The sequence below is a fragment of the Streptomyces sp. NPDC041713 genome, from assembly GCF_055591085.1.
Map to the genome: position 1 here is coordinate 337,943 of NZ_JBVIZY010000008.1, position 40,442 is coordinate 378,384.

The following is a 40,442-nucleotide window of genomic DNA, read 5'->3' on the forward strand; positions in this document are numbered from 1 at the left end:
CCGCCCGCGAGGGCGGAGGTGATTCCGGCGGGCATGTTCGCGCCCAGCGCGTTCGAGACGACCGGGCCGCTGGCGCGCAGCGCCTCGGCGATCAGACGCGTGGTGGTCGTCTTGCCGTTGGTGGCCGACACGAGGACCACGTCCAGGTGCGTGGCGAGCCGTCCGAGCAGTTCGGGGTCGAGCCTGAGCGCGACCTTGCCGCCGATCACCGATCCGCTGCCGCGGCCCGCCGCGCGTGACACCGCCGCGGCCGCCTTGCCCGCCGTCACGGCCAGCTTGGCCCGCGGCGACAGCGGGTCCGTGTTGCCTGACATCTGTCGAGATCCTCCTTGCGTACGGCGCCGCGCCTGCCCCCGGCATCGATTCGCTGCCCAGCCTATCGAGATCCACAGACAAGCCCGAATCACGGCACCACCGCGACACCTCGCCGGTGCCGCTCCTGTCCCTGGACCGTACTCTTGCCGCCATGCGACACGGCACGATCCCGGGCGCCTCGGGGCGCGTACGACCTCTGACCCTGCTCGGTGACCCTGTGCTGCACGCGCCGTGCGAGGAGGTCACCGACTTCGGTCCCGAACTGGCGCAGCTCGTCGAGGACATGTTCGCCACGATGTACGCCGCCCGGGGGGTGGGGCTCGCCGCGAACCAGATCGGCGTGGGCCGGCGGGTGTTCGTGTACGACTGCCCGGACGACGAGGACGTCCGCCATCTCGGACACGTGGTCAATCCGACGCTCGTCGAGGCCGATGGGGTGATCGTGCGGGGCCCCGAGGGGTGTCTGTCGCTGCCCGGTCTGGAGGCGGGCACGCCGCGCTTCGACCACGCCGTGGTCGAGGGCTTCGATCTTCGCGGGGAGCCGGTCCGGGTGCACGGCACGGGCTGGTTCGCGCGCTGTCTCCAGCACGAGTGCGACCACTTGGACGGCGGTGTCTACACCGACCACGTCACGGGCTGGCGGCGCCGCAGGGTCCTGCGGGCCGCCGCCAAGGCCCCCTGGAACGACTGAGGTCAGAACCCGGGCCCGCCGACGCGGTTGCCGGCGGCGGCGAGCCGGCCCCACAGCAGATCGGCGAGGCTGCGCACCAACTGGGCGCGCGGGCACGGCCGTTCGCCGAGCCACCAGTCGCCTGCGGCGTGCATCATGCCGACGATGCCGTGTCCCCACACCCGGGCGAGCTCGGCGCCCTCCGGGCCGAGGTCGACGCGCTCCTCGATGACCTCGGCGAGCTCCTCGCCGAGTCGGCGCAGCAGCGGGGCGGAGTGCAGTCCGACGTCGAAGCCCTGCTCACCGGGGGAGGGGGCCTCGGACGGATGCATCAGGAAGCGGTAGACCTGGGGCCGGGCCTCGATGGCCGCGAGGTAGGTGTCGAGGGTGGCCTCGACGCGTTCCCTGCGCTCGGCGGGTGCGTCGAGCGCGGCGCGCAGGGCTTCGAGGAGGGCGTCCGTGTGCCGCTTGGCGAGCGCCGCGTACAGGCCGCCCTTGTCGCCGAAGTGGCGGTAGAGGATGGGCTTGGTGATGCCCGCCTCGGCGGCGATGGCGTTCATCGAGGCGCCGGGGCCGTCGCGGAGCACCACTCGGTCGGCGGCTTCGAGCAGCTCGCGCCGTCGGTGCTCCGCGGACCGCTGCTGATCGGTCCGCTGCGTGGTCTCCATCGTTTCTCCCCGCCCGTGCTGAATCGGTGACGCACGCGCAACGTAACACCCGCCGGCGGGTGCCCATCGAACGGGCTGCCGGGAGTTGACATGGACTACTGGCCGGTAACACACTGCGGTTACCGCAAGTAACGTCGCAGTTGATCGCAGGTCCTGGAGGGGTCATGGCCGAGTTCACCATGGAGCTCAACGACGAACAGAAGGAGGTCCGGGACTGGCTCCACGGGTTCGCCGCCGATGTGATCCGCCCCGCGGCCGCCGAGTGGGACGAGCGCGAAGAGACCCCGTGGCCCATCATCCAGGAAGCCGCGAAGATAGGGATCTACTCGCTCGATTTCTACGCCCAGCAGTTCTTCGACCCTTCGGGCCTCGGCATCCCGATGGCGACCGAGGAGATCTTCTGGGGCGACGCCGGTATCGGCCTGTCCATCATGGGCACGGGTCTGGCCGCCGTCGGCGTCCTCGCCAACGGCACCGAGGAGCAGATCGGCACCTGGATCCCGCAGATGTACGGCGACGTGAACGACGTGAAGGTCGCCGCCTTCTGCTCCTCCGAGCCGGACGCCGGATCCGACGTGGCGGCCATGCGGACCCGCGCCGTCTACGACGAGGCCAAGGACGAGTGGGTCCTCAACGGCACGAAGACCTGGGCGACCAACGGCGGCATCGCCAACGTCCACGTGGTCGTCGCGGTGGTCGACCCGGAGCTCGGCTCCAAGGGGCACGCCTCCTTCATCGTCCCGCCGAACACCCCCGGCCTGTCCCAGGGGCAGAAGTTCAAGAAGCACGGCATCCGCGCCTCGCACACGGCCGAGGTCGTCCTGGAGGACGTGCGCGTGCCCGGCCACTGCCTGCTCGGCGGCAAGGAGAAGCTGGACGAGCGCATGGCCCGCGCGCGGGAGCGCGCCAAGTCGGGCGGTGAGCGGGTGAAGAACGCCGCGATGGCCACCTTCGAGGCCTCCCGCCCGGCGGTCGGCGCCATGGCGGTGGGCACGGCCCGCGCCGCGTACGAGGAGGCCCTGGAGTACGCCAAGACGCGTACGCAGTTCGGCCGCCCGATCATCGACAACCAGGGCGTCGCCTTCCAGCTCGCCGACATGCGCACCCAGATCGACGCGGCCCGCCTCCTGGTGTGGCGCGCCTCCTGGATGGCCTCCACCGGCAAGAAGTTCGAGTCGGCCGAGGGCTCCATGTCGAAGCTGTACGCGAGCGAGGTCGCCAAGAAGGTCACCGCCCAGGCGGTCCAGATCCTGGGCGGCAACGGCTTCACCCGCGAGTACCCGGTGGAGCGGATGCACCGCGACGCCGCGATCTACACGATCTTCGAGGGCACCAGCGAGATCCAGCGCCTCGTCATCGCGCGGACGCTGTCGGGGATGCCGATCCGCTGAGCGCGGGCGTGGACGGCTGCGGCGTCATCGGGTGCTGTCAGCGCACCAGCAGGTCGATCACGCCCGTGAGGCCTTCCTCGCCGCTGCCTTCGGCCAGGCGACGGCGCATCAGGGCGAAGTAGGGGCTGAGCAGTTCCGGGCTGACGCCCTGCTGCTCGGCCGTGCTCAGGAAGGTCGGCGCGCCGGCCACCTGCATGGCGAGGTTGGAGACGACGCCCTCGGTGTAGTCGCCGCTGCGCAGCTGGCCGGCGGTCTGATGCACCGCCGGGGCCATCGCGACCAGCCAGTCGGCGAGCAGCGGGGCGAGCGAGGCGGGGTCGATGTCTTCCTTGCGGATCAGGGCGAAGGCGTGCGCGGCCCCGGCGAACATCCCGTACATGGCGCTGAGCAGGGCCACGTCGTGCAGGGCCGCGAACCCCGCGTCCTCGCCGACGTAGGTGGCGCCGGCCGGGACAGCCAGGGTTGCCCGGTGCTGCTCGAAGAGTTCCCGCGAGCCGCTGTAGAAGACGTAGCCGCCGGCTTCCGGGGCGCCGATCATCGGAGGGACGGCCATGATCCCGCCGTCGAGGTAGCGGGCGCCCCGCCGGTCGGCCCACGCGGCGCGGGCGCGGGCCTGGGCAGGGGTGCTGGTGATCAGATTGACCAGGTCCTTGCCGGTCAGGTCGGCGTCGGCGAGGACTTCCTCGGCGGAGGCGTCGTCCAACAGGCAGACGAAGACCAGGGTGTTGGCCGCGACCGCCTCGGCGGCGCTGTCCGCGACGCTCGCGCCCTCGGCGGCGAGCGCCGCGGCGCGGGCCGGGGTGCGGTTCCAGACGGTGAGCGGGTGGCCCGCCGCAAGCCAGGTACGGGCCAGCGCGGTGCCCATCGCGCCGAGGCCGAGCAGGGTGACGGAGGTCTTCTCAACGGTGTGCTGTGTCATGCCGTCAAGGCTGGTCACAGGCCCGCAGCCGATCAAGTACGCACTTCGGAGTGGGTGGTTACCCTGAGGTGAGCGAGCACGTCAGAGGGGTGGGGGCATGACGACGCTGAACCGGCCGGGCGCACCAGACGGACACGTCTGCGGGATCGACACCGCGATGGAAGTGATCGGCGGCAAGTGGAAGGTGCTGATCCTCTGGGCGCTCCACGAGCACCCCTGCCGCCGCTTCGGCGAGCTGCGTCGACTGCTTCCCGGGATCACCGAGAAGGTGCTGGCCTCGCACCTGCGCGAGATGGAGACGGACGGCGTCGTGTGCCGCGTTTCCTACGACGAGGTGCCGCCCCGCGTCGAGTACTCGCTGACCGGGGACGGTCAGCGCCTCAACGAGGCACTCGAGCCGCTGGCCGCCTGGGGGCGCGAGCGCTCGACTTTGTCCGTCCGGAGACCTTGACAACTCGATTGGTCTGGACCAGCTTTGCCCGCAGTAGCGGTGGCCACCGTCGTTCACTTCCGTGCTGTACCTCTCCCTGGAGGTAATCCGTGGACCGTGTACGTCAGGGCCGCCCCGGCATGCGCCGGAGATTCGGCGCGGTGATCGGCGTCGGCGCGGCCGCCGCGCTGGCCGTCACCGCGCTCGCCGCACCCGCGCAGTCGGCGGACGCCGCGGCGGCGGATGTCAATGTCGCCAAGAACGCCGGGTTCGAAGCGGGTCTGAGCAACTGGACCTGCGCCGCGAACAGCGGCGCCTCCGTCACCGCACCCGTGCACGACGGGGCGAAGGCCCTCAAGGCCGCTCCGTCCGGCCAGGACACCGCCGAGTGTTCCCAGACCGTCGCCGTGAAGCCCAACTCCACGTACAAGCTCAGCAGTTGGGTGCAGGGCAGCTACGTCTACCTCGGTGCCCGCGGCACCGGCACCACCGACGTGACGACCTGGACGCCGGGCAACTCCTCCTGGCAGCAGCTCTCCACCAGCTTCAGCACCGGCGCGAACACGACGTCGGTCACCGTGTACACGCACGGCTGGTACGGGCAGGGCGCGTACTACGTCGACGACGTGAGCGTCCTCGGGCCCGACGGGGGCGGCGGCACCGACCCGGTGGAGATACCGCCCGCGCCGGCCGGCCTCGCGGCGGGCGCCATGACGTCGACGTCGGTGGACCTGTCCTGGACGCCGGTGTCCACCGCCACCGGGTACACCGTCTACCGCGACGGCACGAAGGTCGCCTCGGTCGGCGGCGCGTCCACGACCGTCACCGGTCTCACGCCGGACACCGCGTACAGCTTCCAGGTGAGCGCCGTGAACGCGGCAGGCGAGTCGCCGAAGTCGGCGGCGGTGTCCGCACGGACCGCGAAGGCGGGCGGCGGGGACGGCGGCACCGTGCCCAAGCACGCCCTGACCGGCTACTGGCAGAACTTCAACAACGGCGCGACCGTGCAGAAGCTGCGGGACGTGTCGGCGCAGTACGACATCATCGCCGTCTCCTTCGCCGACGCCACCTCCACGCCGGGACAGATCGCCTTCAACCTGGACCCGGCCGTCGGCTACTCCTCCACCGCCGACTTCAAGGCGGACATCGCCGCGAAGCGCGCCGCGGGCAAGTCCGTGATCCTCTCGGTCGGCGGCGAGAAGGGCAGCGTCTCGGTCAACAGCGACGCCTCCGCCACGGCGTTCGCGGACAGCGCCTACGCCCTGATGCGGGAGTACGGGTTCGACGGCGTCGACATCGACCTGGAGAACGGCCTCAACCCCACCTACATGACGAAGGCGCTGCGCCAGCTCGCCGCGAAGGCGGGCCCGAAGCTGGTCCTCACGATGGCGCCGCAGACCATCGACATGCAGTCCACGTCCGGCGGGTACTTCCAGACGGCGCTGAACGTGAAGGACATCCTCACGGTCGTCAACATGCAGTACTACAACAGCGGTTCGATGCTGGGCTGCGACGGCAAGGTCTACAGCCAGGGCACCGTCGACTTCCTGACCGCGCTCGCCTGCATCCAGCTCGAGGGCGGCCTCGACCCGTCGCAGGTCGGTCTCGGCGTGCCCGCGTCGACGCGCGCCGCGGGCAGCGGTTACGTGGCCCCCTCCGTCGTGAACAACGCTCTCGACTGTCTGGCCCGCGGCACCGGCTGCGGCTCCTTCAAGCCGTCGAAGACGTACCCGGGACTGCGCGGCGCCATGACGTGGTCCACGAACTGGGACGCGACGGCGGGCGGCGCGTGGTCGGGCTCCGTCGGCCCGAAGGTGCACGGCCTCCCGTAACGAAACCGGTGGCAGAGCGGGCGGGCCGTGTGCGGGCCCGCCCGTTTTCCGTGCCGCGGTGTTGCGGTGCCGAGGGATGGTTGCTGATTCAGGTCGACAGGCAAGTTTGCAAGTTTGCCTGTCAATCTCGTAGGGTCGAGACATGAGCGAGCACCTGGGCGATCCCACGCCGGAGCAAGTCGCCGCCGACCTCACGAACGTCGTCGGGCGCTTCGTGCGCAGGCTGCGCGGCGCGTCGCCCGGGAGCGGCCTGAGCCCCACGCAGCGGTCCGTGCTCGCCCGGCTCGACCGCGAGGGCCCGGCGACCACCGCCGGCCTGGCACGCGCGGAATTCGTACGGCCGCAGTCGATGCGGATGACCGTGAGCGCCCTGGAGTCCCTGGCGCTCGTCGAGCGGACGCCCGATCCGGACGACGGGCGGCAGTCCGTGCTCTCCCTGACCGACGAGGGCCGCCGCACCCTCGCCGACGCGCGCGCCGCCAAGCAGAGCTGGCTGTCGGTGGCCGTCGCCGAGGAGCTCGACCCGGCCGAGCGGCGCCAACTGGCCGACGCCGTCGAGCTCCTGGAGCGACTGGTGGGCAAGTGAGAGCCGCATCTCCCGCACGGGCGGACCCGGCGGCGCAGGAGCGGCCCGGCTTCGGCGCGCGACTCACCGCGCCCCTGCTCCTCGGCTCCCTGCTCAACCCGCTCAACACCACGATGATCTCCACCGGCCTGGTGGCGATCGGCCACGACTTCGGCGTCGGCGCCTCCGACACCGCATGGCTCGTCTCCGTGCTCTACCTCGCGAGCGCCGTGGGCCAGCCCGTCCTCGGCAGACTCGCCGACAGCATCGGACCACGCCGGGTCTTCCTCGGCGGGCTCGTGGTCGTCGTCGCGTCGGGTCTCGTCGGGGCGCTCGCCCCCGGCTTCGGCTGGCTGCTCGTCTCCCGGCTGCTGCTCGGCATCGGGACGTCGGCCGCGTACCCGGCGGCGATGGCCGTCCTGCGCGGCGAGTCCGTGCGCCTCGGCCGCCCCACGCCGCGCACCGTCCTCGGCCGCCTCTCCTTCGCGGCGCTCGGCAGCGCGGCCGTCGGGCCGACGCTCGGCGGCCTCCTCGTCGCGACCGCGGGCTGGCGCGGCATCTTCGCCGTCAACGTGCCGGTGGCGCTCCTCGCGTACGGCAGCGCCCTGCGCTGGATCCCCAAGGACCCGCCGCGTGCGGACGCCCGAGCCAAGGGCACGGACGTACGGGAGGCCGACGGGCTGCGCGGTAAGGCCACCGGAGGCGGCGGCCGGACCGGCGGGCTCGATCCGCTGGGCATACTCCTGTTCACCGGAGCGCTCTGCTGCCTCGTCGTCTTCCTCCTCGACCTGCGCGACCCGATGTGGTGGCTGCTCGCCCCCACCGCCGTACTCGGCGCCGTGCTCACCTGGTGGCAGCTGCGCCACCCGAGCCCTTTCATCGACCTGCGCATGCTGGGCGCCAACCGCGCGCTCGCCCGCACGTATCTGCGGCACGGCCTCAGCTATCTCGTCGTGTACTGCGTGATGTACGGCTTCACGCAGTGGCTGGAGGAGGAGCGCGGCTACTCGTCGCTGCACACCGGACTCGTGATGCTGCCCATGTCCCTTGCCGCGCTGGCCTGTTCCCTGATCGGGGCGCGGACGAAGGGCATCCGGGCGCCGCTCACCGTGGCCGCCGTGCTGCTGGCCGCGGGGAGCGCGCTGCTGCTCGGCACGTCGGGTGCCACACCGCTCGCCGCGCTGCTCGTCATCGGCGCGTGCTTCGGCGTTCCGCAGGGGCTGATGGGCACCGCCAACCAGGCGGCCGTGCAGCAGTACGCGCCCGCCGACGCGATCGGCGCCGCGGCGGGGCTCCAGCGCACCGCCCAGTACCTCGGCGCCATCACGGCCTCCGGCCTGATCGGCCTCGCCTACGGGCAGCGGGCCGACGACGGCGGGCTCCACCTGATGGGCGCCGTCGGCGGCGTGCTGGCGCTGGCCCTGATCGTCCTGACGGTGTCGGACCGGGCGCTCCGGTCCGGCCGCCCCGGCCGCCCCGGCCGCACGAAGCCGGCCCCCTGACCGACCTGCCCGAACTCACCTGACAAGCAAGAGCACCAGAGCAAGAGCACCAGAGAAAGGCACCCCCCATGACCGCCACCGTCCTTGACCCCACCACCGCCCTCGTCGTCGTCGACCTCCAGAAGGGCATCACCGCACTGCCGACCGCCCACCCCGCGCAGCAGATCGTCGAACGGTCAGCGGCGCTTGCCGACGCCTTCCGCGAGCGTGGCCTGCCCGTGGTCCTGGTCCGGGTGACCGGCGGCGCCCCCGGCCGCACCGAATCCCCGGCACGCGGCGGCGACGTGCCCGCGGACTGGGCGGAGCTGGTGCCCGAACTCGGGCGCGCGGACGGCGACATCGTCGTCACCAAGCAGCAGTGGGGCGCGTTCTACGGCACCGACCTCGACCTGCAGCTGCGCCGCCGAGGCGTCACCCAGGTCGTCGTCACCGGCATCGCGACCAGCATCGGCGTGGAGTCGACGGCCCGCGCGGCGCACGAGCACGGCTACCACGTCACCGTGGCCGTCGACGCCGTGACCGACATGGACGCCGACGCCCACCGCAACAGCGTGGAGAAGATCTTCCCGCGCCTGGGCGAGACGGACACGGCGGAGGCCATCGCCAAGCTGCTCGGCTGAGGCCGGGAGCCGGGAGCCGGGAGCCGGGAGCCGGGAGCCGGGAGCCGGGAGCCGGGAGCCCCGGCCCGCCGGACTCGGCGGCTACGGCCGGTACACGTACGGCGTGGTGGTGCAGAGCGTGCTGAACCCGAGCCGGTCCAGGATGGGGCGGCTGTCGTCCGAGGCGTCGACCTGCAGGTAGCGGTAACCGCGCTCGGCGGCGATCCGGGCGCGGTGGGCGACCGTCTCGCGGTAGATGCCCTTGCCGCGCCACCGCGGATCGGTGCCGCCGCCCCAGAGGCCGGCGAAGTCGGTGCCCGGGCGGAGCTCGATCCGCGCGCCGCACACCGGCCGGTCCCCGGCCATGGCGACGACCGCGACGATCTCGTCCGGGGCCTGTGTCAGCCGGTCGAGCACGCGCCGGGCCAGGCGCTCGCTGAGTTCGGTGTCGTCCTCCCCGAAAGCGGCCAGATGGGCCTCGGCCATGAGCCGCGCGCCCGCCGCGTCCGTCACCGTGAGCAGCCGGACGCCGTCGGGGAGGCCGGGGCCCGGAGGCAGGGCGTCGGCCTCGGCGACCATGAGGGTCTCCGTCGGCTCGGCCTCGAACCCGGCGGCCAGGAGCCGCTCGGCGAGGTCCGCGGGACGGTCGTACGAGTGCAGCTTCCACTCGAACTCCCTTCCCGCGTCGGTGAAGTGGCGCACCTGCTCCGCGATCACGGCGTCGGCCGTCGCCGAGTCCATGTCGGCCCACAGGACGCCGTTCCAGTCGTGCGCCGCCCCCGTCGCCCGTACGACACCGCCGGTACGCTCGATCCGCGTCCCTTCGCCTTCGCCCACCGCTCTCTGCCGCATCTGCAGGTCGTACGCGGCCAGCGCCGCTGCGTGATCCATGGGGTCACCTCAGCAGGCGGGAGGGGCGACGGCAATCGGATTTCGGGCGGCGCGGCAGGCGGTCAGTTCTGCCGCAGCCAGCGCGTCAGCCGGTCCAGATACTCCGGCGCCGGCTCCGTGGCACCCGGCAACCGCAGCCGATGATCCGCTCCTGGAAGGACCTCCACCGTCAGCGTCGCCCGGCGGTGGCGGGACGCGTGGCAGGCGATCCCGCCGAGCGTGCGGACGCTGTCGGCGACGGGAACCAACGGGTCCGCGCCGCCGAAGAACGCCAGATGGGGGCAGCGCAGCCCGAGCAGGTCGGGGACCGGATCGTGGTCCTGCTTCCGCTTGAGGAACGTCCAAAGACGGTCGTCCATCCCGTCCCAGTGGTACGCCAGCCCGGGGGCGCGCCTGCCGCGTCCACGAGCCCGGCCGCCGTCGCGAAGTCCGCGTCACGCCGCCCTGCTGCGACGAGAAGGTCGTACAGGGCCAGGACGCGTTCGACGGCGCTCTGGCTGTCGGCGTGCGCCTCCTGTACGTGGCGGGCCAGTGCGTGGCGTTCCTGCACCGCCGGCGTCGTCGCGGGGCAACCGTTGGTGACGACCCAGCGAATGTCGTCCCGGCCCGTCGCCGCACGCAGCACGACCCAGCCGCCCTCGCTGTGGCCGAACAGTCCCGCCGCCCCGGACCGCACTTCGGGCCGAGACCTGAGGAAGACCAGCGCGGCGGCCGCGTCAGCCGCCAGGTCGGCCAGCGTCGCGGCGCGCCAGTCACCGGACGACTCGCCCACGCCGCGTTTGTCGTAGGAGAGCACGGCGAACCCCGCGTCCAGCAAGTGCCGGCGCAGCGGCGGGAAGAAGGTGTCGTTGTCCCGGTCGGACGCCCCGGACCCTCCGACCAGCACCACGCCGCCGCGGACCGACTCTCCTCGCCGCGGCAGCCCCAGAGTGCCGGCCAGCGGCACGGGGCCGGTGGCGAATGTGACGTGTCGGATGTCGACGGTATCCACCGCGTCAGTCTCTCCCCGCGCCCCGGTCGCGTACACAGCCCCGAGCCGGAAACCCGCCGGGAATCGTCGAGGTCTACGCCAGCCAGCGGCACCGCAGCGCCGCCGCCGCGAAGCCGGGGCCGAAGGCGATGGCGGCGCCCTCCGCGCCGTCCGCGGGCGGATCCGCGTGGGTGCGTTCCAGGACCCGCAGGATGCTGACCCCGCCGAGGTTCCCCTCGTGGCTGAGCGTGTCCGTGGAGTGCCGTGCCGCGTGCTCGTCCAGGCGCAGGGCCGCGACCGTGTCGGCGATGATGCGCGGGCTGCCGGGATGGAGCACGGCGAAGTCGAGCTGTCGTGGTCCGAGCCACTCCAGCAGGCGGGGCATCACGTCGGTGACCGCCGCCAGGACCTGCTTCGTGGAGTCGAAGTGGATTCCGTCCACGGCCATCCGGCCGCGCTGGCGCTCCAGGCTGTCCGGCAGCACGTACTCGAAGGTGTCGTCGACGGCGAGCCCCGGCCCCAGCGGGGTGTCGGTCACGACCGTCGCGGCCGCCGCGTCGCCGAACAGCGCCTTGTAGATCATCGACTCGATGCCGGTGTCGCTGTGGTGGTAGATGCTGGAGAGCACCTCCGCGGCCACCACGAGCACCTTGCTGCCCGGCCGTGCCGCGAGGAGGTCGGCGGCGCGGATGAGGGCCTGCGTGCCGCCGGGACACGCCACCGTGCTGAGCGCGACACGGCGCACGTCCGGACGCAGGCCGAGCCGGGACACCAGATGGACGTCCAGATTGGGCACGGTCCAGCTCGTGGTGTGCGTGGTGACGATCGCGTCGACGTCCGACGGGGCGAGCCCCGCCGCGTCCAGTGCCGACACCGCGGCACGCTCGGCCATCGCGAGCGAGTCGGCGAAGGCAGTGCGCACGCGCTCGCCGACGTCGGTGGTTCCGGACACCGTGGGGGAGTCGAGGGGCCGGGTGAAGTAGCGGGTCTGCACCCCGCTGTTGCCGATCACGCGGAGCAGGGCGCGCAGGCGCGGATGGTCGGCGTGGTGCGCGCTCACGTCGTCGGCGATCTCGGCCGTCGTGACCTTGTGGTCACCGACGACGGTGTGCGGCCTGAGCAGGTGAGCGGTCACGGGGCGGCTCCCCGGGGATGTGCAATAGGACAGCTGTGGCCAACGTACTGCACTGTGCGCCGAGTGCCCTGTCGAGATCCGGATCGCTGCGGTCCGGTGCCCGGCGGCCACGACGATTCGAATATTTGTACGGCCATGGAGCTACAGGGAAGCGTTACCGAGGATCACTCCGAGCGGAGGATCGGCGTGCGCGTGGGGCTGCGCCGCGTGCCGGCGTGGAAGACCAGGATCATCAGCCGAGAGCCGGGCGCCGTCATGGGCTGCGCCGCGCACATGGTGACCCAGCCGGGGCCCTCCAGGGCGTGCAGCAGCGGGCGCTCGTCCCCGTCGGGATGCGGATGCGAGGTGCCGGCGGCGTACAGGTCCGCGGTCTCCGGATCGGCGAGGACCTCCTTCTCGATCTGCCGCAGGATGTCGTCGTCCGGCCGGGCGGCCAGGGCGGCGCGCAGCTGCGGCAGCACCATCGGGGCCCAGGCGGCGTGCCAGTCCAGCAGGGTCTCGCGGCCGCACGGGTCGAGGAGCATCCACCGCAGGGTGTTGGCCGGCACCTTGCCGTTCGGGAACATGCCCGCGAACGCCGTGTTGAAGGCGAGCATCTCCCAGGACGCGTCCGTCACGTACGCCATGTGTCCGATGCCGTCGACGGCCTCCTGCCAGACGCCGGGCACCTCTTTGCCGGAGGAGAGGTGCAGCGGTCCCGGCGGGTCCTGGAGCAGCGCGTAGCGACAGAGGGAGACCCACTCCTGTTCGTTGAGGCCGAACAGCCGGGCGACGTCCCGGAGAAGGGAGGTCGGCGGGTTGGGGTAATTGCCGGATTCCAGCCGGTGGTACGTCCCGAACGTGCGGTGCAGGAGCTGGTCGACCTGATGCTGCGACAGGCCGGGCGCGCGCCGCCCCTGACCCGTCGGGCGGGCGAAGCCGTGCGCTTCCGGGGCTATGAGGCCGCGTCGTTCGCGGAGCAGAGCGCGGAGCGCCGACTTGTTCATGGTGGGTAATCCCCTTGGTGCACGCCGAGTTGGAGCGTGATCAGTCTAAATATTCACATCGGCTTTGGTAGTAAACATTGCCCGAAGAAAACGATCAGTCGCTCGGGCATGATGGAGCGTGCGGGGTCACCGACCTGCAGGTTTGATCGTCGGCGGGCACCCGTGCACAACAGCGGGGCATCTTGTCCGGGGAGCTCGAGAATGGCTGAAATTCCCCGGCATTGGGTACCCCCTAGGCCTATGGGGCCGATGTGGGAAGCGCGTGGGACAACTGTTCGTATTCCGGTCTGCGTGGACGGAATCGGAGCAGTACGGGACCGCGCGGCTCTTCTTCCCGCACCGGTTTGATAGGGCCACCGGCTGCGGTCGGTGCCGTCACTCGCCATTACGTAGCGGCCACGGTACCGACCGCCCGTGGTTGTTCACGTGGCCGCGAGGCACTCCTCCGCCTGCGCCAGGATCTCCGTGACCCGCAGCCCGAACCGCACATCACAGGGATGTGCCCTGCCACTGCTCGCGCACGCGACGAGTTCGTCGACGGCCGTCCGGATCGCGTCACCCGTCTCCTCCCACGCCGGCATGACCACCGTCCCGCCCTCGCCGCGCAGTTCGACGGTCAGCCCGGCGCACTTGGCGGGCGCGGTGAGACTGAGCGCCGCCGTGCTCGACGCCCCGCCGGTGTGCCGCAGGATCAGATGCACGGTGTCCCGGGGCCCGGGTGCCGCCGTCACGGCCGTCACATCGCCGAGCACGGGCAGCAGCATCGACAGCGCGTGCGGGCCCACGTCCCACAACCCGCCCCGGGTCGCGCGCCACGGTGAGGCGTACGGGGCGTCGCCGTCCGGAGCGTAGAAGGCGCCGTACCAGTCGGCGCGGCCGGTGAACCAGCCGCCGGCGGCGGCCTGTTCAGTCACCCAGGCCGAGGTGACGGCGGCGAAGCGCAGCGTGAAGAAGACCACGGACGCCACCGCGGCGCGCTCGACCGCCGCCGCGAGTTCGCGCGCCCCCTCCACCGTGGTGGCCACCGGTTTGTCGAGCAGCAGATGGCAGCCTGCCGCCGCGGCCCGCGCCGCGAGCGGCGCCTGGACGTCCGGTGGCACCGCGAACGCCACGGCGTCACTCGCGGCGAACAACGCGTCCACGTCCGAAAAGGCCCTGGTTCCATGGGCGTCGGCGAGTTCGGCGGCGGCCTCGGGGCGGCGGCCCCAGATGCCGCCGAGCTCGACGCCGGGGTGCCGGGCCAGCGCGGGCGCATAGGTCGCGGAGGCCCAGGGACCCGTGCCCACCAGGCCGATACGGAGTCGGTTCATGGGCGGCAGTATGACCGACGCCGTGCGGCGACGGGCTCCCCGGCGTAAGCCGTTCCGCCCGAGGAGGCGGTCGACGGCCACGACGCGCCACCGCACCGGCCGCCGCCGAGGGTACGTACGCGGCGAGCCGTGAATCCGCCGGGCTCCACCATTTCTCTCCCCATTGCCACGAGGTGAATACGCATTCACCCGCTATGGTGAATTCGAATTCACCTTGGAAAGGGTGAACGAGTGGGGGGAGACGTCATGGGGACCGTTCCGATACCGGGTGACGCGCGGGACCTGCGCGCCAGACTGGCCGTCCCGGTGCTGGCCTTCGGCGGCATCCTCATGGCCGTCACCCAGACCGTGGTCGTGCCGCTGCTGCCCGATCTGCCCCGCCTGACGCACAGTTCGGCGGGCGCCGTCTCCTGGCTGGTCACTGCCACCCTGCTGTCCGGAGCCGTTCTCACGCCGGTACTCGGACGGGCCGGCGACATGTACGGCAAGCGGCGCGTCCTGCTCATCGCCCTTGGCCTGATGGCCGGGGGCTCGGTGCTCTGCGCGCTCACCTCCGACGTCCGGCTGCTGATCGCCGCGCGCGCCCTGCAGGGCGCCTCCGCTGCCGTGGTGCCCCTGTCCATCAGCATTCTGCGGGACGAACTCCCGCCGCAACGCACCGCGTCGGCGGTCGCCCTGATGAGCTCCACGGTGGGGATCGGCGCCGCGCTCGGGCTGCCGCTCGCCGCGCTCATCGTGCAGTACGCGGACTGGCACGCCATGTTCTGGGCGACGGCCGCCCTCAGCACCGGCGGGCTCCTGCTCGCCCGGTGGGCCGTGCGGGAGTCGCCGGTGCGCTCGGCGGGACGGTTCGACACCTGGGGCGCGCTGGGCCTGGCCGCCGGACTGGTCTGTCTGCTGCTCGCCGTGTCGCAGGGCGGCCAGTGGGGGTGGGGAAGCGGACCGGTCGTCGGGCTCTTCGTGGGGTCCTTCGTCGTCCTCTGCCTGTGGTGGCGGATGCAACTGCGGTCCGAACAGCCGCTCGTGGACCTGCGGTTGGCGTCCGGGCGGCGCGTGGCGCTGCCGCACGTGACCGCGCTCCTCGCCGGATTCGCCTTCTACGCCAACTCGTTGGTGACGGCGCAACTCGTGCAGGCGCCCGCGGCGAGCGGATACGGCCTGGAGCTGTCCATCGTGGCGACCGGCCTGTGCCTGCTGCCCAACGGGGTGATCATGCTGGTCCTCTCGCCGGTGTCGGCGCGTGTCTCGACGGCACGTGGCCCCCGGGCGACGCTGGCCGTCGGCGCGCTGTTCATGGCGCTCGGATACGCCGTACGGATCGTCGACAGCAGGGAGTTGTGGGTGATCATGGTGGGCGCCGCGGTGGTGTCGACCGGGACCACCTTCGCGTACTCGGCGCTGCCCACCCTGATCCTGCGGGCGGTGCCGGTCGAGCAGACCGCCTCCGCGAACGGGGTGAACGTCCTGATGCGGACCATCGGGCAGAGCGTCTCCAGCGCGGCCGTCGCCGCGATCCTGGTGCACCACACCGCGACCGCGGGCGGCCTCCGGTTCCCCACCCTGGGCGGCTACCAACTCGCCTTCGCCATGGCGGGAGCCGTGGCGCTCGTCGCCTGCGCGGCCGCCCTGGCCATACCCTCGGACACGGTCCAGGAAGGCGGGCGGACGTCCACCGGGCACGGCGGGCCCGCCCAGGAGACCGCCCTGGAGGGAAGATGACGGACGTGAACGGGAACACGCTGGAGGGCCGGGGCGGGCTGGAGGGCCGGAGCAGGAGCGGGGACGCGGACGGGGGCCCGGTGCCCGCCGGCCGTAGGGACGCCGAGGCGACCAAGAGCGCCATCGTGCGCGCCGCCCGCCATCTCCTGGCGCGGCACGCGCACGGTGACATCACCCTCAAGGCGGTGGCCGAACGGGCCGGGGTGAGCGCCCCGTTGATCCTGAAGTACTTCGGCAACAAGGACGCGCTGTTCTCCCGGATCATGTCTTTCGACACCGATGCCGAGGAGTTCCTCGACGCGCCGCTGGGCGAGCTCGGCCGGCACATGGTCCGCCATCTGCTCACCGGCCAGGCGGAGCGGGGCGCCGACCCGATCCTGCGCATCGTCTTCGCCCCGCTCCACGGCGAGCAGGGCGACATCCTGCGCGCCAACTTCCGCGCGCAGGTGGCCCAGCGGCTGAGCGAGCGGCTGTCGGGGCCGGACGCGGGGCTGCGCGCGGAGCTCGCCGTCGGCATGCTGCTCGGCCTCGGCGTGATGTACGGCATCGCCCGTGGCCCGCATCTTCGTGCCGCGGACATCACCGAGATCACCGACCGGTACGCGCCCGCGGTGCAGGACTTCCTGACGCCCGGCTGACCTCGGCCACTGGCGTGGTCGCACGGCGCGTATGAGAAGCATCGCCCGCGGCGCGCGCACCCCGCCGGACCACGATCACCGCCGCGAGCCCGACGGCCAGGCCCGCCATCGTCTGCGGGCCGAAGGGCTCACCGAACATCAGGGCGCCCCACAGAGCCGTCACCGGGGCCATGAGGAACATCAGCGTATTGACCTGCGTGACGCCCGAGCGCCGCAGGATCAGCCAGTACAGGCCGTAGCCGCCGAAGGTGGAGAGCGCCACGAGCCAGCCGATCGCCGCCCAGAAGGAGGCCTCGGCGGGCGGCGTGGCGGCGCCCGCCGCCAGCGCGAGTCCCGTGAAGACGACGGCGCTGGTGACGCAGTGGACCGTCAGCGACACCGCGGGCCCCACGGCGCGCGGCGCCCGCCGGTCCAGAAAGGTGGCGGCCACCAGGGAGAACATGCCGAGGAACGGCACCAGATACGCCCACCACGCGGCGTCGCCGCCGCCCGAGACGTCGGCCGCGGTGACGATGACGACGCCGCTCACGCCGAGGGCGAGGCCGACCCACTGGGTGCGTGAGACGTAGTGGCCGAGCAGCGGTCCGGCGAGCGCGCCCGCGACCAGCGGCTGGGTGCCGTCGATGAGCGCGGTCGTCCCGCTGGAGACGCCGAGCTGGATGGCGTAGTACACGGTGAGCAGGTAGCCGCTCTGCGACAGGGCACCGACGGCGGCCTGCCGGCCGAGATCGCGCACTGTGAGTCCGCGCCAGGAGGCCCGCGCGCAGAGCACGGCGACGAGCCCGAGGACGACGGCCAGCGGCAGGAACCGCCACATCAGCACGGTCACCGCGGACGCGCTGCCCGCGCCCAGCTTGGCCCCGATGAACCCGGAGCTCCAGGTGAGCACGAAGGCGGTCGATAGCAGGACGTTCATGGATTTCTCCCGTCATGCGTCGTGGAGCTGCGCGAGGCGGAGCGAGTAAACCGATCTGTTTACCTGTCGTCGAGCATACAGATCGGTATACAGATCGGTCTACTATGGGAGGCATGGCTGACGATGCGATGGCTGCGGACGCGCACGGGATGGGCGCCGGAACGGCGAGCGGGGCGCCGGGTGGCACGGAGAACGGCGCAGCGAGCGAGGCGGCGACGCCGCGGCGCATCGCCCTGACGCCGGGGGCCCGGCGCGCCCTTGAAGCCGCGAGCCGGCTCTTCTACGAACGCGGCATCCACGCCGTCGGCGTCGATCTGATCGCCGCCGAGGCCGGGGTGACGAAGAAGACCCTCTACGACCGGTTCGGCTCCAAGGAGCAGATCGTCGTCGAGTACCTCGCCGACCGGGACGAGCGCTGGCGCGCCTTCCTCGCCCCGTACCTGGCGGCCGCGACGACACCTGAGGACCGGATCCTGGCCGTCTTCGACGCCGTACGCGACTGGGCCGAGGGCCATCTGGCCAAGGGCTGCACCATGGTCAACGCGCACGCCGAGATCAGTGATCCCGCCCACCCCGCGTACCCGATCATCGCCGGCCAGAAGGCCTGGATGCTCGCGCTCTTCACCGAGCTCGCCGGAGAGATCGCCCCGTCGGGTTCGGCCCGGCTGGGGCGGGCGCTGATGCTGCTGCACGAGGGCGCTCTCGTGGCGCACGGACTGCGCATCTTCCCCGACGCCCTCGACGAGGCGCGCGAGGACGCGGCGGACCTGCTGCGGCTCAGCGGGGCGGGCCGCTGAGGTAGCGGTCGCCGAACTCCTCGCCGAGCACGCGGAGTCGGCGCGGGTCGTCGCCGCCCGGAGCCAGGGGAGGCCGGACTTGGGAGCGCTGGCCGCGAAGTTGGACGCGGACGCCCTGGTGTACTGCTGCGGCCCGGCCTCGCTGCTGGCCGCGGCCGAGGCGGTGTTCCCCGCGGAACGGCTGCACGTGGAGCGTTTCCGTCCGTCGGCCGGGCCGGTCGGCCCCGACGTCGCGTTCGAGGCCGTCTGCCGCAGGTCGGGCAGGACGGTCGCGGTCCCGGCGGACGAGTCGCTGCTCGACGCGCTGACCCACGCCGGGTATCCACTGTCCGTCGGCTGCCGGGAAGGCGTCTGCGGCAGCTGCGAAATCGCCGTCACCGAGGGCGACATCGACCACCGCGACGACATCGGCGCCCGGCGGGCCGGATGTATCCATGCGTCTCGCGCACACGCTCTGCGCGCATCGTCGTGGACCTGTGAGCGGGTGGGGAGGCGGCTTCGAGGTGTGACACCGGCGAGGCCGATCGTGGACAAGTCTTTGCCTGTGGCCGGAATCCTTCGTTCCGGCCGGGTCCTCGCCTCCGAACCCGCCGGGTGAGCCGGTGTGGCGCCCTCACGACACATCGTCTCGCCCCGGTAAAGAGCGGCTGAAACCGCAGGGGTCGATGGGCGGGCAGCGACCCCTGCGGCGTTGACCGTACGCAGTCGCAGGCGCACGCTGCAGAGGTAGGTGCTAGATACATCTAGTGCGGCAGTGGAAGGAAAGCGCATGTGCGGCATCACCGGCTGGGTCTCCTTCGACCGTGATCTGACGGCCGAGTCCACCACTCTGGACGCCATGACGGAGACGATGTCCTGCCGCGGTCCCGACGACCGCGGCACCTGGACCGGCGGGCCCGCCGGCCTCGGGCACCGCCGTCTGGCGATCATCGATCTGCCCGGCGGCCGGCAGCCCATGACCGTCGAGACGCCCACCGGAACCGTCGCCCTCGTCTACTCGGGGGAGACGTACAACTTCACCGAGCTCCGCGACGAACTGGCCGACCGAGGCCATCGGTTCGCCACCGCGTCGGACACCGAGGTCGTGCTGCGCGGCTACCTCGAATGGGGCGAGGCCGTCGCGGAGCGCCTCAACGGCATGTACGCCTTCGCCATCTGGGACGCGCGTGACGACAAGCTCGTCATGATCCGCGACCGCATGGGCATCAAGCCCTTCTACTACTACGAGACCCCCGACGGCGTCCTGTTCGGCTCCGAGCCCAAGGCGATCCTCGCCAACCCGCTGGCCCGGCGGCGCGTCACCCTGGACGGCCTGCGCGAACTGTTCGCCGTCGTCAAGACGCCCGGCCACGCCGTGTGGGACGGCATGCGCGAGGTCGAGCCCGGCACCGTCGTGAGCGTCGACCGCTCCGGACTGCGCCGGCACGTCTACTGGTCGCTGCGGACCCGTCCGCACACCGACGGCCGCGACGCGTCGATCGCCAAGGTGCGCGAGCTCCTCGACGACATCGTGCGCCGCCAGCTCGTCTCCGACGTGCCGCGCTGCACCCTGCTCTCCGGCGGCCTCGACTCCTCGGCGATGACGGCCCTCGCCGCCCGGCAACTGACCGAGGCGGGGGAGACGGTACGCAGCTTCGCCGTCGACTTCGTCGGCCAGACCGACAACTTCGTCGCCGACGAGCTGCGCGGCACGCCCGACACCCCCTACGTGCACGACGTGGCGGAGTCCGCGGGCACCGAGCACCGCGACATCGTCCTGGACTCGCACGCCCTCGCCGACCCCGACGTACGCGCCAAGATGATCCGCGCACGGGACATACCCATGGGCTTCGGCGACATGGACGCCTCCCTCTACCTGCTGTTCCGTGCCATCCGCGAGCACTCCACGGTGGCGCTGTCGGGGGAGTCCGCCGACGAGGTCTTCGGCGGCTATCTGCAGTTCTTCGACGAGGAGGCGCGGGCCGCCGACACCTTCCCGTGGCTGGTGAAGTTCGCCGACCACTTCGGGGACGACTCCGGCGTGCTGCGCCCCGAGCTCACCGCCGCGCTCGACCTGCCGGGCTACGTCGAGCAGAGCTACGCGGCGGCCGTCGCCGACATCCGGCGCCTCGACGGCGAGAGCGACTTCGAGTTCCGGATGCGGAAGATCAGCTACCTGCACCTGACCCGGTTCGTGCGCATCCTGCTCGACCGCAAGGACCGCGCCAGCATGGCCGTCGGCCTGGAGGTGCGGGTGCCCTTCTGCGACCACCGGCTCGTGGAGTACGTCTACAACACGCCCTGGGCGCTGAAGTCCTTCGACGGCAGGGAGAAGAGCCTGTTGCGCGAGGCGACCGCCGACGTGCTGCCCCGCTCCGTCTACGACCGGGTGAAGAGCCCGTACCCCTCGACGCAGGACCCCAAGTACGCCGTCGCCCTCCAGGAGCACGTCAAGAAGCTGCTCGCCCAGCCCGAGCACCCGGTCTTCCGGCTGGTGGACCGGGAGCGGGCGGCGCGGGCCGCCGAACGGGGCGCGCCGCAGATCACCCAGGCCTCCCGGCGCGATCTGGAGCGGACCCTGGACTTGGCGATCTGGCTGGAGCTCTACGAGCCGGAGCTCGTCCTCTCCTGAGCCTCCTCGCCGGCCGGCCCGGCTCCGCACCGTCCCGGGCCGTCCTCGCGCTCCGCCGACGTGGCGAGAATGTCGAGGAATCGCTGGAGCGCCGGGGTCCCGTCCGGGCCGAGACCCCGCTGGACCGGCGGCACGGCAGCTCCGCGCCGGGTGTCGGACGACTGGCACGGGCCGGGCTGCTCCTCGGCCCGGACGGTCACGGCGCGGCGGATGAACTCGGCCACCGGCACCCCGAGCCCGTCCGCGTGGCGCACGATCGCGGCGTACTCGTCGGGCGTGAACAAGACCTGCACAGGCTTGGCACCGTCCATGGACGCATGATGCCGCTCGGGCGTGTGTGACGCGGTGCGGTTGGCATATTCGCCCTCGAAGGCGTGAAAACAGCGGAAGACGCCCACGTCAATGGAGTGCGGCCCCGACCGGACGGGGGAATCTCGGTCGGGGCCACATCATGTTCAACGATAAACCATGGGTGTGCGTTCCCCGGCCGGGGGCCTCGGGGTGTGAGCTGTGTCATTGGCGTACGAGCATGATCACCGAAGCCGTGACGCCGACGACGACGATGAAGGCACGCATCGCCACCGGGGGGAGCTTGCGGCCGTAGCGCGCGCCGATCAGGCCGCCCGCCGTCGAGCCCAGCGCGATCAGCCCTGCGGCCGTCCAGTCGATGTCCGCCACGATGATGAAGAGGACGGCGGCGACGCCGTTCACGAGCGAGGCGAGCACGTTCTTCGCGGCGTTCAGCCGCTGCAGGTCGTCCAGGAGGAAGGCGCCGAACAGGCCCATGAGCAGGACCCCTTGGGCGGCGCCGAAGTAGCCCCCGTAGATGCCGGTGGCGAGGACCCCGCACCACATCGGTATCCCGCCGTCCTTGCGCGCGGGAGTCTCCCGCTCCTTGAGCCTGCGGGCGAGCCGGGGCTGCAGCAGGACGAGGACGCACGCGGTCAGGATGAGGACCGGGACCACCGCCTGGAAGGCGTCGGCGGGCAGCTTCAACAGGAGCAGCGCGCCGATCAGGCCGCCGATGAGGGAGGCCGTGCCGAACCGCACCAGACGCCTGAACTGTCCCTTCATCTCCCGGCGGTAGCCGTACGCGGCGCTCAGCGTGCCCGGCACCAGGCCGATGTTGTTCGACACGTTGGCGAGGACCGGCGGGAAGCCGAAGGCGAGCAGGGTGGGAAAGGTGATGAGGGTGCCGGACCCGACCACCGCGTTGAGGCTGCCTGCCGCGACGCCGGCGATTCCGACAGCCACCATTTCGAGCGGTTCCACCTGTCACCTTTCCTGCCGTGCGGGTTCGGCCCGCCGCCCGGACCAGTGACGATCTTGCTGCCGGCGGAAACCCAAGTCAATCCTCGGCTTTCCTTGCAGTCCTCCAAGGCATTCCTAGGAGGACGGGGAGTCGGTGACACGGGTACCCAGGAACACCTTCACGCATCTCCGGTCGGCAGCCGGGCGGCGCGCGTCTGCAGATAGTGGGCCTCGGGGCGGCTGAGGGTGCCCTGGGCCGCCAGACGGTAGGCGGCGCGGGCGCCTTCGGTGTCGCCCGCCTTTTCCAGGAGGTGGGCGCGTACCGCCTCCAGTCGGTGATGACCCGTCAGGCGGTCTTCCAGCGCGGCGAGTTCGGTGAGGCCGGCATGGGGGCCGTGCACCATTGGCGCAGGCCACGACCCGGCCGAGCTCGGCCATGGGTTCGTGGGTGCGGCGTACGAGATGGTCGTACAGCGCGAGAATCTGCGGCCAGTCGGTGGCGTCCGCGCTCGGGGCCTCGTCGTGGAGAGCCGCGATCGCCGCCTGCAACTGATAGGCACCCGGCGGGCCTTGGGAGAGCGCCTCCTCGACGAGCGCCGTGCCCTCGTCGATCGCCCGCCGGTCCCAGCGGCCGCGGTCCTGTGCGTCGAGCGGGATCAGCTCGCCGTGCGGTCCGGTCCGCGCGGCCGTACGCGCCTCGGTGAGCAGCATCAGCGCCAACAGGCCGGTCACCGCGCCCTCGTGGGGCAGCAGACGGCGCACGGCGCGGGTCAGGCGAATCGCCTCCCGGGCGAGCTCGGCACGGTGGAGCGCGTCGCCGGAGGTCGCCGTATAGCCCTCGTTGAAGATCAGATAGAGCACCTGGAGGACCGCGGCGAGCCGGGCGTCGCGATCCTCCGGCCCCGGCTGCCGGAACGGCACCCCCTTGATCCGTCCCTTGGCCCTGCTGATGCGCTGCGCCATGGTCGCCTCCGGCACCAGGTGGGCGCGGGCGATCTCGGCCGTCGTGAGACCGCCGACGGCCCGCAGTGTCAGCGCGACCTGCGCGGCCGGGGTCAGCTCCGGGTGGCAGCACAGGAACAGCAGCGTGAGGGTGTCGTCGTCCGCCGGGGCGCGGCTCTCACCCGGCGCGGGAGCGGTGCAGGCGTCCCTGGGGGTGAGCAGCGCCGCGTCCTCCTCGCGCCGCCGCCGCGCCTCGTCCGCGCGCAGTTGATCCGTCAGACGGCGCGAGGCGACCTTGATCAGCCAGCCCCGTGGGTTCTCCGGCAGGCCCTGCTCGGGCCACTGCCGGGCTGCGGCGAGCAGCGCCTCCTGGACGGCGTCCTCGGCGGCGCCGAAATGGCCGTAACGACGCACGAGCGCGCCGAGGACCTGCGGCGCGTGCAGGCGCAACAGGTCCTCGACCTCGGTCGTACGTCTCAACATTCGCCTCCCGCGGAGTCCGGCACCGACCGGATGACGACGGGCGGCTCGACGAGGCCCTCGGGCCCGGGGCACTCCAGGACGCGCTGGGCGATCTCGGTGACCCGCTCCAGGCTCTCGCATTCGAGCAGCCAGTACCCGGCCAGCACCTCCTTCGTCTCGCCGTAGGGGCCGTCGGTGATCACCGGTCGGCCGTCCTTGCCCTTGCTGACGAAGCGGGCCTGCGCGGGTTCCGAGAGCCCCTGCGCGTCGATGAGCTCGCCGGACTCGGCCAGATCGTTGTTGAGCTCGCCCATGAAGGCGAACATGGCCTGCAGCTCCTGCTCGCTCCAGGCGGGGCGGTCCCCGGAGGGCTTGCCCGCCATCGCCTCGTAGTCGGCCTGCGATCCCTGGACCATCACCAGATACTTCATGACTTCGCTCCTAGGCTGCTCCGTCGCCCCTGGTGGGCGGCTTTCACAGGGGACGTCGGAGCGGACGGCGCGTTCTCGACAGCTCTCGGGAAAGAATTTCCGGGACAGGGCGGCGGAGGAGCTGACGCTCAAATCCTATCGACGGGCGGCGGTCCGTTCCTGCTGGAACGCGCCACGCCCCCGGAAGGGCGGGCCGCCCGCACCCCTCGGCCCATCCGATGTGCCCCGCACCCCTCGGCTCACCCGATGTGCACCGGGGCCGCGCCCTCGGCCGCCTCCTGCTTGCCGGCCGTGATGGCCAGGCCGGTGACCAGGAGTCCCGCCAGGAACATCACGCCCGCACCGACGAAGGCCAGCGTGTAGCCGTGGGTGAGGGCGTCGGCCGCCTTGGCCACCAGCGGCTGGTCGCCGGTGGCCGCGCCCCGGTAGAGCGAGGCGGCGGCGTCGGGCAGCCGGTCGTCGGCCGCCGAGGTGGAGACCGTCGCCAGGACGGCGAGTCCCAGGGCGCCGCCGATCTGCTGGGCGGTGTTGAGGAGCGCGGAGGCGATGCCCGTCTCCTGGTGGTCGACGCCGCTGACGGCGCCCAGCGTCATCGGTACGAAGCCCATGCCGAGGCCGAGCGCGGTCACGAACATCGCCGGCATCAGATGGCCGGTGTACGACGAGTCGGGGGTGAGCGTGGCGAACCAGAACATGCCCGCGGCCGCCACCAGCAGACCGGGTCCGGCGATCGCGCGCGGTGCGAGCCGGGTGACCAACTTGGCGCTGGCGGCCGCCGCGACACCCATGCCCAGGCTGAACGGCAGATTGGCGAAGCCGGTCTTGACCGCGCTGTAGCCGAGGATCAGCTGCATGTAGAGGGTGAGGAAGTAGAAGGTCGCGATCATGCCGGCGCCGATGAACAGCATCGTGGCGTACGACCCCGAGCGGTTGCGGTCCCTGAAGAGCCGCAGCGGCATCATCGGGTGCGCGGTGCGGGCCTGGATGAAGAGGAAGGCGCTGAGCAGGACGGCGGCGACCGCGAAGCAGGACAGGGCCGGACCGTCGGTCCAGCCGTGCTCACCGCCGCGGGTGATGCCGTAGACCAGGGCGAGCAGGCCGCCGGTGCCGGAGATGGTGCCGGGGACGTCGAGGCGGCCCTGGTGACGCTCGGCCTCGACCAATGTCCTGGTCCCGGCGAGCACGGCCAGGCCGATGGGGATGTTCACGAAGAACACCCATCGCCAGTCCAGTGCGTCGGTGAGGACGCCGCCGAGCAGCAGGCCCACGGTGGCGCCGATGCCGGCCATCGCCGCGTAGACGCCCATCGCCTTGTTGCGCGGCTTGCCCTCGGGGAACGTCGTGGCGATCAGCGACAGGGCGCTGGGTGCCGCGACGGCCGCGCCGACGCCCTGCAGGATGCGGGCGCCGATCAGCAGGCCCTCGTTCGGGGCGAGTCCGCCGAGCAGCGAGGCCAGGGTGAACAGGGCGATGCCCACCTGGAACATCCGCCGGCGTCCGAAGAGGTCACCGGCCCGGCCGCCGAGCAGCAGGAGGCCGCCGAAGGCCAACGCGTAGGAGTTGACGATCCAGGCCAGATTCGCGTCGGACACGTGCAGTGCGGTCTGGATGCTCGGCAGGGCGATGTTGGTGATGGTGCCGTCGAGCACCACCATCAGCTGGGCCGCGGCGATCACGAAGAGGGCCAGGCCGAGGTGCCGGCCACCGGGTGGGGCGCCGGCCGGGGCACCGAGGGCGTCCACCGGTGCGGAGGGGGCGACAGCTGTGCTGTCAGCAGACATGAAAGGGCTCCAGAACGAGGCTCGGACATTTTGCGGTGGAACGGGAAACGGCAGTGGAAGGCGCGTTTCCATTCCGGTGCGAGGGGCGCGGTGAAGCGCTGGTGCGGGGCGCGGGAATGCGGTCCTTCTGAGGACGAGAGAAAACCCTAACACTCGATCGCCGCAGGTCGGTGCCTGGTTTTCGGCGATCGATCCATACCCGTCAGTGGACTTGACTTTTTCGGCTCTTTCCTAGGCCGTCGACTTCTTCGGGATTTCTCGATTTCACTTGCATTCTCGTTCGAGTTGTGAGCAATGGGAGTTCTGATGAGCCGTCAGAGATGCTTCCGAGTGCTCACACTTTTCGCCGAAAGGCAAGTTGCACTAATGTCGTGGCCATGGACATTGGGGTGTTCCTGCCGATTCCGGCGAGGGGCGGGCCGGGGCAGGCCGAGGACTTCGCGGTCGCGGCGTGCCGTGCCGAGGAGCTGGGCTTCGAGTCGGTGTGGGCGAGTGACGAGCCGGCGGGCCGCGTGTCGGCGCCGGACGCGGTGACCGCCCTGAGCGCGGCCGCGACGGCGACCACCCGTATCAGGGTGGGCTACGGCGTCCCGACGGTTTCCGTGGAGGAGGCCGATCACGTCGCCGAGCGGCTCGCGCACCTTCAATCCCGCTCCGGCGGACGGGTGTTGCTGAGGGTGGATGCCGGTGGCTCGTACGGCGTGTACGGTGCGGGCGACGAGGAGCGCGGCGAGCGGACCGACCGTGGGCTGGAGCGGCTGCGCGGTCTGCTCGCGGAGAGTTACGCCGCGGGTGGCGGGATCGGGCCCGCGCTTGAGTCACGCGTGCCGTGGCCGCCCTGCCTGATCGGCGGCGGGTCGGAGGCCTCCCTGCGGCGGGCGGCCCATCACGGGGGCTGGTTCCCCGATCTCGCCTCGCCCGCGGATCTCGCCGGTGCGCGCCCGCGGTTGAACGCCCTGGCTGCCGCGTCCTATGGCGTCACGCAGCCGACGATGAGCACGGCGGCCCCCGTGGCCCTGCACCGCACGGGCACGGACGAGCGATACGCTCCGTCGGCCGGTCACCTCCTGAGCCGCTACGGCGTCGACGCGGAGGGCGCCGCCGCCCTGCTGATCAGCGGCGAACCGCCCCAGGCCGCCGAGGCGATCGTCGCGTACGCGCAGGCGGGGGCGGACCGGCTCGTCCTGCGCCTCCCCGACGCCGACTGGCGGGCTCAATACGAACTCGCCGCACAAGCGGCCCAGTTGGCGCGTTCCGCGCTGCCGCTCCGGTCCACCGCTACCGCCGGGAGCCAGACCGGCTGCGGAGGCTGGGCGCGCGTCACCCTCGACGTCGAACGGCGGCGGGAGTCCGGGGCGGGGGTGGGGCGAGGCATGTACGCCTTCGTCAATCCCCTCGGCGCGGACCACCTGGAGGACGCGTTCGTGGCGGCCCTGGAGGAGGGCGTGCGCGAAGGACTCGCGGGCGAGGCCCGTACGGTCCGGGTGCACCGGGCATGGGTGCACGCGGTCGACGCGAACGAGTCGGTGTTCCGCAGGGTGGGTTGCCGGGCGGTCACGGAGGCGTTGGCCGCGGAGCGTGCGGGGACGGAACGGTGACGGGCGGAACGTCTGGGCGGGGGAGTCCGGGTGGCGGGCCCGGCGCGACCCACTGACTCGACCGGGGACGGTCGGGGAGATGCCACCGCTCGGGCGACCGGGGCAGCCGGTTCACCCCCACCAGGCCCGGCCGACCGGCACAGCCCGGCCAACCCCCACCCCGCCCGGCCGAGGGACCGCCGGCCAACCCCGCCGCCCCGCCCCCGCTCACCGACTCCGCGTAGCCCCATCCGACCGCTCCCCATCCAGGCCTGGCGCCCCACTGCCGGTCCCTCCCGTCCCCGCCCCCTCCCGCTTCTCGTCGCCATGGCCGGGCCACCACGCCGCGTGGCCGATCAGGGCCGTCAGGGCCGGGGTGAAGACCATCGCCATGACGAACGCGGCGATGACGATGCCGAAGGAGAGCGAGAAGCCCATCTGCGAGAGCGTCGAGTTGCCCGCGAGCATCAGCGTCGCGAACGTACCGGCGAGGATCACGCCCGCCGAGCCGATCGTCGGCCCGGAGTGGCGCACCGCCGTACCCGCCGCGTCGCGCGGAGTCCGCCCCTCGCGTGCCTCCTCGCGCAGCCGCGACACCATGAGGATGTTGTAGTCCGTGCCGAGTGCGACGACGAACAAGTACATGATCACCGGCAACATGAACATGAGCCCCGGCTGGCTGCCGATCTGCTGGAAGAGCAGCGACGTCGCGCCGAGGGTCGCGCCGAAGCCGAGTGCGACGGACAGCATCAGGTACCAGGGCGCCACCAGGCTGCGCAGCAGCAGGCCGAGGATGACCATGATGGCCAGCGCCGCCACCGGGAAGACCACCGAATAGTCGCGGTCCACCGCCTTGTTGATGTCGACGTACACGGCCGTCGTGCCGCCGACGAGCGCCCGCGTGCCGGTCGGCGCGTCGTCGTGGGCGGTGGGCCGCAGGCGGTCCTTGACGGTCGCCAGCGCCTTGTCGGAGGCGGGCGGGTCCGCGAGGATCACCGAGTACGAGGCCGTCGTGCCGTCCGGGCTGAGCTTCGCGGCGGCGACCTCGCCCACTCCGGTGACGCCGGAGAGCCGCTCGCGGAAGGCGGCGGCCGCGGACGGGGCCAGCGGCTCGTCGGCCGCGGAAGTCAGATACACGGAGGTCGGGTCGGTGGTGCCGGCCGGGAAGCCCTTCTGCAGGTCGTCCAGGGCGACCATCGACTCCTTGTCCTTGGGCAGCGAGGACCCGGCCAGGTCGAAGTTGGCCCGGTAGCCGAGCGCGCCGAGCGTGAGCGCGCCCATGACGAGCGCGGAGACCAGCGCCCACACGGCGGGCCTGCGGGCCACGGACGCGCCCAGTCTGGCGAACCCCGTGCCCTGCGGCTCCCGTTGCCAGGACTTCGACGGCCAGAACACCTTCGTGCCGAGGAGCGAGACCACGGCCGGGACGAGAGTGAGTCCGGCGAGCAGCGTCACGAACACGGCGATGGCCAGGGCCGGGCCCATCGACTGCAGCATGCCGAGCGAGGAGAGCGTCAGCGCGGCGAAGGCGACGATGACCGCGCCCGCCGCCGAGGTGATGGCCTCGCCGACCCGCTCGACGGCGTGCACCATGCCGCCCTTGACGTCCTCGCCCGCGCGCAGTGCCTCCCGGTAGCGGAAGAGCAGGAACAGGATGTAGTCCGTGCCGACGCCGAACAGCACGACGGTCAGGAGCTCCTGGATCGAGGAGTCCGCCTTCATGCCGAAGGCCTTGTTGGCGGAGGCGATCAGACCGGTGGCCATCGGCGAGATCAGGCCGATGAGGACCACGGGCAGCAGCGCGATGATGGGGCTGCGGAAGATCACGAGCAGTAGGACGACGATGATGACGATCGTGCCGACCCCGACGAGCAGGCCCGCCCGCTTCGACGCGTCGCTCTCGTCCAGCGCCTGCGCCGCCGAGCCGGTGATGCCGGCGGACAGGTCCGTGCCCTTCAACTCCGGCTGCAGATCGGCCCGCAGCCGCTTCACCGCGTCCTGCTGTGCGGTGTCCTCGGGATTGGTGATCTTCGGCATCGCGACGACCGACGTCTGCACGAGCTTGTTGGGGGATACCTGCCCCGGCGCGACGGCCTGCACCTCGGGGATCTTCTGCTTCTGCAGATCCGCGGAGACGCGCCGCACGTCGGCGGAGTCGGCCGCCGTCAGCTCTTCGCCGTCGGAGCTGGAAGACGATGATCGCGCCGATGTTCTGCTGCCGGGGGAAGTCCTTCTCCTGTACGTCGGCGGCGCGGATCGACTCGTAGTGGTCGGGAAGGAAACTCGCCTCGTCGCTGCTGGACGTCAGCTTCGGTGCCAGCGAGATCACCGCGCCGGCCGCGACCACCCACGCCAGGATGATCCACCAGGGGCGGCGCACCACGAATCGGCCCAGGCCAGAGAACATCGGCTACTGCCTCTCCTCGCCCCCGAGGCACAACAGTCGTGTTCCGCCAAGGATCGGCCGGACCGGGCGGCCCCGCCACTCGAACCACCGGTTTCCGGTCGTTCGCGGACGGGCGGGGCGCCCGGGGCGGCTCAGAAGTTGATCATGTGCCCGGCCAGGCCGTGCACCGCTTCCTTGACGGCCTCGCCGAGGGTCGGGTGGGCGTGGACGTTGCGCGCCACCTCGTGGACGGTGAGGTCCCACTGCTGGGCCAGGGTGAGCTCGGGCAGCAGTTCGGTGACGTCAGGGCCGATCAGGTGGGCGCCGATGATCTCGCCGTGCGTGTCATCGCTGATGATCTTCACGAAGCCGACGGTGTCACCGAGGCCGTGCGCCTTGCCGTTGGCCTGGAACGGGAACTTCGCGACCTTGACGTCGAAGCCCTTCTCCTTGGCCTGCGCCTCCGTCCAGCCGAAGCTGGCGATCTGCGGCTGCGAGTACGTGGCGCGCGGGATCATCGGGTAGTCGAGTTCCATCGTCTCGGCGTCCGCGAGGGTCTCCGCGGCCACCACACCCATGGCCTCGGCGGTGTGCGCCAGCATCAGCTTGGCGGTGACGTCGCCGATGGCGTAGATGTGCGGGACGTTGGTGCGGCAGCGGCCGTCGACCTCGATGGCGCCGCGCTCGGTGAGCGCCACGCCCGTCGCCTCCAGGCCGAAGCCGCCGACGTTCGGCGCGAAACCGATGGCCTGCAGGACCTTGTCGGCCTCCAGGATCTGCTCCTTGCCGTCCTTGCCCGTGACGGTGACCTTGACCTGCTCGCCCGACTCGTCGATCGACTCCACGCGCGTGGAGGTCAGCACGTCGATGCCGAGCTTGCGGTACTGCTTCGCCAGCTCCTTGGAGACGTCCGCGTCCTCCAGCGGGGCGACCCGGTCCAGGAACTCGACGATGGTGACCTTCACGCCGTAGTTGTGCAGGACGTACGCGAACTCGATGCCGATCGCGCCCGCGCCGGCGATCACGATGGAGCGCGGCAGCGTGTCGGCGAGGATCTGCTCCTCGTACGTCACCACGCGCTCGCTGCGGCTCGTGCCGGGCAGCAGGCGGGGGGTGGCGCCGGTGGCGATGATGCAGTTCTCGAAGCCGATCGTGGCGGTCGAGCCGTCGGACTTCGCCACCTGCAGCGTGTTCGCGTCGAGGAAGGTGCCCCGGCCGTCGAACTCCGCGATGCCGTTCTTCTTCATCAGGAAGTGGACGCCCTTGACCCGGCCGTCCGCGACCGTGCGGCTGCGGCTGAACGCCTCGCCGTAGTCGAAGGAGACCTGGCCGTCGACCTTGATGCCGTACGTCTTCTGCTCGTGCGTGAAGAGGTGGGCGAGCTCGGCGTTGCGCAGCAGGGCCTTCGTCGGGATGCAGCCGACGTTGAGACAGACGCCGCCCCAGTACTTCTCCTCGACGACTGCCACTCGCTTGCCCAGCTGGGCGGCGCGGATGGCGGCGACGTAGCCGCCGGGTCCTGCTCCGAGCACGACGACGTCGAAGCGGTCTTCCATGGGGAGGTCCTCTCTGGGTGGTACGGGTCCGGTGGTACGAGTCCGGTGGTACGGATGGCTCTGGCACGATCATCCGCCATGCGCGGGCCCACCGGGTCGCCGGGTGGGACACGCCACAGTCCGCACCGGCCGCCACACCCGAGCGGGGCCCATGGCGCCGCGCCAACCACCTTTCCCCACAAGTGTGTTGGAGATTCGACAGTTGGTTCACCCGAACGTGGATCACCGGCTAGTGTCGCGGGCAGGAACACGTTCCGTACACGCCACGGGAAAGGTGGAGAGCGCGCTGTGGAGAGTGACGACCGGCTCGAGACGATGTCCATCCCCTACGACGTCCCGACCTCGGCGCGCGGCTACGGCTGGATGCTGGGCGGCAAGGACAACTACGAGGTGGACCGCGACTTCATCCTCTCCACCGTCCCGTCCTTTCCCGAGGTCGTCGACATCTGTCGGCAGAACCGCCAGTTCCTCTACCGCGCGGTGCGTCACCTGACGCGCGAGCAGGGCATCCGCCAGTTCATCGACATGGGCTGCGGACTTCCCACCGACAACAACGTCCACCAGGTCGCCCAGCGCTTCGCGCCCGATGCCCGCGTCGTCTACGTGGACATCGATCCGATCGTCCTCGCCCATGGCCGCGCGCTGCTCGCCGACGACTCCTCGACCACGGTCATCATGGGCGACATGCGCGACCAGGACGCGATCCTGGACCACCCCGACGTGCGCCGTCTCATCGACTTCGACGAGCCGGTCGCCACGCTCTTCCTGTCCGTCGGGCACCACCTCGTCGACGCCGACGATCCCCGCCGCATCCTGCGCACCATCATCGACCGCGCGGCGCCCGGCAGTTTCGTCGGCTTCTCGCAGGTCATCTGCGAGGACCCGGTACGCGGTGCGAAGATGACCGAGCACATCGCCGGCGGCGGCGTGCCGTGGCAGACCCGCACGCCCGCCGAGGTCGACGTCCTGCTCGAAGGCCTCGAAGCCGTGGACCCCGGCGTGGTCAACCTCGTCGACTGGCGGCCCGACCCCGACCAGCCCGCCCTGGAGCCGGTCGACCCCGACCTCGTCCCCTACCTCGGTGTGACCGACGCCAACAAGGGGATCTACGAGTACGGCGGAGTGCTGCGCAAGCCGTGACGCACGGTTGACCTGGGGGACCGACGGCCCCACAATGGCGACCATGATCCAGCACCTGACCGCCGCGGCACGGACGTTCGACGTCCCGTGGCGATGTGGGTGCGAGCGATCGGGCCGCTAGCTGCACGGAGCCCTGCTCCGACCAGCCCGCCCGTTCGCTCCCGCACTCCAAGGATCACACCCATGACTGCCACACCGCGCTTCCCCGCGACCGCCGCCCTGCGCGAGGCCCGTATCCCCGCCGACGGCATGTACGAGGGCCGCCGTACCCTGCGCCGGCTGCCCGAAGGCTGGCGGGAACACCCCTACGAGCTCCTCGACATTGTGCCCCAGGGCCGCCTCATCGGCGCCGAGATCCGCGGCGTCGACCTCGCCCGCCCCCTGACGCCGGCCCTGCGCGACGAGTTGAACCGGGCCCTGCTGGAGTGGAAGGTACTCTTCTTCCGCGGCGCCCACATCACCCCGGAGCAGCAGCGCGCGTTCGCCCTCAACTGGGGCGACCTGGAGACCAATCCGCTGCTCGCGCGCGGCTCCGCCGACGACGTCGTCCGGTTCGACAAGGGCGGCAGCGCCGTCCCCACGTACGAGAACGTCTGGCACGCCGACGTCACCTTCCGCGAACGGCCCGCGCTGGGCGCCGTGTTGCAGCTGCGAGAGGTGCCGCCGTTCGGCGGCGACACGATGTGGGCGGACATGGCGGCCGCGTACGACAACCTTCCCGACACCGTGAAGGCGCGCATCGACGGCGCGCACGCCGTGCACGACTTCATCCCCGGCTTCGCCCGCTTCTACGGTCCCGACAAGCTCGCCCCGCTCCAGGACCGCTTCCCGCCCGTCACCCACCCCGTGGTGCGCACGCACCCGGAGACCGGGCGGCGGATGCTCTTCGTCAACACCTCCTTCACCACGCACATCGTCGGGATGGAGCGCGAGGAGAGCGACCGCCTCCTCGGCTATCTGGTGCGGCAGGCGCACGTGCCGGAGTACCAGGTGCGGTTCCACTGGCAGGCGGGCGACGTCGCGTTCTGGGACAACCGCGCCACGCAGCACTACGCCGTCGACGACTACGCCCCGCACCGCCGGGTGGCGGAGCGCGTCGCCATCGCGGGGGACCGGCCCTACTAGCGGGGCCCGTGACGACTCGCCCTCACAGGGTCAACTGCCAGCGGATCTCACCGTCCTGGACCACATCGGTGGCGGTGAGACCCGCTGACCGCGCGACGGCCGCGGACGCGCCGTGGTCGGGGTGGACGTGCGCGACGACCGTGTGCACGGCCCGCTCCGCCAGCCAGTCGACCAGGCCACGCGCCGCCTCCGACGCGAGACCCCGGCCCTGCCACGGCGTCCCGACGACCCAGGCGATCTCCGCGACCCCGTCCGCGCCGACGGTCGCCTGGACCGTCCCGACCAGGCACGGCCGGCCCTCCTCGCGCAGCCGCAGCACCCAGTTGCACCAGGAGACACCGGGGTCCGGGGCGCCGGCGAGCATGCGGCGATAGCGGGCACGCAGGGCCTCGACGTCGTCGGGGGCGCCGCCGATGAAGGTGTGCAGCTCCGGATCGCCGAGGGCGACCGCCATCTCCTCGGCGTGCTCGACGCCCAGCGGTACGAGGTCGAGCCGGGCGGTGTGCGTCTCGGTGGGGATCATGGACGCATCATGCCCGGAGACCGGCCCCGGCGGCTACGCGGCCCCGGGGGCTCTTGACCGGTTGATCATGCCCTCTTAGCCTCAGTCGATCCACAACTCCGTCGCCGCCATGTGCTGGGTCTGCCGAGGTCGTACCGATGACACAACCGCCTGCCGGCGCCCTCACCGGGCTCAGGGTGCTCGATCTGTCCCGGGTGCTCGCCGGGCCCTACTGCGCACAACTCCTCGCCGACCACGGCGCCGACGTCATCAAGGTGGAGCCGCCGGCCGGTGACGAGACGCGGGGCTGGGGCCCGCCGTTCGTCTCGCCGGGCACGTCCGCGTACTACCGGAACCTCAACCGGGGCAAGAAGAACATCGTCGTGGACCTGTCCGTACCCGAAGGGCGGGACATCCTCGACACGCTGCTCCGCGAGACCGATGTGCTCGTCGAGAACTTCAAGGCCGGGACCCTCGCCAAGTGGGGTTACGCGGACGAGGAGTTGCGACGCCGCTTTCCCGCCCTCGTCCACTGCCGCGTCACCGGCTTCGGCACGGACGGGCCGCTCGGCGGGCAGCCGGGCTACGACGCGGTGCTCCAGGCGTACGGCGGTCTGATGAGCGTGAACGGCGAAGCGGACGGAGAGCCGCTGCGGGTCGGTGTCCCGGTCGTCGACCAGGTCACCGGCATCCTCGCCTTCTCCGGCATCCTGCTGGCCCTGTACGAACGCCGAAGCTCCGGCCTCGGCCAACTCGTCGACTGCACCCTCCTGGACACCGCGATCAGCCTGCTCCACCCGCACTCCGCGTCGTGGCTCGCCGACGGCACGGTCCCGCGGCGCACCGGCTCCGCGCACCCCAGCATCGCCCCCTACGACTCGTTCACCGCCGCCGACGGACCGCTCTTCGTCGCGGTCGGCAACGACCGGCAGTTCGGCGCGCTCACGGACGTCCTCGCGGTGCCGGAGCTGGCCGCGGACCCGCGCTTTCGCACCAACCCGGACCGCGTGCGCCACCGCCATGAGCTGCGGGCGCTCCTGGAGAAGGCGATCGGCGCGCGGCCTCGCGCGGAGCTCACCGACCTGCTCACGGCCCGGGGCATCCCGGCCTCGCCCGTGCACGATGTCGCCGAGGCGCTGACCGCACCGCAGGTGCGCCACCGAGGACTGGTGCTGGAGGAGGGCGACTACCGCGGGCTCGCGTCGCCGGTGTCCCTGTCCCGCACGCCCGCCCGGGTACGCCCCGAGGTGCGCGGCGCGGGCGCGGACACGCGCGAGGTGCTGGCCTCCGGCGGTCTCGACGAGGCGGCGATCGACGAGGCGGTCGGACGGGGCGTGGTGCGGGCCGCCACGGACCCGCGCACCCCGCCGTCCGGGGCCGGGTGAAGGCAGTGCGGGCGCGCACACTACGGCCCCCGGTGTCACCCGACACCGGGGGCCGCCCCGCGTCCCGGCCGCCTTCCCCCACGAAAGGTCACCGGGACTTCCCCTGAGTGTGGTTCAGGGCTTGGTCCGCTCAGAAGGAGAGTGCGACACCCTCCCCGAGACCAGCCTGCATCTCACACCGGTTCCCGAAGGTCTTGGACCAGTTGACGTGCTTGCCGTTCCACACGCCGGCGACGGTCACGGTGACCGGTCGCCACTCCTTGGTACACATCACGTCGGACGCGCCGCCGACCAGCTGGGCGAACTCGCCGCCGACCTTGCTGAGTTCGGCGCACGCGGCTGCCGCCGCCGGGTGGGTGCCGGCCGGGCGCGGCGCGCAGGTGAGGGTCACGGCGCGCTCCACCGCGACGGAGTCGGCGTCCTCGCCCTGGCCGACCGTGAGCACCAGGACGGACGGCGCGTAGAGGCTCTTCGTCTGCGGGGCCTCGGCGTGCGCGGTGCCTGCTGTCGCGGCGAGGACGCAGGTGGCCGCCGCGGCGGCCGCTCCCACGGCCTTGAGGGTGCGACGCATGGTGGACTCTCCTTCGATCGAGTGGTTGGTGACTGCGCTGAGGAGTCTTGCCGGTGCGGAGAGTGAATGCCATGTGGATGGTCGATTTCCGGATGTGCCGGTCCGGTGAGCGGTGTCCGTACGAGCGTTCGGGCTGCTCAAGCGCGGTGGAACCGGTTCCCCGACCTGCGTCCACCATGTGGACAAGTGCCATTGGTATAACCCAGAACCATCTGCTGAGCTGCGTGAACGCAAAATTGGTTTTCGCTTCGACGATCTGCATCGACTGGAAATCGCTGCTGAACCATCCGTCATTGCCCGTTTTGTAACGGCGCCGGACCTTCCTGACGGCTCGGCAGATGTGACGGATCGCCTCGCTACCCCAACTCCTGCGCGAGGCAGTCGCCGGTCAGCCTCTGGTGAAGGCGAGGACTGCCGCCAGATTCATCGGCTGGCGTGTCGACACATAGACATACGGCGCGCCTCCCCAGGCGTTGCGCAACTCGATGCGCAGCGCGGTGGGGACGTAGGAGCGCAGGAGCAGCAGCGCGTACGGGTTCGCCCGAACCGTGCGCCACTCGAAGGCCTCCCGCTCGTCGAGGATCTCCGTCACGCCCAGCGCCTCGATGGGGATGGTGCGTTTGCCGACGACGAGATGGCCCGGCGTGACGAGGATGCGCACGCTGCCGTGCAGGTGCACCAGCACGGCGGACACCGCGATCCCCATCGCCGCAGCGATCACCGCGGCGACGAGCCCGAAGGGCATCGCCCCCACGCCCAGACCGAGCCCGCCCAGCGCCACAAGTCCCCACCAGGAGCGGGGCACGCTCAGCCGCTCTTCGTAGATGTGCATGACCGCATATTGGCAGGCCCGCACGGCCTCTACAGAGCGGGGGGTTCGTGCGGGGGCGCGATCCGCGTCCGCGCCAGCGCATGGGCCCGGTCGAGCGCATCGGCTGCGTCGCACGGTACGTCGGGGCGGACGCCTGTGCCCTCCCAGTTGGTGCCGGAGACGGGGTTGACCGCCTTGCCCATCGGGATGGTCGCCTCCAGGTGCGGATGGACCGTCCAGCCCTCACACGGGTGGGCCCCACCGCGTGTCGTCTCCCCGACGATGACGGCACGCCCCAACTGTTGCAGGTCGTACGAGAGTTCCTCGGCGGCCGAGAAGGTGCTTGCGCTGGTCAGTACGTAGAGCGGTTTGGTGCCGCCGAAGCGCCGTCCCGGCACGTGCGCGGGGCTCCAGGACTGTTCGAGGCGGTCACCGTCGCGCCAGTACATGGTGTTGAGATGCGTGCGCTCGTCGAGCAGGTGCCCGCAGACGAACGCGACCGTGTCCGGGTCCCCACCGGTGTTGGCCCGCAGGTCGACGATGAGCGCCTCGGCCGGGGCGACCAGCGTGAGCGCGGCGGTCAGCGTCTCGGCGCACCAGTCCAAGGGGAAGAGCGCCGGAGCCAGTTCGAGGAGCGCGACGTTTCCGTCCAGCAACTCCGTCCGGGGCGCGCCGCCCAGTGACGCGTCCATCTTCGCGCGCATCATGGTCAGCGTCGCGGCACCCTGGTCCGCCGGCACGGGCCCGTCGTAGTGCTTGAGCCGCAGGTGCGGGTCGCCGTTGAGCGACTGGAGGTCCGTGGTGACCAGGCGGGCCAGTTCGGCGGGGTCCCGGACGTCGTACGTGCCGTCGGCCAGTCGGCGCCGCAACAGGGCGGCCAGTTGGGCGGCGACCTCCGGGAACACGTAGTGGTCCAGCAGAAGTTGGGCGGTCGCGTCGACGATGTCGGCGGTTCTGAGGGGGTGTGTGGCAGTGGTCATGGCAGAGGAGTAGAGCAGCCCTCTTCCCAAAGCGTCAAGAAGATTGGACACTTGGGTTCATGCCCGAGCACCCTCAAGAGTCCCCGCGCGACCCGGTCATCGAGATCGACTCACCCGAGCAGCACGCCGCCCTGGCCCACCCCCTGCGCCAGCGCCTGCTCTTCTCGCTGGCCCATCGGCCCGCCACCATCAGCCAGTTGGCGGCGCGCCTGGACGTCGGCAAGGGAAACGTCTCCCACCACCTGAAGGTCCTGCGCACCGCCGGACTGGTCCACGTCGCCGAGACCCGCAAGGTCAGGGGCGGCACCGAGCAGTACTACCAGCGGGTGGCCCGGCGCATGGCCGTCGCCGAGCCACGGGCCGAAGGGACCGCCGCGATGCTCGGCGCCGTGGCGCAGGAACTGGCGCGGTCCGAGCAGCCCACCCTGTCCCTGCGCCACATACGCCTGAGCCCCGAAAAGGCGCGCCGCCTCGCCGAGACCCTGGCCGCGCTGGTCGACGAGGCGGAGGAGGACGGGGGTGAACAGCCGGTGCACGGCGTGCTGGTGGCGCTGTACGAGCAGGCGGCAGCGCCGGAGGGTGCTGCGGACACGCGTACGTAAGGTGCTCTCATGTCCACACCCGCCACCGCGCCCGAGCTCCAGCTCCTCCGCCCCGACCACGCGTCCGCGCTGCTCGCCTTCGAGGAGGCGAACCGCGCCTACTTCGCCGCATCGATCCCCGACCGGGGGGACGCCTACTTCCGGGACTTCGACGCCCGGCACCGCGCCCTCCTCGCCGAACAGGCCGAAGGTGCCTGCTACTTCCACGTTCTGGTGGGGCAGGACGACGAGATCCTCGGGCGGGTCAACCTCGTCGACGTCGCGGACGGCGCCGCCGAACTCGGCTACCGGATCGCGCAGAAGGCGGCGGGCCGGGGCCTCGCCACCCGGGCGGTTCGGCAGGTCTGCGACCTCGCCGTCACCGCGTACGGCCTGACGAGGCTGCGCGCCGCCACGACGCACGACAACCCGGGCTCACGCGCCGTGCTCACCCGGACCGGCTTCGCGCCGGTCGGCGACGTCCGGCTGGACGGGGTCCCGGGGACCGGCTACGCCCTGACGCTCTGACGCCCGTTCCAGGAAGCGGAGGAGTTCGACGGGGAAGGGCAGGACGAGGGTGGAGTTCTTCTCGGCGGCGACGGCCACCACGGTCTGCAGGAGCCGGAGTTGGAGCGCGGCCGGTTCCTCGGCCATCTCGTGGGCGGCCTCGGCGAGTTTCTTGGAGGCCTGGAGTTCGGCGTCGGCGTTGATGACGCGGGCGCGGCGTTCGCGGTCGGCCTCGGCCTGGCGGGCCATGGAGCGCTTCATCGTCTCGGGCAGCGAGACGTCCTTGATCTCGACCCGGTCGATCTGCACGCCCCAGCCGATGGCCGGGGAGTCGATCATCAACTCCAGGCCCTGGTTGAGCTTTTCGCGGTTGGACAGCAGGTCGTCCAGGTCGCTCTTGCCGATGATCGAGCGCAGCGAGGTCTGCGCCATCTGCGAGACCGCGAACCGGTAGTCCTCGACCTCCACGACGGCGTGGGCGGGGTCGACCACCTTGAAGTAGATGACGGCGTCCACCCGGACGGTCACGTTGTCCCGGGTGATGCCCTCCTGGGCGGGCACCGGCATCGTGACGATCTGCATGTTGACCTTGCGGAGCCGGTCGACGCCCGGCACGACCATGGTGAGGCCGGGGCCGCGCACGGCGCCGGAGAGCCGGCCGAGCCGGAACACCACGCCGCGCTCGTACTGCTTGATCACGCGGGCCGCCGCCATCGCGTACACCGCGCAGCCGGCGGCGACCCCGGCGCCCGCGGTGAGCAGTTCCTGAACCATGGCACGACCCCCTGAGGTCCGAGCCGTTCACCGCTTCAACGATATGCCCACATATGTCCTGCGGTCGAGCCCCTCACAAAAGCGCCGAGCAGCCCGCGCGGGCCCGGTCAGTCCATGCGCGGCCGCGACTCGTGCAGCCGCGTGTGATAGCGGCCCTCCGACTCGTACCCGGTGGGATCCTCACCGGCGAGGATCACCTGGCGGATGGCGTCGCTGCGCTCCTCGGGGCTGGTGAAGAGCCGCTGCGGATAGGTCCGGGACATGTCGGTGACTGTGGTGAGCCCGTGGGCGGCGAGGGTCTCGGCGATGCGCCCGTAGGGCACCGTCCGCAGCACGAACGCGCTCACCCACACCGGCTCCCGCGCACAGCTCAGGAGCGCGTCGAACGTACGGTGCGAGATGTAGCCGATACCGCCGGTGACCGTGATCAGGCCGGTGCGGGCGACCGCGCGGCGCAGCCCCTCGCTGGGCGGGTGCCGCTCGAGGTTCTCGGCATACGCCTCGTCGAGCAGGCCCGCGTCGAGCGCGTACCGGGTGGCGTTCTCCGCCATGTCCAGACCGATCACCGGCGTGGCGTCAGCCCGCCGCCGTGAGGCGTAGAACTCCTTGTCGCGCTCGACGAGTTCGTGCGGGGTGAGCGCCGCGGCCTCCTCGGACGTGTAGTGCGCGTACAGGTCGGCGAGGGTCAGGTCGTGGTTGAGCAGCGCCGCGTTGATGCCGTACGAGCAGCACACGTCCAGGACCGTGACGGGGCCCTCGTCGCCCGGCTGCTGGGCGCGCAGGTCGCGTGTGCGCCGGAAGACGGGCTGGGCGTGC

Annotated in this window: 38 protein-coding genes and 2 pseudogenes (1 of these 40 cut by a window edge); 18 read left to right on the forward strand and 22 right to left on the reverse strand. The window is 71.5% G+C overall.

Annotation, left to right across the window (positions count from 1 at the left end; genetic code table 11):
- A protein-coding gene (locus ACZ6CV_RS25340; RefSeq protein ID WP_355806916.1) for a MurT ligase domain-containing protein crosses the window boundary here: on the reverse strand, window positions 1-314 show its 5' end (the start). 925 nt of this gene lie to the left of the window's left edge; the window shows 314 of its 1,239 coding nt (coding positions 1-314); it begins with the start codon at window positions 312-314; its stop codon lies off the left edge, out of view.
- Between the two features lie 152 nt (window positions 315-466).
- On the opposite strand from ACZ6CV_RS25340, the gene def reads away from it, so the two are divergent.
- Complete coding sequence (def, locus tag ACZ6CV_RS25345; protein WP_469252985.1) at window positions 467-1,006, forward strand: peptide deformylase; 540 nt, start codon at window positions 467-469, stop codon at window positions 1,004-1,006.
- Window positions 1,007-1,008: 2 nt separating this feature from the next.
- On the opposite strand, the gene ACZ6CV_RS25350 is transcribed toward def, so the two are convergent.
- Window positions 1,009-1,653 carry a TetR/AcrR family transcriptional regulator gene (locus tag ACZ6CV_RS25350; protein ID WP_355806920.1) on the reverse strand — a complete coding sequence of 215 codons (645 nt, stop codon included), beginning with the start codon at window positions 1,651-1,653 and terminating at the stop codon, window positions 1,009-1,011.
- Between the two features lie 164 nt (window positions 1,654-1,817).
- Here ACZ6CV_RS25350 and ACZ6CV_RS25355 point away from each other — a divergent pair, with 164 nt between their 5' ends.
- Window positions 1,818-3,044: an acyl-CoA dehydrogenase family protein gene (locus ACZ6CV_RS25355; RefSeq protein WP_469252986.1), complete on the forward strand. Its 1,227-nt coding sequence runs from the start codon at window positions 1,818-1,820 to the stop codon at window positions 3,042-3,044.
- 37 nt (window positions 3,045-3,081) lie between these two features.
- Here ACZ6CV_RS25355 and ACZ6CV_RS25360 read toward each other — a convergent pair whose 3' ends face one another.
- Window positions 3,082-3,963, reverse strand: a complete 882-nt coding sequence (locus ACZ6CV_RS25360) for an NAD(P)-dependent oxidoreductase (protein WP_469252987.1) — start codon at window positions 3,961-3,963, stop codon at window positions 3,082-3,084.
- 97 nt (window positions 3,964-4,060) lie between these two features.
- On the opposite strand from ACZ6CV_RS25360, the gene ACZ6CV_RS25365 reads away from it, so the two are divergent.
- The 5 genes from ACZ6CV_RS25365 to ACZ6CV_RS25385 all read left to right on the forward strand — a co-directional run bounded on the left by ACZ6CV_RS25365 (window position 4,061) and on the right by ACZ6CV_RS25385 (window position 8,912).
- Window positions 4,061-4,414 carry a winged helix-turn-helix transcriptional regulator gene (locus ACZ6CV_RS25365; protein WP_469252988.1) on the forward strand — a complete coding sequence of 118 codons (354 nt, stop codon included), beginning with the start codon at window positions 4,061-4,063 and terminating at the stop codon, window positions 4,412-4,414.
- Window positions 4,415-4,503: 89 nt separating this feature from the next.
- Window positions 4,504-6,225 (forward strand): chitinase, encoded by a 1,722-nt coding sequence (locus tag ACZ6CV_RS25370; RefSeq protein WP_469252989.1) that lies wholly within the window; start codon window positions 4,504-4,506, stop codon window positions 6,223-6,225.
- A gap of 142 nt (window positions 6,226-6,367) precedes the next feature.
- On the forward strand, window positions 6,368-6,811 hold the full coding sequence (locus ACZ6CV_RS25375; protein WP_469252990.1) for a MarR family winged helix-turn-helix transcriptional regulator: 444 nt from the start codon (window positions 6,368-6,370) through the stop codon (window positions 6,809-6,811).
- On the forward strand, window positions 6,808-8,292 hold the full coding sequence (locus tag ACZ6CV_RS25380) for an MFS transporter (RefSeq protein ID WP_469252991.1): 1,485 nt from the start codon (window positions 6,808-6,810) through the stop codon (window positions 8,290-8,292). The genes ACZ6CV_RS25375 and ACZ6CV_RS25380 overlap by 4 nt, the downstream gene beginning before the upstream one ends.
- A 68-nt stretch (window positions 8,293-8,360) precedes the next feature.
- Window positions 8,361-8,912 carry an isochorismatase family protein gene (locus ACZ6CV_RS25385; protein ID WP_362373187.1) on the forward strand — a complete coding sequence of 184 codons (552 nt, stop codon included), beginning with the start codon at window positions 8,361-8,363 and terminating at the stop codon, window positions 8,910-8,912.
- An 81-nt stretch (window positions 8,913-8,993) separates the two neighbouring features.
- On the opposite strand, the gene ACZ6CV_RS25390 is transcribed toward ACZ6CV_RS25385, so the two are convergent.
- The 5 genes from ACZ6CV_RS25390 to ACZ6CV_RS25410 all read right to left on the reverse strand — a co-directional run bounded on the left by ACZ6CV_RS25390 (window position 8,994) and on the right by ACZ6CV_RS25410 (window position 14,183).
- Window positions 8,994-9,782 carry a GNAT family N-acetyltransferase gene (locus ACZ6CV_RS25390; protein WP_469252992.1) on the reverse strand — a complete coding sequence of 263 codons (789 nt, stop codon included), beginning with the start codon at window positions 9,780-9,782 and terminating at the stop codon, window positions 8,994-8,996.
- 169 nt (window positions 9,783-9,951) lie between these two features.
- On the reverse strand, window positions 9,952-10,773 hold the full coding sequence (locus ACZ6CV_RS25395) for an alpha/beta hydrolase family protein (protein ID WP_469252993.1): 822 nt from the start codon (window positions 10,771-10,773) through the stop codon (window positions 9,952-9,954).
- 73 nt (window positions 10,774-10,846) lie between these two features.
- Complete coding sequence (locus tag ACZ6CV_RS25400) at window positions 10,847-11,887, reverse strand: PhlD (protein WP_469252994.1); 1,041 nt, start codon at window positions 11,885-11,887, stop codon at window positions 10,847-10,849.
- A gap of 164 nt (window positions 11,888-12,051) precedes the next feature.
- A complete protein-coding gene (locus ACZ6CV_RS25405; RefSeq protein ID WP_469252995.1) occupies window positions 12,052-12,873 on the reverse strand; it encodes an MmyB family transcriptional regulator in 822 nt (273 codons plus the stop codon).
- Window positions 12,874-13,295: 422 nt separating this feature from the next.
- Window positions 13,296-14,183, reverse strand: a complete 888-nt coding sequence (locus tag ACZ6CV_RS25410; RefSeq protein WP_469252996.1) for a Gfo/Idh/MocA family protein — start codon at window positions 14,181-14,183, stop codon at window positions 13,296-13,298.
- A gap of 246 nt (window positions 14,184-14,429) precedes the next feature.
- Between ACZ6CV_RS25410 and ACZ6CV_RS25415 the strand changes: the two genes are divergently transcribed.
- A complete protein-coding gene (locus tag ACZ6CV_RS25415; protein WP_469252997.1) occupies window positions 14,430-15,902 on the forward strand; it encodes an MFS transporter in 1,473 nt (490 codons plus the stop codon).
- Window positions 15,899-16,540, forward strand: coding sequence for a TetR/AcrR family transcriptional regulator (locus ACZ6CV_RS25420; RefSeq protein ID WP_469252998.1), 642 nt, complete (start codon window positions 15,899-15,901; stop codon window positions 16,538-16,540). The genes ACZ6CV_RS25415 and ACZ6CV_RS25420 overlap by 4 nt, the downstream gene beginning before the upstream one ends.
- Here ACZ6CV_RS25420 and ACZ6CV_RS25425 read toward each other — a convergent pair.
- Window positions 16,491-17,456 (reverse strand): DMT family transporter, encoded by a 966-nt coding sequence (locus ACZ6CV_RS25425; protein WP_469252999.1) that lies wholly within the window; start codon window positions 17,454-17,456, stop codon window positions 16,491-16,493. The two genes, ACZ6CV_RS25420 and ACZ6CV_RS25425, sit on opposite strands and share 50 nt — an antisense overlap.
- A gap of 233 nt (window positions 17,457-17,689) precedes the next feature.
- Between ACZ6CV_RS25425 and ACZ6CV_RS25430 the strand changes: the two genes are divergently transcribed.
- From ACZ6CV_RS25430 to asnB, 3 genes are all read left to right on the forward strand, one after another.
- The gene (locus ACZ6CV_RS25430; protein ID WP_469253034.1) at window positions 17,690-18,253 is read left to right on the forward strand and encodes a TetR/AcrR family transcriptional regulator; all 564 of its coding nucleotides are present in this window, start codon (window positions 17,690-17,692) and stop codon (window positions 18,251-18,253) included.
- A 79-nt stretch (window positions 18,254-18,332) separates the two neighbouring features.
- Window positions 18,333-18,851: a 2Fe-2S iron-sulfur cluster-binding protein gene (locus ACZ6CV_RS25435; RefSeq protein WP_469253000.1), complete on the forward strand. Its 519-nt coding sequence runs from the start codon at window positions 18,333-18,335 to the stop codon at window positions 18,849-18,851.
- A gap of 171 nt (window positions 18,852-19,022) precedes the next feature.
- On the forward strand, window positions 19,023-20,864 hold the full coding sequence (asnB, locus tag ACZ6CV_RS25440; protein WP_469253001.1) for an asparagine synthase (glutamine-hydrolyzing): 1,842 nt from the start codon (window positions 19,023-19,025) through the stop codon (window positions 20,862-20,864).
- Here the strand turns inward: asnB and ACZ6CV_RS25445 are convergent.
- The 5 genes and pseudogenes from ACZ6CV_RS25445 to ACZ6CV_RS25465 form a co-directional block, all read right to left on the reverse strand.
- Window positions 20,837-21,175, reverse strand: a complete 339-nt coding sequence (locus ACZ6CV_RS25445; RefSeq protein WP_469253002.1) for a hypothetical protein — start codon at window positions 21,173-21,175, stop codon at window positions 20,837-20,839. The two genes, asnB and ACZ6CV_RS25445, sit on opposite strands and share 28 nt — an antisense overlap.
- Window positions 21,176-21,377: 202 nt before the next feature.
- Window positions 21,378-22,121, reverse strand: coding sequence for a sulfite exporter TauE/SafE family protein (locus ACZ6CV_RS25450; protein WP_469253003.1), 744 nt, complete (start codon window positions 22,119-22,121; stop codon window positions 21,378-21,380).
- Between the two features lie 173 nt (window positions 22,122-22,294).
- A pseudogene (locus ACZ6CV_RS25455) lies at window positions 22,295-23,540 on the reverse strand (RNA polymerase sigma factor).
- Window positions 23,534-23,950, reverse strand: coding sequence for a YciI family protein (locus ACZ6CV_RS25460; RefSeq protein ID WP_362373161.1), 417 nt, complete (start codon window positions 23,948-23,950; stop codon window positions 23,534-23,536). The pseudogene ACZ6CV_RS25455 and the gene ACZ6CV_RS25460 overlap by 7 nt, the downstream one beginning before the upstream one ends.
- Before the next feature lie 239 nt (window positions 23,951-24,189).
- Window positions 24,190-25,731, reverse strand: a complete 1,542-nt coding sequence (locus ACZ6CV_RS25465) for an MFS transporter (RefSeq protein ID WP_469253004.1) — start codon at window positions 25,729-25,731, stop codon at window positions 24,190-24,192.
- Between the two features lie 377 nt (window positions 25,732-26,108).
- On the opposite strand from ACZ6CV_RS25465, the gene ACZ6CV_RS25470 reads away from it, so the two are divergent.
- Window positions 26,109-27,329 carry an LLM class flavin-dependent oxidoreductase gene (locus ACZ6CV_RS25470; RefSeq protein WP_469253005.1) on the forward strand — a complete coding sequence of 407 codons (1,221 nt, stop codon included), beginning with the start codon at window positions 26,109-26,111 and terminating at the stop codon, window positions 27,327-27,329.
- 207 nt (window positions 27,330-27,536) lie between these two features.
- On the opposite strand, the pseudogene ACZ6CV_RS25475 reads toward ACZ6CV_RS25470, so the two are convergent.
- Together ACZ6CV_RS25475 and lpdA are read right to left on the reverse strand one after the other, a co-directional pair.
- A pseudogene (locus tag ACZ6CV_RS25475) lies at window positions 27,537-29,715 on the reverse strand (MMPL family transporter).
- A gap of 131 nt (window positions 29,716-29,846) precedes the next feature.
- On the reverse strand, window positions 29,847-31,250 hold the full coding sequence (lpdA, locus tag ACZ6CV_RS25480; RefSeq protein WP_469253006.1) for a dihydrolipoyl dehydrogenase: 1,404 nt from the start codon (window positions 31,248-31,250) through the stop codon (window positions 29,847-29,849).
- Window positions 31,251-31,538: 288 nt separating this feature from the next.
- Here lpdA and ACZ6CV_RS25485 point away from each other — a divergent pair, with 288 nt between their 5' ends.
- A complete protein-coding gene (locus tag ACZ6CV_RS25485) occupies window positions 31,539-32,390 on the forward strand; it encodes an SAM-dependent methyltransferase (protein WP_362373152.1) in 852 nt (283 codons plus the stop codon).
- A gap of 249 nt (window positions 32,391-32,639) precedes the next feature.
- Entirely contained in the window at window positions 32,640-33,515 is an 876-nt protein-coding gene (locus ACZ6CV_RS25490) for a TauD/TfdA dioxygenase family protein (RefSeq protein ID WP_469253035.1), read from the forward strand.
- Between the two features lie 22 nt (window positions 33,516-33,537).
- On the opposite strand, the gene ACZ6CV_RS25495 is transcribed toward ACZ6CV_RS25490, so the two are convergent.
- On the reverse strand, window positions 33,538-34,038 hold the full coding sequence (locus tag ACZ6CV_RS25495) for a GNAT family N-acetyltransferase (RefSeq protein WP_469253007.1): 501 nt from the start codon (window positions 34,036-34,038) through the stop codon (window positions 33,538-33,540).
- 137 nt (window positions 34,039-34,175) lie between these two features.
- Here ACZ6CV_RS25495 and ACZ6CV_RS25500 point away from each other — a divergent pair, with 137 nt between their 5' ends.
- Window positions 34,176-35,402 (forward strand): CaiB/BaiF CoA transferase family protein, encoded by a 1,227-nt coding sequence (locus ACZ6CV_RS25500; RefSeq protein ID WP_469253008.1) that lies wholly within the window; start codon window positions 34,176-34,178, stop codon window positions 35,400-35,402.
- A gap of 130 nt (window positions 35,403-35,532) precedes the next feature.
- Here the strand turns inward: ACZ6CV_RS25500 and ACZ6CV_RS25505 are convergent, their stop codons facing one another.
- The 3 genes from ACZ6CV_RS25505 to ACZ6CV_RS25515 all read right to left on the reverse strand — a co-directional run bounded on the left by ACZ6CV_RS25505 (window position 35,533) and on the right by ACZ6CV_RS25515 (window position 37,764).
- A complete protein-coding gene (locus ACZ6CV_RS25505; RefSeq protein WP_469253009.1) occupies window positions 35,533-35,973 on the reverse strand; it encodes a subtilase-type protease inhibitor in 441 nt (146 codons plus the stop codon).
- 388 nt (window positions 35,974-36,361) lie between these two features.
- On the reverse strand, window positions 36,362-36,805 hold the full coding sequence (locus tag ACZ6CV_RS25510) for a DUF3093 family protein (protein WP_469253010.1): 444 nt from the start codon (window positions 36,803-36,805) through the stop codon (window positions 36,362-36,364).
- A 29-nt stretch (window positions 36,806-36,834) separates the two neighbouring features.
- Complete coding sequence (locus ACZ6CV_RS25515) at window positions 36,835-37,764, reverse strand: S41 family peptidase (RefSeq protein ID WP_469253011.1); 930 nt, start codon at window positions 37,762-37,764, stop codon at window positions 36,835-36,837.
- 59 nt (window positions 37,765-37,823) lie between these two features.
- On the opposite strand from ACZ6CV_RS25515, the gene ACZ6CV_RS25520 reads away from it, so the two are divergent.
- On the forward strand, window positions 37,824-38,366 hold the full coding sequence (locus ACZ6CV_RS25520) for an ArsR/SmtB family transcription factor (protein WP_469253012.1): 543 nt from the start codon (window positions 37,824-37,826) through the stop codon (window positions 38,364-38,366).
- A 9-nt stretch (window positions 38,367-38,375) separates the two neighbouring features.
- Window positions 38,376-38,873, forward strand: a complete 498-nt coding sequence (locus ACZ6CV_RS25525) for a GNAT family N-acetyltransferase (protein WP_469253013.1) — start codon at window positions 38,376-38,378, stop codon at window positions 38,871-38,873.
- Here ACZ6CV_RS25525 and ACZ6CV_RS25530 read toward each other — a convergent pair.
- Window positions 38,781-39,626: a slipin family protein gene (locus ACZ6CV_RS25530; protein ID WP_469253014.1), complete on the reverse strand. Its 846-nt coding sequence runs from the start codon at window positions 39,624-39,626 to the stop codon at window positions 38,781-38,783. The two genes, ACZ6CV_RS25525 and ACZ6CV_RS25530, sit on opposite strands and share 93 nt — an antisense overlap.
- A gap of 107 nt (window positions 39,627-39,733) precedes the next feature.
- Window positions 39,734-40,442: hypothetical protein (locus ACZ6CV_RS25535; protein WP_469253015.1), on the reverse strand; the 709-nt coding region annotated here is incomplete at its 5' end.

Coding starts and splice junctions, on each gene's coding strand:
- ACZ6CV_RS25365 (WP_469252988.1), top strand. CDS start 4,061: ATGACGACGCTGAACCGGCCGGGCGCACCAGACGGACACGTCTGCGGG.
- ACZ6CV_RS25450 (WP_469253003.1), bottom strand. CDS start 22,121: ATGGTGGCTGTCGGAATCGCCGGCGTCGCGGCAGGCAGCCTCAACGCG.
- ACZ6CV_RS25470 (WP_469253005.1), top strand. CDS start 26,109: ATGGACATTGGGGTGTTCCTGCCGATTCCGGCGAGGGGCGGGCCGGGG.
- ACZ6CV_RS25510 (WP_469253010.1), bottom strand. CDS start 36,805: ATGCACATCTACGAAGAGCGGCTGAGCGTGCCCCGCTCCTGGTGGGGA.
- ACZ6CV_RS25505 (WP_469253009.1), bottom strand. CDS start 35,973: ATGCGTCGCACCCTCAAGGCCGTGGGAGCGGCCGCCGCGGCGGCCACC.
- ACZ6CV_RS25515 (WP_469253011.1), bottom strand. CDS start 37,764: ATGACCACTGCCACACACCCCCTCAGAACCGCCGACATCGTCGACGCG.
- ACZ6CV_RS25460 (WP_362373161.1), bottom strand. CDS start 23,950: ATGAAGTATCTGGTGATGGTCCAGGGATCGCAGGCCGACTACGAGGCG.
- ACZ6CV_RS25410 (WP_469252996.1), bottom strand. CDS start 14,183: ATGAACCGACTCCGTATCGGCCTGGTGGGCACGGGTCCCTGGGCCTCC.
- ACZ6CV_RS25415 (WP_469252997.1), top strand. CDS start 14,430: ATGGGGACCGTTCCGATACCGGGTGACGCGCGGGACCTGCGCGCCAGA.
- ACZ6CV_RS25530 (WP_469253014.1), bottom strand. CDS start 39,626: ATGGTTCAGGAACTGCTCACCGCGGGCGCCGGGGTCGCCGCCGGCTGC.
- asnB (WP_469253001.1), top strand. CDS start 19,023: ATGTGCGGCATCACCGGCTGGGTCTCCTTCGACCGTGATCTGACGGCC.
- def (WP_469252985.1), top strand. CDS start 467: ATGCGACACGGCACGATCCCGGGCGCCTCGGGGCGCGTACGACCTCTG.
- ACZ6CV_RS25355 (WP_469252986.1), top strand. CDS start 1,818: ATGGCCGAGTTCACCATGGAGCTCAACGACGAACAGAAGGAGGTCCGG.
- ACZ6CV_RS25500 (WP_469253008.1), top strand. CDS start 34,176: ATGACACAACCGCCTGCCGGCGCCCTCACCGGGCTCAGGGTGCTCGAT.
- ACZ6CV_RS25375 (WP_469252990.1), top strand. CDS start 6,368: ATGAGCGAGCACCTGGGCGATCCCACGCCGGAGCAAGTCGCCGCCGAC.
- ACZ6CV_RS25445 (WP_469253002.1), bottom strand. CDS start 21,175: ATGGACGGTGCCAAGCCTGTGCAGGTCTTGTTCACGCCCGACGAGTAC.
- ACZ6CV_RS25385 (WP_362373187.1), top strand. CDS start 8,361: ATGACCGCCACCGTCCTTGACCCCACCACCGCCCTCGTCGTCGTCGAC.
- ACZ6CV_RS25405 (WP_469252995.1), bottom strand. CDS start 12,873: ATGAACAAGTCGGCGCTCCGCGCTCTGCTCCGCGAACGACGCGGCCTC.
- lpdA (WP_469253006.1), bottom strand. CDS start 31,250: ATGGAAGACCGCTTCGACGTCGTCGTGCTCGGAGCAGGACCCGGCGGC.
- ACZ6CV_RS25350 (WP_355806920.1), bottom strand. CDS start 1,653: ATGGAGACCACGCAGCGGACCGATCAGCAGCGGTCCGCGGAGCACCGA.
- ACZ6CV_RS25495 (WP_469253007.1), bottom strand. CDS start 34,038: ATGATCCCCACCGAGACGCACACCGCCCGGCTCGACCTCGTACCGCTG.
- ACZ6CV_RS25520 (WP_469253012.1), top strand. CDS start 37,824: ATGCCCGAGCACCCTCAAGAGTCCCCGCGCGACCCGGTCATCGAGATC.
- ACZ6CV_RS25390 (WP_469252992.1), bottom strand. CDS start 9,782: ATGGATCACGCAGCGGCGCTGGCCGCGTACGACCTGCAGATGCGGCAG.
- ACZ6CV_RS25360 (WP_469252987.1), bottom strand. CDS start 3,963: ATGACACAGCACACCGTTGAGAAGACCTCCGTCACCCTGCTCGGCCTC.
- ACZ6CV_RS25525 (WP_469253013.1), top strand. CDS start 38,376: ATGTCCACACCCGCCACCGCGCCCGAGCTCCAGCTCCTCCGCCCCGAC.
- ACZ6CV_RS25420 (WP_469252998.1), top strand. CDS start 15,899: ATGACGGACGTGAACGGGAACACGCTGGAGGGCCGGGGCGGGCTGGAG.
- ACZ6CV_RS25425 (WP_469252999.1), bottom strand. CDS start 17,456: ATGAACGTCCTGCTATCGACCGCCTTCGTGCTCACCTGGAGCTCCGGG.
- ACZ6CV_RS25490 (WP_469253035.1), top strand. CDS start 32,640: ATGTACGAGGGCCGCCGTACCCTGCGCCGGCTGCCCGAAGGCTGGCGG.
- ACZ6CV_RS25465 (WP_469253004.1), bottom strand. CDS start 25,731: ATGTCTGCTGACAGCACAGCTGTCGCCCCCTCCGCACCGGTGGACGCC.